Raw genomic sequence first — 56,017 nt, forward strand, 5'->3', positions numbered from 1 at the left:
AGGATCAAACTCTCCGTTGAAATCTATATGTCAACCACAACCCGAAGATCGCGGAAAACAGACTACATTGAGTGATCCTTTGAATCAGAAACAAAACCATTACTGGCTTGTCATCCGTATAAATTTCAAAGGAATCCGAACACAGACAACAAACAACCACCCACCAAAAACCTTCCAAGAAGGCCCCTGGCAGACAATCATCCGAAGCCCATGCACGGGGTTAATGCATCTTTCGGCATTGACTTTCGGCACGCTGTTGAGTTCTCAAGAATCGGGCGCACACCGCAGCTTGACCTTTCGGCCAGGCTTCCGGGGCAACCTGCGCTACCTTACCGGACCAGATCCACCGAGTCAAGACCCGATTTTTCTGACCTTCCACCCGCATCCAAGCTACCGCCCCGGATCAGACAACCCGGTTCGGCTCAGCTAGCCTTGGGGGGTTCGGAGCGACCGGCCGCTTTCGCGTCCCGCGCCTCGCTCCAACAAGAAGAACATTACGTGGCCTGCAGGTGGCCGGTCAAATCGGTTCCCGGTGTGCTGAATCACAGGCCTGTAATTTGCCTTCGACAACCCGGATGTGGGAGTGGAGGCCACCCCACACTCGAGCTCTCAGCCTTGGGCCGGCGACGCCAGAACCCCTGCAAATGAACGCTTCCCGCGCCGCAGCACCAGCACGCCGCCCGGCAGCAGGTCGTCCGTGCCAGGCACGTACTCCGCGTCCTTCACCTTCTCGTTGTTGAGGTACCCGCCGCCCTCGGCCACGGTCCGCCGTGCAGCCGACTTGCTGGCGACCAGGCCGGACTTCACCAGGAGGTCGCCGTACGTTGGCATCGGCTCGCCGGCGCCCAGCTCTACATGGGGTGCTTCTCGTAGTGCCGCGACCAGCGTCGAGCCGTCGAGCGACGCCAACTCCCCCTGGCCGAACAGCGCCTTCGAGGCCTCCTGCACGCGTCGCGTCTCCTCGGCGCCGTGCACCAGCGTGGTCACGTCCTCCGCGAGGACACGTTGGGCTTCACGGGCCTGCGGACGTTCTGCAGTCGCCTGCTCCAGTGCGGCGATCTCTTCCGGAGTACGGAAGGTGTAGAACCGCACCAGCTGCATGACGTCCCGGTCGTCGGTGTTGAACCAGAACTGGTAGAAGGCGTACGGCGATGTCAGCTCGCGGTCGAGCCACACTGTGCCCGACTCCGTCTTGCCGAACTTGGTCCCATCGGCCTTGGTCACCAGTGGGGTGGCCAGCGCATGCGCCTTCCCGCCCTCGCTGCGGCGGATGAGCTCCACCCCGGCAGTCAGGTTGCCCCACTGGTCACTGCCGCCGGTCTGGAGTGTGCAGTTGTACCGGCGGTAGAGCTCGAGGTAGTCCAGCGACTGCAGCAGCACGTAGCTGAACTCCGTGTAGCTGATCCCCTGCTCCAGCCGCGCCTTCACCACCTCGCGGCCGAGCATCCGGTTCACCGGGAAGTGCTTCCCGATGTCCCGCAGGAAGTCGAGCGTGTTGAGGTCCTTGGTCCAGTCGTAGTTGTTGACGATCCGGGCCGGGTTCGGCAGCGACTCGTCGAAGTCGACGAACTTCTCCACCTGGGCGCGGACCTTCTCGACCCACTCCTGGACGACGTCCTTCGGGTTCAGCACCCGCTCCGACGTCTCCTTCGGATCACCGATCAACCCGGTGGCGCCGCCGACGAGCCCGATCGGGTTGTGGCCGGCCAGCTGGAGTCTCCGCAGCGTCAGCAGCTGTAGCAGGTTCCCCATGTGCAGACTGGGCGCGGTGGGGTCGAAGCCGACATAGGAGGTGATCGGTCCCGCTGCCATCGAGGCCCGAAGGGCGTCCGGGTCAGTGGAGTGGGCAATCAGGCCACGGCTCTCCAGGTCATCCAGTACCTGGGTGCGGCGTTCGGTCACTTGGTCTCTCCTCGCGTACGTCGGTCACCTACTAGTGTCCTGTACTCGGGCGGACCGACGCTCAGGTGGGTTCCGGACGTGCCAGCACGTCACGCAGCTGCGGACGGAGCGCATGTCCGTCGGGCCCCTGCACCGTGACCGCGGTCGGGCGCTGCGGGTCGTGGGCGCCCGGGTCCTGGTTCGGCACGGGCAGACCGTGTGACAGCACCTGCTCCGCCGGAGTCAGCTGGCGGATGCCGATGGCCAGGACATGATCCGGGTGCGACTGCGCGAAGTCGCCGTACAGCTGTGGGTCGTGCTGGCCGTCGTCACCGATCAGCACCCAGCGCACCTTGGGGAACTCACGAGCCAGCCGGCGCAGTGCGGTCCGCTTGTGCTCCTGGCCGCTGCGGAACCAGCCGGTGTTCGTCGGCCCCCAGTCCGTCATCAGCAACGGCCCCGGCGGATACCCGTGCCGCGCGAGGAAGCGGGTCAGCGTCGGCGCGGTGTTCCACGCTCCCGTGGACAGGTAGAACATCGGCGCACCGGGGTGGTCCGCCAGCAGCTCGTCGTACAGCCCTGCCATCCCTGGTACGACGCGGCGCGCCTGCTCGTCGCGGACGAAGGTGTTCCACGCGGCGATCATCGGCCGCGGCAGCATCGTCAGGATGACCGTGTCGTCGATGTCGCTGACCAGTCCGAACGTCGCGTCGGGATCCGGTACGAAGATCCGCGCCCGGGCCTGGCGTTCGCCGTGGACGCCGAGCATGATCTCGTGCCAGCCCGCCGGCAGCACCTCCGGAACGGTCAGGTCGATGAACCCGCCGCGGTCGGTGACAGCGTCGTACGTCCGGCCGTTGATCGTGACCGAGACCAGCACCTTGGTCGCCGGCGCGGTGACGAAGACCCGCCAGCCGCGCACCACCTGGTCCTCGTCGTACCGCGGCTGGTTGCGTGGGTCCCGGCCGAGCACGACCCGCGCGAGCACGCGGACGAACTCCGTGTTGCCGTAGCCGACCTGCGGGATGATCCGCTCCTGCCAGCCACGACGCCGCAACACGGCCTGCACCCCGACGTTGAACCAGTCCTCGAGACGGGACGCATAGTGCGGACGGGCCATACCAGAAACCTACCCGGCGCATGGTCCCCTCGTCGTCCTCACTCGCGCGCGGCGGGGAGCTTTGACCCGCACTTCACGAACTGTCGGTGCGCTCTCCTACTGTCACTCCATGACCGGTCTCGGAATGTGCTTCCCGCGTACCTACCCAGCTGCTCTGGTCACCGACGTGGCTCGGCGTCTCGACCGCGGCGGGGCCGACGAGCTATGGATCATCGAAGACTGCTTCTTCACCGCCGGTCCGTCGCTGGTGTCGGCCGCGCTGACGTCGACCGAGCGGCTGACCGTCGGTCTCGGCATCGCGCCCGCGGTCGCCCGTACGGCGGCGGTGACGGCGATGGAGTTCGCCACGCTCGAGGCGCTCGGGCCGGGGAGGTTCCTGCCGGGCATCGGCCATGGCGTGCAGTCGTGGATGGAGCAGATGGGCGTCCGGCCGAAGTCGCCGCTGACAACTCTCGAGGAAGTCACCACGACAGTCACCCGGCTGCTCGCCGGCGAAGAGGTCAGCTTCGAGGGCAAGGCGGTCTACCTGAAGGACGTGAAGCTCGATGCGCCGCCGGTCACCCCGCCGCCGATCCTGCTCGGGGTAATGGGCCCGAAGTCGATGGCGCTGGCGGGGCGGGTCGCGGGCGGCGTCGTGCTCGCGGAGCCTGCGACTCCGGCGTACGTGCGTCAGTCGGTGGAGTACGCCGGATCGCCTGACGGGTTCGTGGTCGCGGTGTTCGCGGCGATGTGTGTGCGGGAGGATCGCAAGTCGGCGTACGAGTGGACCGCGCCGTGGCTGGGCTGGCGGATCGCCGATAGCCACCCGGGCGTGACTGCGTTGCCGTTCTTCGACGACATGAAGAAGTTGTACGACGACGCCGGTGTCGACGGGCTGGTGGGCATGCCGACGGACTGGTGGACGCAGATCGGTGCGATCGGGACCCTCGACGATGCCGCTGCGCATGTTGACGCGCTGGAGGCGGCTGGGGTGCATCACATCGGGCTGTTCCCGGACCCCGAGGTGGAGCATGGGCTTCCGCAGCTGGACTACGTGCTGGAGCTGGCGAGGCGTTAGGCCCGGCGCTTCGGGACGTGTGGGCGGTACGGCGACACCGTCGGGTCGCCCGGGATCCAGAAGCGCCAGGCGCGGTCAGCTGCCTCGCGGAGGCCCACGCGCGGGCCGGTGGACGGTTCGCCGTCGAAGCCGGGGCCTGGCAACAGTTGGATCGGTGAGTCCTTGGCGAGCAGGTCGGTGCCGTTGCCTTCGCCTCTGATGCCGAGGGCAACACACAGGCGGGCCGGGCCGCGGGCGAGGTCCCGGTCCGGGTCTGCCTTCGGGCGCTTGGCGACCGGGCCTTGCCTGACGGCTGCTTGGTTGAACGCGACCTTCTCGACGGCTGGTTGGCCGCGGCGGGCGCGGGCGAGTTCGACGCCTTCGACGATCTCGCCGGCGCGAAGGAGGACGGCCGAGGGTTTGCCGGGTGGGCCGACGACGACGTTCATGCAGAAGTGCATGCCGTAGGTGAAGTAGACGTACAGGAAGCCAGGTGGGCCGAACATGATCGCGTTGCGCGGGGTTTCGCCGCGGTAGGCGTGTGACCCCGGGTCGTTGGGCCCGTCGTACGCCTCGACCTCGGTGAGGCGGGCTACGACGGTGCCCTCGTCGGTGGTGCTGCTCACCAGCATGCCGAGCAACTTCGGCGCCACTTCCAGCACAGGACCATCAAGAACGGAACGGCGCACAGGCATGCCCAGCACCCTAAATGACTCAAGACCATCCGAGGGGTTGACCCCTGAGCTGGTCGGTTAGGCACCGAGATTCTCAGGGGTCAACCGACCAGGTCAGGGGTTGACCCCTCAGACGTACGCCAGCGGATGGGTGGTGCGCCGTGGGATGGGGCGGGGCGCGGGTGGGGTCGGGCGGGGGGTGGGATCGGTCGGGCGGGGGGTGGGGTTAGGTCAGGCGGGTGGTGTGTTGGGCGGCGCGGGTGCGGAGTTCGGTTAGTTGGGCTTCTACCTGGGGTTGGGCTGTGCCGCCTCGGGTGTTGCGGGAGTTGAGGGAGCCTTGGACGGTTAGGACGGAGCGGACCTCGGGGGTGAGGTGCGGGGAGATGGCGGCCAGGTCGTCGTCGGACAGGTCCCAGAGTTCGATGCCGCGTTTTTCGCAGGCCTGGACGCAGGCGCCGGCGAGCTCGTGGGCGACGCGGAACGGGACCTTCTGGCGGACCAGCCACTCGGCGATGTCGGTTGCCAGGGAGAAGCCCTGCGGTGCGAGCTCTTCGAGGCGGGCGGTGTTGAAGCGCAGCGTCCGGATCATCCCGGTGAACGCAGGCAGCAGGACCTCGAGCGTGTCGATCGAGTCGAAGACCGGCTCCTTGTCCTCCTGCAGGTCCCGGTTGTACGCGAGCGGCTGCGCCTTCAGCGTCGCCAGCAGACCACTGAGGTTCCCGATCAGACGGCCCGCCTTGCCGCGCGCCAGCTCGGCGATGTCCGGGTTCTTCTTCTGCGGCATGATGCTCGACCCGGTCGAGAACGCGTCGTCCAGCTCGACGAAGCCGAACTCCTTCGTCGCCCAGATGATCACCTCCTCGGCCTGCCGGGACAGGTCGACGCCGATCTGCGCGGTGATGAACGCGAACTCCGCGACGAAGTCCCGCGACGAGGTCCCGTCGATCGAGTTCGCCGACGAGTTCGTGAAGCCCAGCTCGTGAGCGACGAAGACCGGATCCAGCCCCAGCGAGCTTCCGGCCAGAGCTCCCGAGCCGTACGGCGAATCCGCAGCGACCCGCGCGTCCCAGTCGGCCAGCCGATCCAGGTCCCGGATCAGCGGCCAGGCATGCGCGAGCAGATGGTGGGACAGCAACACCGGCTGCGCGTGCTGCAGATGCGTCCGTCCGGGCATGGCAACGCCCAGGTGTTGAGCAGCCTGATCAGCGAGCGCGTTCACCTGCTCCAGCACGAGCCGGCCGATGATCCGTCCGTGCTCACGCAGGTAGCTCTTGAACAGCGTCGCGACCTGATCGTTCCGCGAGCGCCCGGCCCGCAGCCGACCACCGAGCTCAGCACCGAGCCGATCCAGCAGACCGTGCTCCAGCGCGGTGTGCACGTCTTCGTCAGCTTCCGCCGGCAGGAACTTCCCGGACAGAACATCCTCAAGCAGCCCGTCCAGACCGGCCAGCATCGCGGCCAGATCCTCGTCGGTCAGCAGGCCCGCGCGGTGCAGCACCTTGGCGTGCGCCTTCGACCCGGCGATGTCGTACGGCGCCAGCCGCCAGTCGAACTGCGTCGACTTGCTCAACGCCGCCAGCGCGTCTGCCGGTCCGCCGGCGAACCGGCCACCCCATAGTCCAGCTGTACTCAAGGCAATTCCTTACTTCGGTTCGCGGGCGGCAAGAGACAGGAAGCGGGCGGCGAGCGCCTCGCCGCCGACCGGGTTGCGGGACACGACCATGACGGTGTCGTCGCCGGCGATGGTGCCGAGTACGTCGTCCAGTCCCACGTGGTCGATCGCCGACGCGAAGTACTGGGCCGCACCCGGCGGGGTTCGCAGGATCACCAGGTTCGCACTGCCCTCCGCCGACACCAGCAGCTCGGACGCCACCCTGGCCAGACGCGCCTCGAAAGCGGCCGCCTCGCCGGCTCGCGGCGTACGGTCACCGCCTTCACCCGGTACGGCGTACACGAGCTGGCCGGTCGAGTCGCGAACCTTCACCGCACCGATCTCGACCAGGTCGCGCGACAGCGTCGCCTGCCCGACGACCAGTCCGGACGCAGCGAGCAGATCGGCCAGCTCGGTCTGCGACCGCACCGGCTGCCGACCGAGCAGATCGACGATCCGTTGCTGACGCGCGGTCTTGGTTGTCGGTACGGCGATGCTCATGCCCCGAAACTCCTCGCAAGCAGCCACGACAGCAGCGCCTTCTGCGCGTGCAGCCGGTTCTCGGCCTCGTCCCAGACGACCGACTGCGGGCCGTCGATGACAGCCGCGTCGATCTCCTTGCCACGGTACGCGGGCAGGCAGTGCAGCACGATCGCATCCGGCTTCGCCTTGGACAGCAGCTGCTCCGTCACGGCGTACGGCACGAACGGCGCCTCGCGCGAAGCCGCCTCGGCCTCCTGCCCCATCGACACCCAGGTGTCGGTGGCAAGCACATCCGCGCCGTCGGCCGCCGCGACCGCGTCCGCCGTCCACGCCACCGATCCCCCGGTCGACGCGGCGATCTCGCCGGCGCGCACCAGGATCGCGGGGTCCGGCTGGTACTCCGCCGGCGATCCCACGACGACGTGCATGCCCGCTGTCGCGCCGCCCAGCAGGTAGGAGTGGGCCATGTTGTTGGCGCCGTCCCCGAGGTAGACCAGCTTCAACCCAGCGGTCGAGCCTTTGTGCTGCCGCACGGTCTGCAGGTCGGCCAGGATCTGGCACGGGTGGAACTCGTCGGTCAGCGCGTTGATCACCGGCACCCGCGATGCCGCGGCCATCTCCTCGACGCGGCTCTGGCCGAACGTCCGCCAGACGATCGCCGCGACCTGCCGGTCGAGCACGCGTGCGGTGTCCGCGATCGGTTCGCCGCGGCCCATCTGCGATGTCTGCGCGTCGATGATCAGCGGTACGCCGCCAAGCTCGGAGATCCCGACCGCGAACGAGATCCGGGTCCGCGTCGACGTCTTGTCGAAGATCACCGCGACCGTCTTCGGGCCGCTCAACGGCTTGTGCCCGTGCCGGTCCCCCGCGAGCTGCGCGGCCAGCGTGAGTACTTCGTCCTGCTCGACCGGCGACAGATCGTCGTCCCGCAGGAAGTGCCGAACGGTGGACTCGGTCCGCTCGCCCCTCGCAGCCATCAGACCTCCACCTTGTCGAGCAGCCCGGGAAGGGCCGCGACGAAACTGTCCGCATCAGCCTTGCTCAGGATGTACGGCGGCGCCAGCCGCAACGCGTTCGGGATCGGATTGTTGATCACGAAACCGGCCTCCAGCGCCAGCGCCGCCACCTGGTCCGACACCGGCTCGGTCAACTCGATCGCCAGCAGCATCCCGCGCCCGCGGACGCCCGCGATCATCGGGTGGTCGAGGGCGATGATCGACGACGCGAGGTGGTTGCCAACGGCATTCACCTGCGCAAGCAGGCCGTCCCGCTCGATCACGGTCAGCACCGCGAGGCCCGCGATCGACGCGACCGGGTTGCCGCCGAACGTCGTCCCGTGGTTGCCGGGCTGCAGCAGGTCCGCGGCCGCGCCGAGACCGATGCAGGCGCCGATCGGAATTCCGGCGCCGAGGCCCTTCGCCACCGTCACGATGTCCGGCGTGATGCCCTCGGGCTCGAAAGCGAACCACGTCCCGGTCCGCCCGATCCCGGTCTGAATCTCGTCAAGCCACAACAGTGCGCCGTGCTCGGACGTGATGCTCCGCGCCGCCCGTAGGTATCCGGCTGGCGGTACGACGACGCCGTTCTCGCCCTGGATCGGCTCGAGGACAACAGCAGCCGTTTCGTCGTCGACCGCTGCGGCCAACGCCTCCGCATCGCCGTACGGGACGAACTCCACGTCGCCGGGCAGGGGCGCGAACGCTTCGCGGTACGCCGGTTTCCACGTGACCGCGAGCGCGCCCATGGACCGCCCGTGGAACGCGCCGACGGTCGAGACGATCTTGGTCCGGCCGGTCCGCCGGGTCATCTTGAACGCGGCCTCGTTCGCCTCGGTGCCCGAGTTGGTGAAGAACACCTTGCCCGGGGCATCGAAGAGACCGAGTAGTTTCTCGGCCAGCGCGATCTGCGGCGCGGAGGCGAAGAAGTTCGAGACGTGGCCGAGGGTGGCGAGCTGCGACGTCACCGCGGACACCACGAACGGATGCGCGTGACCGAGACAGTTCACCGCGAGGCCGCCGAGCAGGTCGAGGTACTTGTTGCCGTCGGCATCCCACAGGTACGCGCCCTCGCCGCGCACCAGCACGCGCTTCGGCGCCCCGAAGGTGTTCATCAGGGCACTCGAGTACCGATCAGTGAGCGCGGCCTGCGAGCCGTCGATCGTGACGAGTTCGGTCATGACGGGATCACCTGGGTTCCACTTCCGGCGTCGGTGAAGATCTCGAGGAGCAGCGAGTGCGGGACGCGACCGTCGATCACGGTCGCACGGGAGACGCCCGACTGGACCGCGCGCAGGCAGGCTTCCATCTTCGGCACCATGCCCGACGCCAGCGACGGCAGCAACTCGGCCAGTTCGGCCGCGTCGATCTGCGTGATGATCTCGTCGCTGTCCGGCCAGTTGCGGTAGAGCCCGGCGACATCGGTCAGTACGACGAGCTTCTCGGCGCCGAGCGCGACCGCGAGCGCGGCGGCCGCGGTGTCGGCGTTGACGTTGTGCGCCTGGCCGTCCTCGTCCGGCGCGATCGTCGACACCACCGGGATCCGGCCGGCGTCGATCAGGTCGACCACCGCCTCCGGACGTACTTCGACCACGTCGCCGACCAGCCCGATGTCGACGTGTTCGCCGTCCACCAACGCCGTACGACGCTCCGCGGTGAACAGGCCCGCGTCCTCGCCGGACATGCCGACCGCGAACGGGCCGTGCGCGTTCAGCAGACCGACCAGCTCGCGGCCGACCTTGCCGACGAGGACCATGCCGACGACGTCCATCGCCTCCGGTGTGGTGACCCGCAGCCCGCCGCGGAACTCGCTGTCGATACCGAGCCGGCCGAGCATGTCGCTGATCTGCGGTCCGCCGCCGTGGACGACGACGACCCGCACCCCGGCGTACCGGAGGAAGACGATGTCGGATGCGAACGCCTGCTTGAGCTTGTCGTCGACCATGGCGTTCCCGCCGTACTTCACAACGACGGTCTTGCCGTGGAACTCCTTGAGCCACGGCAGGGCTTCGGTCAGTACGGCGGCCTTCTCGACCGCATCTGCATGACTGTTCACGAGGAGTAGGCCGAGTTCTCTTCGACGTAGGCGTGGGACAGGTCGGTGGTCAGCACGGTCGCCGACGCGGGGCCGGCGTGCAGATCGATCAGTACGTCGATCTCCAGGCCGCTGAGGTCCGCCTCGGAGCGATCGACACCCTTGCCACCGGCAACACAAATGGCGGCGCCGTTCAGCGTGATGTCGAGCAACGACGGATCGAAGGCCGTGGGTGTGTTGCCGACCGCCATCGCGATCCGGCCCCAGTTCGGGTCGGACGCGAAGAACGCGGTCTTGCAGAGGTTGTCCTCAGCAACGATCTTGGCGGCGGCGAGCGCCTCGGCCTCGGTCGCGGCGCCCTGGACGGTGATGCTGACGTGCTTGGTGACGCCCTCGGCATCGGCCTGCAACTGCTTCACCAGGTCAGCAGCCAGCACGGTCAACGCCGCCTCGAAGGCCTCGCGCGTGACGTTCACACCGGATGCGCCCGAGCTGAGCAGGAGCACCGTGTCGTTGGTCGACGTTCCCCCGTCGACGTCGAGCCGGTTGAACGTCTTGGCGACCGCGTTGCGCAGCGCGTGATCGAGATGCGGGTGGTCGAGCACGGCGTCGGTGGTGATCACGCTCAGCATCGTCGCCATGTTCGGCGCGCACATCCCGGCGCCCTTCGCGAACCCACCGATGCTCCAGCCGTCCGGGTGCTTCAGCGCGGCCTGCTTCGGCACGTTGTCGGTCGTCATCACCGCGGTCGCCGCGGCGAGCCCGGCGGCGCCGTCATCGGCCAGCGCGGCAACTGCCTGGTCAATGCCGGGGAGGAGCGCATCCATCGGGAGGCGTTCGCCGATCAGGCCGGTCGAACAGACGCCTATCTCGGCGGCCCCGACACCCAGAACGGAAGCCAGCTTCTCGGCAGTCTTGTGCGTGTCCTGGAAACCTTCCGGGCCGGTGCACGCGTTCGCGCCGCCGGAGTTCAGTACGACGGCCTTGAGCTTCCCGGCGGTCAGGACCTGCTGGGACCAGAGCACCGGCGCGGCCTTCACCTTGTTCGTGGTGAAGACTCCGGCGGCGACGTCGTACGGGCCGTCGTTGACGACGACGGTGAGGTCCGGCGTACCGGCTGGTTTGATCCCGGCGATCACCCCGGCCGCGCGGAAGCCGGCCGGCGCGGTGACACCGGCGCTCCGATCGACTCCAAGATCAGGCGCAGCGTCCGGGGTGATATCGACGGTCACGGTGCGACTCCTACGAGGGGCAGGGCCAACGGCTCGTCGAGGCCGAGGGCCAGGTTCATGCACTGCACGGCTCCGCCGGCGGTGCCCTTGGTGAGGTTGTCCATCGCGGCCACGATGACGGCGCGGCCGGTGCGCTGGTCGAGGGTTACTTGCAACTGCACGGTGTTCGCGCCGAGGGTGGCCTGCGTCTGCGGCCACTGTCCCTCGGGCAGCAGGTGGATGAACGGCTCGTTGCGGTAGGCATCTTCATAGGCCTGCCGGAGCGCGGCCAGATCGGTGCCGTCGGCAATCGGTGCGCTGCAGGTGGCGAGGATGCCGCGGGCCATCGGTACGAGCACCGGCGTGAACGAGACGCTCACCGGCTGCTCGGCGTACGGCGAGAGGTTCTGCTCGATCTCCGGCGTATGACGGTGCACGCCGCCGACGCCGTACGCCGACGCGGAGCCCATCACCTCGGCGCCGAGCAGATGCGTCTTCGGTGCCTTGCCCGCGCCCGACGTACCGCTGACGGCGACGACCACCAGCTGGGTGGGGTCGACGAGGCCGTGCTGTACGGCGGGGAGCAGGGCGAGGGTGGAGACGGTGGGGTAACAACCCGGTACGGCGACCCGGTTCGACCCGCGGAGCTTGTCCCGCTGTCCGGGGAGCTCCGGGAGCCCGTACGGCCACGAGCCGGCATGCTCGCCGCCGTAGAACTCGACCCACACCTCGGCCTCGGTCAGCCGGAAGTCCGCGCCGCAGTCGATCACGGTGACGTCCTCGCCGAGCTGCTCGGCGATTCCGGCGGACTGTCCGTGCGGCAGGGCCAGGAACACCACGTCGTGACCGGCGAGATTCTCCGCCGTGGTCTCGACCAGGATGCGCCCGGCCAGCGGCACGAGGTGCGGGTGGTGCACTCCGAGCGCCGTACCGGCGTTCCCGCCGGCGGTCAGGGCGCCGATCTCCACCTCCGGGTGACTGCTCAGCAATCGGAGCAGCTCACCCCCGGCGTACCCACTGGCCCCGGCCACCGCCACCTTCACACTCATATGAATGAGTATGCCACGAACCGGATGAATATCCAACCGCTCCCACGCCCTCGTGAATGAAAGAAACCCGCCCCTCGCTCCGCTCGGGGCGGGGGAAGACATGGAGCCCGCCTCCGGGCGCGGGTCGGGTGGGCAGGTCGGCCGCGACCTCCGCGGGTCCGCAGCAGGACGCCGAGGTGCCCGGGGCGCCGGCCAACCGTGGGTTGTGACGTGTGTCATGTCACGGGGGGTGGAGTGGGGGGTGTCCAGGGGTGGGACGGCGGACTTTGGAGGGTGAGATGGCTCGGATCGGGTTGGAGCATCGGCGGGGATGGGTTGTGCGGCTGGCCGAGTGGGGTAGTCGGCGGAAGTACGGGACGGTGCTGGAGCCGGGGCAGGCGGCGTTGCACAATCGGCGGGTGCTGGTGTCGATGCTGCTGCTGGAGGGCTCTGCGGCTCGGTGGAACAAGTTGGACCCGGGGCTGAAGGCGCTCGCGGTGATGGTGACGTCGGCGCGGATCGGGTGCAGTTGGTGCATGGACTTCGGCTACTGGGAATTCCATCACCAGGGTGTCGACCAGGCGAAGCTGCGCGATGTGCCAGGGTGGCGGGACAGCGACGTCTACTCGGATCTGGAGCGCGCGGTGATGGACTACGCCGAGGCGATGACGGCGACCCCGCCGGAGGTCACCGATGAGCAGGTCGAGCGGTTGCGTGCGGACCTCACCGACGAGCAACTGGTCGAGCTCACCTCGATCATCTCGCTGGAGAACTACCGCTCCCGCACGAACGCCGCCCTCGGGCTGACCAGCCAGGGCTTCAAGGAGACCTGCGAACTGAGGCCGGTCAAATGACCGAGGAGCAACTGGCGAGCGAGTTCGCCGAGCATCGGTCCGTGCTGGTCGGCGCGGCGTACCGGGTCGTCGGCAGCGTGAGCGACGCCGAGGACGTCGTCCAGGAGGCGTGGCTGCGTTGGACCGGCGTCGACCACGACGAGGTGCGCGACACCCGCGCCTACCTGATCCGCATCACCACCCGTTTGGCCCTGAACCGGCTGCGCGAACAGAAGGCCCGGCGCGAGCAGTACGTCGGCCCCTGGCTGCCGGAACCCCTCGCGACGGACGACGACCCCGAGGCCGCGGTAGAACTGGCGGACTCGGTCAGCATGGCGATGCTCGTCGTACTCGAGACCCTGTCCCCGCTCGAGCGGGCCACGTTCGTACTGCGTGAGGTCTTCGATCTGCCGTACGACGAGATCGCGGACACGCTCGGTCGATCGGAGCCCGCCGTACGGCAGCTCGCCCACCGCGCCCGCGAGCACGTCCAGGCGCGGCAGCCGCGGCACCACGTCGACAAGGCACGCCATGACGAGGTGACGATGCGGTTCATGCAGGCGGCCGGCTCGGGCGACTTCGACCAGGTGGTTGCGTTGCTCGCGCCGGACGCCGTCCTGATCAGCGACGGCGGCGGCAAGAAGAAGGCGGCACTCCGGCCGATCCACGGTGCGGACAAGATCGCACGCTGGCTGTTCGCGGTGATCGCGGAGAACCCGGGCTTCGAGATCCGGATGGGCACGCTGAACGGCGAGATCGCCTACATCGCGTACGACGGCGAGGAGCCAGACACGGTGGCGTTCCTGAAGACCGAGGAAGGGCTGATCAACGAGCTGTACCTGATCCGGAACCCGGACAAGCTGGAGCACATCCACTGAGCCGTAGACTATCTGCAACTCAGTCGCAGATGGAGGTGCGGTGAAGTACCTGGTGATCGACTCGGACGAGGTGCTCGATCCGGGCTTGCGGGCAGACCTGCTGGACACCTGGGTCGCGGCGACGAACGCCGGCGGCGCGGTCGGCTACACGCCGCCCGCGCCGGTCGAGCGGATCGCCGAGAACCTGGACGGCGCACTCGGCCGGGTCGCGGCCGGGCTGGACCTGCTCGGTGTGCTGCACACGGGTGAGCGGTACGCCGGGATGGGCCTTCTCGTCAGCTCGGGCAGCACGCTGAACGCACACTGGCGCACCGTGTTGCGGGTGATGGTCCACCCGGACCACCAAGGCAACGGCGCCGGCCGCGTGCTGATGGAGGGTTTGCGCGGGTCGGCGGTCGACCTCGGCCTCGAGCAGCTCCAACTGACGATCCGCGACGGGCTCGGCCTGGAGAAGTTCTACGGTCCCCTCGGCTACCACGTCGTCGGCACGCACCCACGCGCGATCCGCATCGCGCCCGACGACTACCGCGACGAGATCATGCTGGTGCAGGACCTCTAACGGCGAGCGCGGGCAAGGGCGAGGAGGGTCCCGCCCAGGGCTGCGAGGAGCGCGCCGAGGGTGAGGACGATTGCCGGTGGGCCGCCGGTCGGTGGGAGTTCGTCGCGGCTGGTTGTGCGGACGTCTTCAGTGGGCTGGGCGCCGACGGTGACCTTGACCGGAGCGGCGGCATCGCCGATCTGGTAGGTCGCCTTCGCGGTGCCGGTGAAGGCTGCGGCCGGTTTGAGGGTAACCGTTCCGTCGCCGGCGACCGACCACGTGCCGGCGCCGTCGGTGACGTGCTTCGCGCAGGTGCCAGTGCTCGTGCGGAGGCAGACTGAGCTCGGTTCGATCGCGCCGCTGTCGTTGAGGAGCGGATTGACGGCGACCGGGTTTCCCGGCGTACCGGTCGCGGTGTCGGGCACAGCCTTGGCGAGCAACGGTCCGGCGACTGTCACGTCGAGCAACGCGGTGTCGGACGTGCCGTTCGCATCGGTGACGCGGTAGGCCAGCGATCGGGTCGTGCCGATGAAGTCCTTGACCGGGGTGAACGTGACGGCACCGTCTGCACCAACCTCATACAAGCCTTCGTGCGGCACCGTGACGGACTTCTTCTCTTTGCCGTCGGCCGGGTCGCGCAGTACGACGGACGCCGGTCGGAGCGGTGCGGACGGGTCGCCGGGCTTGTCGTTGTCGAGGACCGGCACCACAACCGCCGTACCGAAGGCTGTGTGGGCGTTGTCGTCAACGACGACCGGACGCACCGGCGCGACCGAGACGGTGATGGTTGCGCGGGCCGAGTTCTGGTTCGTGTCCTTCACGTCGTACGCCGTCGGTCGCGCGGTGCCTGTGAACGTCGCCACCGGACGGAACGTGACCTTGCCGCTGGCAACGACGTACGTACCCTGTCCGTCGACGGTCACCTGATCGACCAAGGCGCCATCAGCTCCGACCAGGAGCAGCGAGTCGGGGTCGAGGGTCGCGCCCGGGCCCGGTTTGTCGTTCGCGAGCGGGTCGATCGTCACGGCGACGTGCTGTTTGGTCCGCGCCCTATCCGGCATTGCGACCGGCCGATCCTGCACCGTAACCGTCAACGTGCCGGTACCCACCGTCCCGTTGCGGTCGGCAACCTGATACCCGACAGGAACCGCCACGCCGGCGAACCCGTCCACCGGCGCGAACTGGATCGCCCCGCTCGGCTGCACGGTGAACGTCCCCTCCCCCGGCACAACCAACGCGGCCACCGGATCCCCGGTCGCCGGATCGACAAGGTGTACGGCGCCCAACGGCGCACTCGCATCACCCGGCTTGTCGTTGGCAAGCACGTCGACCGTCACCGGTGTCCCGTACGGCGTCGTCGCCGCGTCGTCCGCGATCACCGGCGTAACCCCCGCGACCGTCACCGTGACCAACGCGCTCGCCGTGTTCCCGGTGGTGTCGCTGACCCGATACGCGACCGAGACGACACCGCGGTACGCCGGCTCAGGGTCGAACACGAGCTTCCCGGAGACGACCGTGAACACACCCTGCCCCGGGATCACAGCCTTGCCGCTCCACAAACCGCCGTACACCTGCAAGCTGGTCCGATCGAGCTGCGCACCCGTCCCCGGCTCGTCGTTCGCGAGCGGATCGACGGTGACTGTCACGTTCTGCTTGGTCTCTGAAGCGTCCGCCACCGCCGACGGCCCCTTGCCGACGGTCAACACCAGCAGACCTTCCGCGGTCGTCCCGTTGCCATCGGCAATCCGGTACGTCGTCGGCGTCGTCACGCCCTGGAAACCCTTCGCCGGCGTGAACGTGACCGACCCGTCGTCGCCGGCGCGGTAGCTCCCCTCGCCGGCCCGCGTCAGGTTCTTGCCGTAGTGCCCGGCTGCATCCTTCAGCATGAGACTCGACGGGACCAGCGGCGCCGACTGGTCGCCCGGCTTGTCGTTCGCCAGTACGTTGACCGCGACCACATGCCCGTACGGCGTGATCGCCGAGTCCCCGACCGCGACAGGCCGGATCGGCGTCACGGTCAGGCTCAACGTGGTGGCGGCGTAGTTGCCGTCCGAGTCCGCGACCCGGTAGCGGATCGCGGCGGCCTTGCCCTGGAACGCCGGCAGCGGATCGAACTCGATCGTGCCGCTCGGCTGCACGGCGTACGTCCCCTGCTTGTCAACCGTCAGCTTCTTGGCGTACCCGGTCGCGCCGAGCAGACCGACCGAACCGCGGTCGAGCGTCGCGTCCGTGCCCGGGACGTCGTTGGAGAGCACGTTCACCGTCACGGTCACGTTCTGCAGAGTCGACGCGGTGTCGGCGACGGCGAGGGGCGGCTTGCCGACCGTGACCGTCAACCGAGCCGTCGCCTTGGTGCCGTTGCTGTCGGCAACCTGGTACGTCAGCGGCGTACCAGGACCGCGGAAGGTCGCCGCCGGATCGAACCGGACCACTCCCCCGGCCGCCGTGTACTCACCCTCGTTCGGAATCCTCACCGATGCCTTGGGCAACCCGTCAGCAGGGTTGACCAGGAGCAGACTGCCAGGCACCAGCGGCGCCGACGGGTCGCCCGGCTTGTCGTTCGCCAACACCTTGACCGTGACGGTCTTCCCGTACGGCGTTCGCGCGGTGTCGTCGGCCGCGACCGGCGTGATCGGGGTGATCGTGACCGTGATCGTCGACCGCGCGGTCTGACCGAACCAGTCCGAGATCCGGTACGTCACCTTGGTCGCCGTACCGGTGAAGCCTGGCGTGGGGTCGACGGCGACCGTGCCGTCGGGATTGACCTGGTAGTCGGCCTGTCCCGGGACCTTGACCAGCTTCTTCAGCGAGCCATCTACTGGATCCACGAGCGTGAGGCTGAGCGGATCGAGCCCGGACCCAGGCCCCGCAGTGTCGTTACCCAACGGCTTCACCTGCAGCGGGAGGTTCTGCTTGCCGGTCGCGGTATCGGGCGCGGCGACCGGCGCGGGCGGCTTGGCGACCGTAACGGTCAACGCCGCCGAGGTCGTCGTACCGTTCACGTCCGAGACGCGGTAGGTGACCGGCGTTGCGGCGCCGGTGAACTTCGGCATTGGATCGACTACGACCTTGCCCTCCGGCGTGGTCGTGTACGTCGCCTGGCCGGCGATCACCACCGTTGCCTTCGGCTCCTTCGACGTCGGATCGATGAGCCGGACGCTGCCCGGCACCAGCGGCACGGACGGGTCGCCGGGGTCGTCGTTCGACAGCACCGGCACCGTCACGTCCGTGTCGTACGCCGTATTCGCGGTGTCGTCGGACGCATCGGGCTGCACCTTCGTGACCCGCACGGTCAGCGTCGACTTCCCCAGCGCGTCGTTGCTATCGGCAACCTGGTAGGGAATCGCGGTCGCCGTGCCGTTGAAGGTCGGCAACGGCTCGAACAGCACCTGACCGTCCGGCTTGACCGTGTACTTGCCCTGGCCGGTGATCACCAGACTCGTCAACGGATCCCCGTCGGACAGCGCCAGCAGCCGCACGCTCTCCGGCTTCAGCGCAGCACCGGTCGGACCGGGCTTGTCGTTGTCGAGGACCGCGATCACGACCGAGCGACCCTGCAACGTGGTGATCGTGTCCGGGTTCGCCACCGGCGGCCCAGGCGCGTCGACGGAAACGGTGAGTACGGCGCGCGCCGGCGTCCCGTTCATGTCGAGCACCTGGTAGGTCAACGGCGTACCGACGCCTTTGAACCCGTGCGTCGGCTGGAACGTCACCTCGCCGGCTGCGACCAGATAGGTGCCCTGCTGCGCGATCGTCACCTTGTCGACGAGCTGCCTGCTGACCGGGTCGACGAGTCGCAGCGTGCTCGGGACGAGAGGCGCGTCGGGCGAACCAGGCAGGTCGTTGTCGAGCACGGGTACGACGACATCGGTGTCGAACGCGGTCGAGATCGAGTCCCCGTTGGCCGTCGGCGTGACCGGCGTGACCGTCACCGTGAGCGTCGACTCGGCCGTCTGCTGGGTGCTGTCGGTGACGCGGTAGCCAATCGACGTACCGACGCCGATGAACTGCGGTTGCGGGACGAAGTCCACGCCGCCGTCGGGCTTCACCACGTACTCGCCCTCGCCGGCGATCACCACCTTCTTCTTGAAGGTCGCGTCCGCCGGATCACGCAGTACGACGGAGTCAGGCTCGAGCTGGACACCCGCCGCGGCGTGATCGTTGGCCAATGGTTTGACCGACACACTCACGTTCTGCGGGGTGGTCGCGGAGTCGGGCATCGCTATCGGTCGATCCGGGAGCGACACCGTCACGGTGAGCTCAGCGGTGGCGCTGATGCCGTTGCTGTCGGCAACGCGGTACGCGACCGGCTTGGCCGGACCCACGAATCCAGGGACGGGCTCGACGCGGATCGTCCCGTCCGACTTGGCGACGTACTTCGCCTGGCCGACCACGTTCACCATCTCGACACACTTGCCGCCGTCAACCAGACAGAGGGTCGCAGGTGCGAGCGGCGCCGACGGATCGCCCGGCTTGTCGTTGGCGAGCACCGGAACGATGACCGCCGTGTTGAACGCGGTCGTCGCGCTGTCGTCGGTCAGCACCGGCGGAGGCGGCGGTGTGATCGCGAACGGATAGTCCTCAACCTCACCGGCGTCCGCTGCGCCGGTCGGCTTCTCGATCCGTACGTCGTTGTAGCCGACCCGCACACGCGCGTACGATGCGCCCGCTTTGGGCGCGATCTCCGACCACCTCAGCGTGACGGTCGTCTGCTTCGCGGCGAATTGGGCACAGGCTCGCTCACCCGGCTCGAAGGTCCCGTTGACGTTCAGGTCGATCCACGCGCAGGCGCGACCGGCCTTCGACGTACCGGCGAGCTGCACGTCGGCGGAGTACGTCGTCTGGTTGGTACGAAGCGGCTTGAAGACGACGCCGTCATCGGCCTGATCAGGTGTTGCCGGTCCGGTCGTGCCGTTCGCAACGTCGGCGTTGTCCTCAGTGACGTCCTTGCCGAGCTGTACGTCGCTGAGCACCGACCAGGCGGCGCCGTACGACGCCGGTGCGTCTCCGAAGTCCTCGGGCGTCGACGCAACGATCGAGAACGCGTCACCGGAGGACGCATTGTTCATAGGCGGGAGCTTCGGGTGCTTCGTGAACTGCGCGGTGACGGCGAAGGTGAGCTTGTCGACGATGCCGTTCACCCGGACCGATCCGCACGCGGCGGTCGCGGAGGTATCGAGACCCGATGGCGACTTGGTGTTGACGCAGTTCGGACCGGCGTCGTGGTTGGCGGCGCTGATCGTGTCGCTGGTGACGGCGAGGTTGTTGCCTTGTCCAAGTTTCGTCAGGCTCAGGCCGGCGGTCGTCAGCTTCAGGACCGCGTGCAGCTCGGACTGGGCGATCGGCTTGCCGCTGTCGGTCCGCGTGGCGGAGCCTCCGATGCCGCCGAAGTGCAGGACCGGGTTGCGGACGGGCTGGGAGAACGCGATCGTCACCGTGCCGCGATCGCCGCAGCCGCCGGTGGACGCGCAGTCGCCGGTGTTCACGACGACGTCCTGCGCCGGGACGTTCTTGCCGATCGCGGGCTGATAGGTGGTCGGGCCGATGCCGCGGAAGCCCGCGGTAGTCGGATCGCCGAGCTCGGTCTTCCCGCTCGCCGTGATCGTCTGGCGCAACCCCGAACCGGGCATCACCGCGGTGGCAGCCGACGTGAACGGCGTGGCCGGCACCTCGTACGCAGTTGCGGTGACAGTGCCAGTGACAGTGCCCAGGCTCAACAGGCCGGTGGCAAGAAGAATGGCCCCCGGTCGGGTAGCCCGCATGTGTCCCGCCCTCCCGAGCAATCAGGGTGCCGAAGTGCATCGGCCGCGGGCGGGCGGACCTGCGTAGACGTAACGGTCTGCGCCGACACAATGTTACGGGAAGTTCACTCTCCGAGTTCGTACATCAGAACCTTGCCGATGCTGTGTCGGCGGACGGCGAGCCGGTCGAGAGCGGGCGACACCGGGCCGTTGCGCGTGTCGGCGTACAGCCAGCGGACGCCGAACTCGTTTCGCAGCTGTCGGAGTACTTCGCGAGTCGGTGCGGTGAGGGCTTGGTTGGTGAGGGCGACGCGGTCCGGCCAGGGCGACGGCTGCTCGGTGTAGCGGCGGCCGCCGTTGCCCTGCTTGGCCATCGCCTGGTTCGTATACGCCCAGCCTTCGATCAGGGTGCGCCGGCCGGCGATCCCGCTGACCAGGTACCCGCGCGCGTCGCAGCCCGGTGCCGTCGTACCGGCCGGACGGCACCAGGTGTTGGTCGCGACGACGTCGGCCGGCGCCGAGTTCTCGCCGAGCCACAGAGCTGCCTCGGCCTCATCCGGATAGACCCACCAGCGCGCGGCGCGGTAGGTCGGCGCCTTCTCGGTGTCTCCGCGTACGGCGCTCTGCAGGAAGGAACTGATCGGTGCCGTCGACAACAGCACGAGTACGACGAACATGCCGCCGCCGGCCTGCCGGAAGAACAATCGCCAGGCCGCGAGCAGTACGAGCGTGATGCCGAGGACCACCAGCAACATCCGCGTGCTCGACCACAGCTGCCGACCGGTCGACGCGGCCGGCACACCACGCGCCCAGACGAGCATGCCGGCGTACACGATCGAGAGTGCGAAGGCGGCGATCGCTATCGGCACCGGCCGACGAGCCGCGCGTGCACTGGACGCGGCGAACCATCCGGCGCCGGCCAGGCTGAACGGTGCGGCGGTGTAGACGAAGTACGACTCGCTGACCGACGGATGGTCGATCAGCAGGTAGCCGGCCCAGCCCGCGATCATCGCGCCGAGCAGGAACCACGCGACCGGGTCCTTGCGACCGACGACGCCGAACCCGGCCCAGGACATCGCCTGCAGAGTCAGCAGGAGACCGAGCAGCAGGCTGAGCGTGCCGATCACATGTCCGTGCGCGAGCGCTGGGAGGATCAGACCGCCGTCGCCTGGTTGTGTGGTGTCGCCGGTGGCCGCTGTGTAGACGGGCAGCGACTTCAGCACGGCGAGGAACTGCAGCCGCGATCCACTGGTACTTCCGGCAACGGTCAGGAAGGTCAGTGCACCTACCAGCAGCAGTGCGACCGTCGTGCCGACCAGGCGCCACGGCAGACGTCGCGTGGTGATCAGGAGGTACAAGGCGGCCAGGCCAAGTGCGGCGACGAGAAGAGGGAGCACGGTGGGCTTCGAACCACCGCCGACGATTGCGACCGGCACTATGAGCAGCCATAACCATCTAGTGCCGCCCTTGAACAGCAGCTCGATCAGGAAGACCGCTACCGCGACAGCGGCGACCATGCCGAACGTCTGCGACGGACTGAGCAGGCTGACTGGTGGTGCGAGGTTCACGCTCGTGTCGACGAGCAGGAACAGTTGCGGAGCCGCCAGTGCGAGAGCCGCGAGTACGCCGGTCCACCACGTGCGACTGACGATGCGGGCCAGCGTCGCGCAGACGAGCAGTGAGACGACCAGCCAGGGCAGGACCCAGAGCCGGAACAGCACGACCATCGGAGTCAGTCGGGTGGTGTCGACCGCGGCGGCCATGTCGGCGTTGGCGAACCAGTGGTACTCCAGTCGCTCCCCCACCACCTGCGGGATCTCGGGCGGCACCGTCCGGGTCAGCTCGTTCACCATCGACAGGTGGTAGAGAAAGTCCGGGTAGTACGCCTCGCCGTTCGGCGGCATCGGGTGATAAGCCATCACGCCGAACGTGGCCGCACCCATCATCACCGCGGCCGAGACAGCGAGACCCCAGGTCCAGGCGGCCGGTAGCGGTTTGGGATCGGCGATCCGCCAATGCCTGCGGCCGAAGATCGCGAAGCCGACCAGGACGATGGCCGGCCAGACGATCAACCAGCGTTGCCAGCCGACCGCGGTGAAGATCGCCCAGCCGATCAGCTGCCAGGTTGCACCGACGACCGAGCCGAGTCCGAGATCCTCGGCCCAGTTACCGGTACTGCGCCAGGCCGCGCGGAGCAGGAGCGTGCCGGGAAGCGCGATCGCCAACGCGAAGTACGCGGCGTACTTGATCAGCGGACCCGGTCCGACATCCCCCAGCGAAACGAACCCGACGGCTGCCACCACGATCGGCAGCAGCCACGGAAGCGACCTCTTCATCTGTCAGACGGGGCCTTGTGGTGCAGGGGCTCCTGATGGCCGTGGTCGCCGAGGCTGTCGTACCCGACGAGGAACTGCGGTCTGCGCTGACTCGACTGGAACAGGCGCGCGACGTACTCGCCGAGCAGCCCCAGACACAGCAACTGGATCGCGCCGATCACGCTGACCGCGAGCACGGTCGACGTCCAGCCCGGAATGCTCCGGCCGGTCAGCTTGATCACCAGCGCGCCGACGACGAACAACCCGGACATCGCGCCACCGAGCAGCCCCAGCCACGTCGCCAGCCGCAGCGGCGCCGCCGAGAACGCGGTCACGCTGTCGAACGCGAGCCGCAGCATCTTCGAGAAGTTGTACTTCGTCGTGCCGGCGGCCCGCTCGGCCCGGACATACCGCACCTCGGCGCTCGGGAAGCCGAGCCACGGGATCACCAGGCGGAAGACCCGCCCGTCGTCCGGCAGCGCGTTCACCGCATCGACCACCCGCCGCGTCACCAACCGGAAGTCGGCGGCGTCGAATGGGATGTCCTTGCCGACCAACCGGCACATCAGCCGGTAGTACAGCCGGGCGCTGGTCCGCTTCGCCCACGAGTCGCTCGAGCGGTCGGAGCGGACGCCGTACACAACGTCGACGTCCTGCTCGTTCACCGCTTGGAGGAACTCCGCGATGACCTCCGGCGGGTCCTGGAGGTCCGCGTCGATCGTGACGACGTACTGACCGCGGGCTCGACGGAAGCCGGCCGACTGCGCGGCTTGGTGACCGCTGTTGCGGAGCAGCCGGACCACCCGGAGCTGCGGCCAGTCCTCGGCGGCCGCGAGCAGCAGCGTCGCGGTCTTGTCCCGGCTGCCGTCGTCGACGACGAGCAGCTCGTAGGTGATCCCCAGACCGTCGAGCAGCGGGTGCATCCGCTCGAAGAAGATCGGCAGCACCTCCTCCTCGTCGTACATCGGTACGACGACGGAGAGCTCGGGATGGTCCCGCATCGGGTCACCTTTCGGGTCTGAGGTGGCTGACCTTAACAGCGTGCGGTCAGGGGGAAATCGCCACCGCGCCGGTTCGGCGGGGGTCGCCGACGGCGAGCAGGCCCTCGGTCGGGTCCCAGAATGCGGCCGCGACGCCACCGAAGTACATCGAATGGGGCGGCATCGGGCGGGTCGGGAGCGACGTCGAGCCGGAGACCGGGAGGTCGTCCTCGTAGTCGACGACGATGTCCTCGCGGACGCGGACGTGCAGGCGCGGGTGCTCCACAGCTTCACGCAGCGACAGGCCGCCGTGGGTATAGAGCGCGTAGACCTGGGCGAGCGCGGTCGGGATCCGGTCCGAGCCCGGTGAGCTGATCGCGAGGACGGCGCCGTCGCTCTCGCGGCGGGCCACGCTCGGCGCCATGTTCGAGGTGAGGCGGGTGCCCGGCGCGAGGCTGTGCGGGCCGCCGTGCAGGAGCTCCTGCTCACCGAGCGCGTTGTTGAGCCAGATGCCGGTGCCTGGGGTGAGTACGCCGGAGCCGTAGCCGGACGAGACCGTGATCGCGCAGGCATCACCCTCGTCGTCGACGACCGAAACCGTCGCCGTGCTGGGTGAGGTCAACGCGCGCAGGTCGCCTGCCGCGGCCAGGTCGAGGAGCTTCTGGCCTTCGAGCCGCCGAACATCTTCTTCGTCGAGCTCCGCGAGCCGGCGGCCGAGCACAGCGTGCTGCACCTCGACCAGTCGCTCCAGCTCGGACTGGTTCCAGCTGCCGTCGGCCGGTACGCCGTCGAGCAACGCGAGCATCGCGGCGGCCGCGACTCCCCCGACGGCCGGCGGCGGGTTGGTCGCGAGGCGCCATCCGTTCTGCTTGACGACGAGCGCCGGACGTACGACGGCCTCGTACGCCGCGAGGTCCTCGGCGGTGAGGATGCCGTCGTTCGCGGCCATGTCGTGGATGAGGAGTTGCGCGAGCCGGCCGGTGTACATCGTCTCGGCGCCCTCGCGGGCGATCAGCTCGAGGGCTTCGGCGAGCTCGGGGATCACGACCGTGCTGCCGGCCTTGATCACCTCGCCGTCCTCGTCGTGGACAACGCCATGGCTGGGTTGGTGCCAGCCGAAGATGATCTCGTGGGTGAAGCCCAGGTAGTACCCCGATGTGCGGCTGAGTGGGAAGCCGTTGCGGGCGACGTCGATCGCCGGCTGGACGACCTCGCGCCACGCCGCCTTCCCGGCCCGGCGGTGGGCCAGGTCGAGGGCCTTCATCCCGCCGGGGGTGGCGACGGAGCCGTGGCCGACGGTGGTCGTCGTGCCGCCGCCGTAGTCGGTGGTGATGTCCCAGACGCCTTGACCGAAGCGCTCGCTCGGCAGGCCGCGGCCGGGCATCTCGACCCAGCCGTCGATGGTGATCGCCTCACCACCCGCGACCTGCAACGTGACGAACCCGCCCGAGGCCGGCGACACCACGCCGATCTCGTTCACCATCGTGACCAGGGTGGCCGCGATGGCAGCATCCACCGCGTTGCCACCCTCGGCAGCCACCCGCACCCCAGCCTCGGCCGCCGCGGCGTTCGGCGCCGCAACCGCCACCCTGGGGTGATGGCCACTCATGACGTCAGCCGACCCGTTGGACGGCGTTGAAGCGGTCGACGGCCACTTGGACGGCGGCCTGGCGCGCGGCGGCGACCTCGCTCTCCTTGAGAGTCCGGTCAGGCGCCCGGAAGCGCAGCGCGAACGCGAGCGACTTCTTGCCTTCACCGATCTGCTCGCCGGTGTACACGTCGAACAGCCGGACCGACTCCAGCAGCTCGCCCGCCCCCTCGGCCAGCGCAGCCTGCACGTCCGCGGCGGGCACATCGGCCGCGACGATCAGCGCCACGTCCTCCTTGGCCACCGGGTACGACGAGAAGGGGTGCGCGGTGACCGACTCGGGTCCGGCCGCGATCAGCGCTTCGAGATCGAGCTCGACCGCACTCGACCGGGCCGGCAGGCCGAACGCCTGGCAGACCTTCGGGTGCAGCTCACCCGCGTGGCCGACGACCTTGCCATCCGGGCCGCCGATGGCGAACTGCGCGCATCGGCCGGGGTGCCACGGCGCGAGCTCGACGTTGGTCACGACCGGCTCGACGCCGACCGCCGACGCGATCAGCCGCGCGATCTGCACCGCGTCGGCCCAGCCGGCCGGACGGCCCTTGCCCCACCAACCGGTCGGGGTCCGCAACCCGGTCAGCACTACGCCGACATGCAGCGGCTGGTCCGGAAGCGCGTCGTACAGCGATTGGATCTCGGCGTCGCTCGGGCGGTGCGCGACCGACGGAAGCGGCGCCGGCTTCGTCTCCGCCTTCGGGAGGAAGACGAGGCCGGTCTGGAAGATCGCGAGGTCCGTTGCCCCGCGGCCGACGTTGCGCTCCGCGGTGCGGAGGAGCGTCGAGAGCAGCATGGTCTGCATCGACGGCTCTTCGTCTGAGATCGGGTTGACCAGCTTCACCGTCGTACGCCGTGGGTCGTCGGCGGGCAGACCCATCGCGTCGAAGTCCGCCTCGCCGGTGAACGGGTACGACACGACTTCCGTCAGGCCCGCACCCACCAGCGCGGTCGCCACCTTCCGCCGGCGCTTCTGCGAAACCGTCAGCCCCTGCCCACCGGGCGCGGCCGGCAGGATCGACGGCACATTGTCGAACCCGAACAACCGAATAGCCTCTTCGGCAAAGTCATTAGGATCCCGCAAATCCGGCCGCCACGACGGCGGGGTAACAGTCAGCAGATCATCACCCTCGACGTGCGTGGAGCCGATCGTGGTGGCGCCGACCCCGGGCAACGTCGGCGCGTGAACCCCGGCAGCCAAGGGGGCAGCAACTGCATCCGCCGGAGCGGCTTCCACCGTGCAGCCCACAGACTCCAGATGACGAACGGTCTCCTCGATGGTGATTGGGGCACCTGCCACCCGTGCTGCGTGGTCGGCTCGGATGGTTACCGGCTCGGGCAGTGCGTGGGTGTCTACGACGGTTTCTTCGGGGAGGATCGTGCCGCCCGCGTACTCGGCAAGGAGGTCGGCCACGCGTTGGGCGGCGTACCTCGGGAGCCGTGGGTCTACCTCGCGCTCGAACCGGCGGGATGCCTCCGACGACAGCTTGTGCCGGCGGGACGCGCGCGCGATGACGATCGGATCGAAATGCGCGGCCTCGATCACCACGTCGGTGGTCGCGTCGGAGATCTCCGTGGACGCACCGCCCATCACGCCGGCGACACCGATCGCGCCGGAATCGTCGGTGATCAGCAGGTCCTCGACGTCCAGCTCGCGGGTCTGGTCGTCGAGCGTCATCAGCTTCTCGCCGGCGTTCGCCCGGCGTACGACGATCTCGCCGGACAGCCGCGCCTTGTCGTAGGTGTGGATCGGCTGACCGAGCTCGAGCATCACGTAGTTCGCGACGTCGACCCCGATCGAGATCGGCCGCATCCCGGACGCGAGCAGCCGCTTCTGCATCCAGCGCGGCGACAACGCCTTGGCGTCGATCCGGGTCACCGTCCGCGTGACGAAGACGCTGCACGCCTCGGGGTCGTCGACCCGCACCGGGTAACCACCCGAGCCGGACCCGTCCAGCGTCAGCTCGGCAGGATCCTTGAGCGCAACGCCGTACGCCGTGGCTGCCTCGCGGGCGACGCCGCGGATCGACAGGCAGTACCCGCGATCAGGCGTCACCGCGATATCGAGCACGTCGTCCTTCAGCGCGAGCAGCTCGATCGCGTCATCACCCGGCGTGGCCTCGCCCGGCTCCAGCACGACGATGCCGTGCGTACCGTCGTCGCCCAGGCCGAGCTCCTGGCTCGAGCAGATCATCCCGTTGGAGACATGCCCGTACGTCTTCCGCGCGGAGATCGCGAACCCGCCGGGCAGCACCGCACCCGGCAGCACGACGACCACGAGATCGCCGACCGCGAAGTTGTTCGCACCGCAGACGACCCACTGCGGTTCGTCCTTGCCGATGTCGAGCGAGCACCAGCGGATCGTCTTGCCGTTCTTCTGCGGCTCGTCCTCGAAGGTCAGCACCTTGCCGACCACGAGCGGACCGGTCAGGTCGGACTCCTCGACGGTCTCGACCTCGAGGCCGGCCCGGATCAGCTTCTCCCCGACGTCGCGGCCGGTCACCCCGGCCGGGAGGTCGACGTACTCACGAAGCCATGACAGTGGGACCCGCATCAGATCTCCATCCCGAACTGGCGGCTGAACCGCACGTCACCCTCGACCATGTCCCGCATGTCCTCGACCCCGTTGCGGAACATCAGCGTCCGCTCCAGGCCCATGCCGAAGGCGAATCCGGAGTACCGATCCGTGTCGATGCCGTTGGCCTGCAGGACCCGCGGGTTCACCACGCCGCAGCCGCCCCACTCGATCCAGCCCTCGCTGCCACAGGTGCGGCACGGGCGGTCCGGGTTGCCGACGGACGCGCCGCGGCAGACGAAGCACTTCAGGTCGACCTCGGCCGACGGCTCGGTGAACGGGAAGAAGTTCGGCCGGAGCCGGGCTTCGAGGCCCTCGCCGAACATCGAGACGACGAAATGGTCGAGCGTGCCCTTGAGGTGCGCGAGCGTGATGCCTTCGTCCACGACCAGGCCCTCGACCTGGTTGAAGACCGGCGTGTGGGTCGCGTCGAGCTCGTCGGTGCGGAAGACGCGGCCCGGGCAGATCACGTAGATCGGGGGCTTGCGGCTCAGCATCGAGCGCGCCTGCACCGGCGAGGTGTGGGTGCGCAGGACCTTGCCGGAGCCGGCCGGCTCGACGAAGAACGTGTCCTGCATCTGCCGCGCCGGGTGGTCGGGCTGGAAGTTCAGCGCGTCGAAGTTGAGCCACTCGGCCTCGACCTCGGGACCCTCGGCGACGTCCCAGCCGAGCGCGGTGAAGACATCCGCGACCTGCTCGGAGATCAGCGAGAGCGGGTGCCGCGCGCCGAGCTCGGGGGTGTGCCACGGCAGCGTCACGTCGACACGCTCGGTGGCGAGCATCTGCTCCTCGTGCTCGGCCTCGAGGACGGCCAGCCGGGACGCGAAGCCCTCGTTGATCGCCTTCCGGGCCGCGCCGATCCGCTGACCGGCCTCCTTGCGGGCCTGCGGCGGCAGCGCGCCGATCTCCCGGTTGGCCAGCACGATCGGCGACTTGTCGCCGAGGTGCGTGGACTTGGCCTCCTGCAGGGCGGCCAGATCGGCCGCCTCGGTAAACGCCTTCAGCGCCTCGTCGCGGGTCCGCTCCACCTCTTCGGCATGCAGCGGCGTCACTTCGACCGGGTCGTAATCAGTGTTGGGACCGGACATGGCTCGCTCTCAATTCGGAACTTCTGCGAATTGCAGTCTAGAAACCCGAACCCCAAGAGCGTGAATCGGCTGTCCACAACCCTGTGGATCAGCCCAGCTTGTATCTCCCCCGGACGATCGCCCCGAGGACTGCCAGCGCGGCCAGCAGCGCGCCGACGCCGACCGGCAACAGGAAGATCGGGTACGCCGAAGGTCCCGCGGCACGGTCCTCCAGGATGAGGCAGACCGCCGCGGCGACGACGTACCCGAGAGCGAGCAACGTCGACACGACGCCGGCGGCCTGCGCCCATTTCAGGACGAACCGGTGCGATCTGCGCCATCCGACCGCGAACGTCACGAGGGCCACCGGGATCAGCACGAGCGTGCAGGAGAGCATCAGATTCACGACACCCTGCGCGTCACTCCCCTGCAGCATCCGCACATCGTGTCAGCGCGGAGTGTCAGCGCCCAGTGTCAGTGCACGGGGTTGTCCACCGGCGCGGGAGTGGAGTCCTGGACCTTGGACTCGCCGCGCGGCAGGAGGACCAGCGCGACCACAGCGCCCGCGATCGCGCCTCCTGCGCCGACGGTCATCGAGATCGACATCGCGTCGATGAAGGCGTGCTTCGCGGAGCCGAAGAAGTCCGGGCCGAGCGCGAGGGTGTCCGCGATCGACTTCCGGGCCGCTTCGGGCACAGAGTCCGGTAGCGCCGAGGAGTACGCCGCCGCGAGCACACTGCCCAGTACGGCGACCGACAGCGCCGCACCGGTCTGCTGCACGGTGTCGTTCATCGCCGAGCCGACTCCGCGGTGCTCGGCCGGAACGGCCTGCATCAACAGCGTGTACGCCGCCGGTCCGGCCAGGCCACCGCCGACGCCCATCACCAGCAGGCCGATGATCAACAGTCCGTACCCGCTCGAGTCGGACACCTGCGTCAGGATCCCGAAGCTGCCCGCGATGATCAGCAGCCCGAGGCAGATCAGCGTCCGGTCCGCGACCTTCTTGCCCAGCGCAGCGCCGAGGCCGTTGAACGCAGCCGCGGCAACGGCGTACGGAATCAGCGCCAGCCCGGCCTTCAACGGGCTGTACCCGAGCACGAACTGCAGGTACTGCGTCAGCGCCAGCAGCAACCCGCCCGCGGTGAACGACAACAGCACGATCGAGAAACTCGTCCCGCTGAACCGGCGATCCCGGAACAGCGCGAGCGGCACCATCGGGTGTTCGCTGCGCTTCTCCCAGAGCGCGAAGGCGGTCAACGCGACCACTCCGACCGCGAGACCACCGAGGACCCGGCCGGAGCCCCAGCCGTGCGCCGGGATCGACACGATCGCCCAGACGATCGACGCCATCCCGACGATCGTCAGCACCGCGCCGACCGGGTCGACGTCACGCGCCGGGCCCTTCGACTCCGGGATCAGCGCCAGCGTCCCGATGATCGCGAGCGCTGCGATCGGGACGTTCAGCAAGAAGATCGAGCCCCACCAGAAGTGGTTCAGCAACACTCCACCGACGGTCGGGCCGGCGACCACGCCGAGCATCGCGACCATCGACCAGCCGGCCATCGCCTTGCGCTGCTCCTCCGGCGGGAACACGGTGAACAGCAGCGACAGCGTGCTAGGCATCAGCAGCGATCCGCCGACGCCCATCAGGAAGCGGCAGGCGATCAGCTGCCACGGATTGTCGGCCAGGGTCGCCAGCAGCGAGGCCGCGCCGAAGACCACCAGACCCAGAAGCAGCATCTTCCGCCGGCCGAACCGGTCGGACAGGCTTCCGGCGGTCAGCAGCAGTCCGGCGAACGCCAGGATGTAGGCGTCGATCACCCACTGGATGTCCGCGGGCGTCGCGCCCAGATCGCGCATCAACGACGGGATCGCGAGGTTGAGGACGGTGTTGTCGACGACCAGGACCATCAGGCTCAGGCACAGGATCAGCAGGATCCACCAGCGACGCGGGTGACCGCTCGCGGCATTCTCGACCGACTCGGATGCGGACGACTCGAACGGTGTACTAGTCACTCGCACACTGTACGACAAACCCGTACGGTGTGCGAGTGCTTTGTAGGATGGGCGCATGAGGGAAACGATCTGGACCCGGCAACGGTCGGCTGCACCGGCGCGCGAGACGCTCAGCCGGGAGCAGATCGTGAAGACCGCGATGGAAGTGCTCGACAGTGAGGGTGTCGGCGGGCTGAGCATGCGCAAGCTGGCCGCCCGGCTCGGCGCCGGCGCGACGAGCCTCTACTGGCACGTGCCGACCAAGGACGATCTGGTCGACCTGCTCATCGACCAGGTCTGGGCCGAGATCGACGTGCCCGAGCCGGAGCTGGCCGGATGGCGGAGCGGGGCCCTGTTGTTCGGGCACAGCCTGCGGTCCGCCGTACTGCGGCATCCGTGGCTGCCCGAGGTGATGTACACGCGGCCGAGCATCGGGCCGAACGCGATGGCGCTCGGCGAGCGTGGTCTGGTGCTGTTCGGAGCGGCCGGGTTCGTCACACCGCACGAGGTCGATCTGGCCATGGGCAGCGTGATGTCGTACGTGCTCGGCACAGTCAGCGCCGAGGTCGCGACCCGCGAGATGGTGCGGAAATCCGGCCGCTCCGAGGAGAGCTGGGTGAGCGAGATGCTCGAGCAGGCGCAGTCCGTCGCGACCGACTACCCGCAGATGCAGGAGTCGGTACGCCGCCGTACGTCGGTCGACCTGGACGGCGAGCTCACCGAGAACTTCGTCTTCGGGCTCGACGCGCTGCTCGACGGCCTGCAGGCACGGGTCAAGAAGTAAGGCCGAACCACGGCTCCTTGGCGAGCTCCTCGTCCAGCACCTTCCGATCGCCCTCGTTCGCGACGAGCTTGGTCAGTTCTCTTGCTTTCTCCAACTCTGCGCGTGCGGCAGCTGTCTGACCGGTCGCCGCGAGAGCCCGAGCGAGGGCTTCACGGGCGAACGGCTCGTCCCAGTCGCCCATCTGCTCGCGGTGCGTCTCGATGAGTTCGAGACAGCGCCTCGCGTGCTGCAGTCCGACCTCGATGCGCCCGATCCGGAGCGCGACCCTTGCGATCAAGTGCTCGCCGCGGGCGTGATTGGCCTCGTTGCCCGCCTCCAACCAGTGCAGGCAGGCGGCGTAAGCGCCGTACAGCAACCGCTCCTGGTCTTCCAAGGGGCTCGTCTCGTCGATCTCTTCGAGCAGGTCCCAGGTCTCGTTGTTCAGCTCGACGCCGAAGTACCGGTGCAGCTCGCGGCCTTCCACCAACTCGGTCGCGACCTTCTCCATCAACTCCGGCCAGCTGGCCAGGCCGTGCTCCCGTGCGATCGTCAACTGCGCGTCCCGCAGCGTGAAGGTCGCCTCGTCGTACGCCGGGTGATGCGCGCGAGCCCGCTCGATCGCGTCGGGCCTGCCTTTGGCGACGGCCTTCCGGAGTTCCTTCGCCCGGGCGCGCAGCTGGCTGAGACTCGCCTTGGCGGGCAGCGGTGTAGTCGACATCAACGGTCCTTCCAGAACAGCCCGCTCCGCTGAATCAGGCCGTCCCGAAGGGTTCACCGGCCGACACAAGTACTACTCCACCATCCAGGTGCACTCGGTGCTTGCCGCGAAGAGGAGGCGCCCTGGCGCGCGCTGGCCCAACGCTGACACGCCCCACCCCGAACCGTCAATCAGGACGGCAAGTTGCCGCGCCAGAACCGTCCCGGCAGATCGAACGTCATCGGCGTTGGGCGCGGGCGGAGGCGTACAAGCAGACGGCGGCGGCGGTCGCGAGGTTGAGTGACTCCGCGCGGCCGTAGATCGGGACCTTGACCGAATGATCGACGATCGCGTTGATGCCGTCGGGCAGACCGTGCGCCTCGTTGCCGAACAGCCACACGGTCGGCTTCGCCAGCGTCCCGTCATCGATGCACGCGTCGAGGTCGGTGGCGCCGTACCCGTCGGCGGCGAGCACCTGCAGACCGTGGTCGCGCCAGGACTCGACGGCCTCGACGATGTCGACGTCGGTGCTGATCGGCACGTGGAAGATGCTGCCGACGCTGGCCCGGACCGCCTTCGGGTTGTGCGGGTCGACGGACTCGGCCGACAGTACGACGGCATCGGCGCCGGCCGCGTCCGCAGTACGGATCAGGGTGCCGACGTTGCCTGGATCGCGAACCTGTACGCCGGCCGCGATCAGCGTGCCGGTGGGCGCGAACGGGACGGTCACCAGCGAGCAGACGGCGACGACGCCCTGCGAGGTGACGGTTTCGCTCAACGCCTCGACGGCGGCACGGTTGACCTCGAACCACGGGACGCCGGCGGCCGCCGCCAGGTCGTGGAGGTCACGATGACGGGTGGCGATCTCAGGCTCGGCGTACACCTCGACGACGAGCTCGCGGTGCTCGAGTGCTTCCCGGACGGCCTGCGGGCCCTCGACCAGGAAACGGCCGGCCTTCCGCCGGAACGCACGAGTGGCGAGCCGCCGAGCCTGCTTGATGCGCGCTGATTGCGCGGTCAGCAGACCGGGACTCGCCACTGTGGTGTAAGGGTGTTGCTCAGGCCGCGGCGTCGGTCTTCGGCGCGTTCACGTCCGCCGGCAGGGCGGCCTTGGCCACCTGCACGAGCGCGGAGAACGCGGCCGGGTCGTTGACAGCCAGGTCGGCCAGGATCTTGCGGTCGACCTCGACCTCGGCGAGCCGCAGGCCCTGGATGAAGCGGTTGTAGGTCAGGTCCTCGGCCCGGACCGCGGCGTTGATCCGCTGGATCCACAGCTTGCGGAAGTCGCCCTTGCGCGCCTTGCGGTCACGGTAGGCGTAGACGAGCGAGTGGGTGACCTGCTCCTTGGCCTTGCGGTACAGCCGCGAGCGCTGGCCGCGGTAGCCGCTGGCCTGCTCAAGTACGGTACGACGCTTCTTGTGGGCGTTGACTGCCCGCTTCACGCGTGCCATGAGGTGTTACTCCTTGTATTTCTGCGCCGGAGAGAGGGTGGCCCACTCGGCGGGGATGTTCGGGGGGTTGAGGGTGATGCTCAGATGCCGAGAAGCTTCTTGGCCTTCTTCGCGAACGCGGGTGCAACCTCGACGGTGCCGCTCAGGCGCCGCTTGCGCTTGGACGTCTTCGCCTCGGCGAGGTGGCGGACACCGGTCTGCTCGCGGCGAACCTTGCCCGTTCCGGTGATCCGGACGCGCTTCTTCATCCCCGAGTGGGTCTTCATCTTCGGCATGGCTGTTGTGCTCCTGATTATTTTCGTTGACTCGAACTTCGGTGTGACCGGCTCCGGCCGCTGGGACTGACCTGGCCGCCGGAGCGTTTCGTCACTCCGGGTCGAGGTTGTCGGCCGGACCCTTCGGCTTCTTCGTGGCACCGGCGGCGCGTTCTGCCTCGTGGGCCTGGGCCTGCTCGGCGCGCTCCGCACGCTCCGCCTGCTCCTCGGCCTCCCGCTCGGCCTTGCGCTGCGCCTTCTCGGCTTCCACGTCCACGCGCGCCTCGGACTTCTTCTTGTGCGGTCCGAGCACCATGATCATGTTCCGGCCGTCCTGCCGCGGCGAGGACTCGACGAAGCCGAGCTCGTTCACGTCTTCGGCCAGCCGCTGCAGCAACCGGAACCCGAGCTCGGGCCGGGACTGCTCACGTCCGCGGAACATGATGGTGATCTTGACCTTGTCCCCGGCCTTCAGGAACCGGACCACGTGACCCTTCTTGGTCTCGTAGTCGTGCGGGTCGATCTTCGGCCGCAGCTTCATCTCTTTGATGATGGTGTTGGTCTGGTTCCGGCGGGACTCGCGCGCCTTCTGCGCGGTCTCGTACTTGTACTTGCCGAAATCCATCAACTTGCAGACCGGAGGCCGGGCGGTTGCCGCGACCTCGACCAGGTCGAGATCGGCCTCCTGGGCCAGCCGCAGTGCGTCTTCGATCCGGACGATGCCAACCTGCTCACCGTTCGGTCCGACCAGTCGCACCTCGGGAACGCGGATGCGCTCGTTGACGCGCAAATCAGTGGTGATGGGTCCTCCTGGGTTGAACTAGTACTTGTGCCACCTCGTTATCGCCGCGAGCCTCCCGGAAAACACGAAAGGCCCTCGTGCGATCACACGAAGGCCCAATTCCCAGATCGACGACGCCCCAACCCCTCCGGGTGGTACGCCGTACGATCGCTGTGATGCTCCGGATGTCCTCCAGAATTTCTCAGCGTTGACCGGGACCCGCCGACTGTTCATCGACTGGGTGGGAGGTGGCCCTCCGCTTAGACCAGAACCGCCGGCGGCCCTTGAATATTCCACTCAGGGGTCACCATCGGACCTGGTCGGTCGCCGTGCAAGAGTAACAGCATGACCGACGCAGATGCCACTCCACGTTCCGGCGCCGACCGTCCTGACACGGAACAGCCCGCCGCCGGACAGCCCGACCCGCTGTCGACCGCTTCCCGCGACATCGCCGAGGTCCCTGCCGTCGAGATCATCTCGACCGCCGCACTCCACCTGATGAGCGCCGCCGCCGTCAACCTCGGCCTGGCCGCCGATCTCCCCGACCACAAGGACCTCGACGAGGCCCGCTCGCTGATCGATTCCCTCGCCGGCCTGCTCGACGCGGCCGCGCCCAGCCTCGGCCACCACCACGCCGCGCCGCTGAAGGACGGTCTGCGCTCGCTCCAACTCGCCTTCCGCGAAGCCAGCAGCGTTCAGGACGAGGCCGGACAGGGCCCCGGCGAGAAGTACACGGGCGCCGTCTTCCCTGCCGCTACTCAGCGCTGAAGCTGGTGAAGAACGCGACGAGGCCGTCGGGAGCGCCCGGGGCGAAGCAGACGTCCATGTTCTGAGCCGATTCCCTCGCGGCCTCCTCGGCGCGGGGGAAGAGAGCTGATTCGTACGTGCCGAGGGCCGCCTCGGTGTCGTCGCCGTTTGCGATGAGGGCGGCTGCGAGCTCAGCGCCGTCCTGCATGGCCAGATTCGCGCCCTCGCCGGCGAACGGGGACATCAGGTGGGCGGCGTCACCGAGGAGCGTGACGCCAGGGACCCGCTTCCACTGATGACCAATCGGCAACGCGTGGATCGCGCGCGGGAACGGCTCGCCGTCGGAGTCCCGGATCAAACGGAGGAAGCGGTCGTCCCAGCCGTCGAACTCGGCCACGAGGTCGTCCCTGGTGATCCCGGACCACGGAGTATCGGTCCGCACAGCGACGTACACATGCAGGCGGTCGGGTTCCCGGTGGCCGAGGAACCCCCGGCCGTCGCCCAGCGCGAAGAGCGAGCCGCCACCCATGAGTTCGGCGCTCTCCAGGTGCCGTACGTCGGGATCGAGCAGATCGAGCTCCGCGAAGGACAGACCGGAGTACGCCGGAGTCGCGTCCGACACGAGCGACCTGACCTTCGACCAGGCGCCGTCCGCGCCGACCAGCAGGTCGGCGGTGAAGCTGGCGCCGTCGGCGAGCCGCACCTCGCGACCGTCGGACACCTCGACGACCTTCGAGCCCCAGCGGATCATGCCCTCCGGCAGGCTGCCGAGCAGCAGGTCGCGCAGGTCCCGACGATGCACCTCCGGGCGGCCGCTGCCCTCAGGTTCGTGGGCGAGTCGCAGTACCGCGTGCCGGTCATAGACCTTCATGGCCTCGCCGCCCGGCATCACCAGGCGCAGGAAGTCGTCGTACAGACCGGCTGCCTTGAGCGCTGCCTGGCCGGACTCCTCGTGGATGTCGAGCATGCCGCCCTGGGTGCGCGCGGTCGGTGAGGCTTCAGCTTCGTAGACGACGGCGTCGATGCCGTTGACGTGCAGGATGCGGGCCAGGGTCAAACCGCCCAGGCCGGCGCCGATGATCGCGATCATGCTGTCTCTCCTTCAGGTCGTGGAGTGGCCAGCACCCCGTTGATCAGCGCACGGATGCCCCACGAGCTCCGGTCCGGCCCCGCACCGCTGAGCAGGTCCTCCCCCAGTGCCGCGATCCGCGGATACGTCTCCGGCTTGACCGCCCGCAGTACGGCGGCCAGTGCGTCCCACGCTTCCGGGTCGTCGCCGCCCGCGTGCTCGGCGGCGGTCGAGGTGGCCAGCTGCAGCAGGAGGTCGATCCCCCACGACGCCTGCCCCGGCGGCACGCCACCCTCGTCGAGCAGGGCGAGAATCGACTCCACCAGACGGAGGTAGTTCGGCCCTGTCGGCCGCGCAGTCACGGCAGATCGCGCGAGGCTCGGATACTCGAACAGCACCAGCGTGTACGACGCCAGCACCGCCTCGAGCCGCTCTCGCCAATCGCCGCCCGCGTCGACCGGTGCCAGGTCCACCGCGCCGAGGAGCTCGTCGAGCACCGCGGCGTGCAGCTGGGCCGTGTTGCGGAAGTAGACATACAGCGAGGCCGGCCCGGTGTCGAGCTCCTTCGCCAGCCGCCGCATCGTCACGCGATCGAGTCCCTCGGCCCGCATCACGTCGACCGCGGACGCCACGATGCCGCGCCGCGTCAGCGCCTCCTTGGCCGGCCGCTCCCGCCTGCTCCTCGGTTCCTCCATGCGGCCAGCCTAACGAACATGTTCGTTACGAACAAGTTCGCTGAATCCGATGGTGCCGCACCGAGCAGCCGAGTACGGTCGGCAACCGTGTCTGCCGACGAGATGCCCGCCCCGGTCGCCAAGCTCGACGCCCAGCAGTTGCTGCTGGAGGTGAACGAGCGGTCCGGAGCCGGCTTGACCTTCCTCGGGCGGGCAGCCGCCGGCGAGGTCGGTGCCGGATTCGTGCGGTGGCCCGACGGGCGTGAAGGCGTCCTCACCCGCGGTTTCGGTTCGCTGGACGACCTCCGGCGTACGGCGAGAGTGCTCGACGCGGCGCGCTCGGACGGGTTACCGGTGCCGCAGTACCAGCTGCTGACCAAGGTGACCGACGGGGTCGCTATCGTCCAGGAGCGCCTGCCGGGTCGACCGCCCGAGGTGATCGACCGCGCTCTGCTCGAAACGATGATCGCGCTGACCGATCGCTTCGCCGGACAGGCCGCCGACCTTCCGGTCCCGTCGATGTACCTGCTCGAGAGCGGCCCCGGATTCTGCCTGCACGAATCTCTCCAGCGGTACGACGATCGCACGCGGCGGCTGCTCGATTGGGTCCGCGAGGTCGGCCGGGACGAGCCGAGCGGGATGACCGGCGACGACCTCGTCCACCTCGACTTCCACACCGGCAACGTTCTGGTCGACGAGCGCGGTGACCTGACCGGCGTCGTCGACTGGGACGGCGTCGGACGCGGCGACCGCCGGTTCGGCCTCGTCACGTTGCGGTTCGACGCGGAGTCGCGACTGCCGCTCGATTGGTACGACGAACTGCTCGACGACGTGCTCGATCCCGCCGTACTGCGGGTGTACTGGGCGCACATGAGCCTGCGCCTGGTCGATTGGTCGATCCGCCATCACACACCCGCCGACACCACCCGCTGGCTGGACTTCGCCGAGACGCGGATGAACTGATCGCAACCCGTTTCGGAGCAGACCGAAACCGTTCCGGAACGGCCCACTGCGGGCTGGATCCCTCCTACCTTCGATGGTGAGGCCGCCGACCGGCGGCCACCACTCGGAGGGGATGACACCATGCGCAAGATCGCGATGACTGCCGCCGGAATCGCCGCTGCTGTGATCGGTACGGGCGCGGCGCTCGCGCCGACCGCGAACGCGGCGACCACCGGCACGGCAACGGCCTGCCCGTCAGGCGCCGTCTGCCTGCGGGAGCCGAACGGCAGCATCCTGAGCAAGAACATCTGGTACAGCTACGGCGCGCACAACCTGTCGAACGTGATCGGCTACAAGGTGGCGATCAACAGCCAGACCGGCGGTGCGGGCTTCCAGATCTGCACGGGCTACAACGGCACCGGCTGCGGCCCGGTCTACCGCGACACCGGCGAGTACCTCCCGCACGACTTCACCCCGATCAACTCGATCGTGCTCGTGCGCTAGTCGCTCGACGGACGCGACGGACCCGAGCGGCCCGGCGAGGAGTCGGGCCGCTCGGTGCTGGTCAGGCGAACGCTTTGAGTTCGTAGATGCGGGCTGCCGGATCGGTGCCCTGGGTGGGCGAGGTGATGTTGAGCCGGAGGTAGCGGGCCGTCACCCCGGACAGGGTGTGGGTAGTGACGCCGGCGGTGTTGGCGGTGACCGTCGCCCGAGTCGTCCAGGTGGAGCCGTTGGTAGAGGTCTGCAGGGTGTACGCACGCGTGTTGTACGACGCAGACTCGCCGCCGGCCGACGCGTGCGAGATCTCCACGGAACCGACCGAGACGGCCGACCCCAGATCCACCTGGAGGAACTTCGAGGAAGCGAGCGAGCAGAACTTGTCGGAGTTCCCGCCCGACACGCTGCCGTTGACGGCCTTGGCCGGCGTCTCACTGCTGTTGCAGGATGCGGATCCGGTGGCGGCCTTGTTCAGGGCGAGGTCGACCGGCCCCGTGCTGCCGGCCATCGCCGAGGTCATCTCACGAGCCCACTGCCACGGCCCCGCCGTACCGCCCGGGTCGGAGTTGAAGTACTCCCAGCCGTCCACGCCACCGAAGGCCTGGTACTTCGCGACCAGCGAGCCGAGCGTGCTCTTCAACGTTGCCAGCGGCACGTATCCGGAGCAGTTGGCCGAGTTCGTGACCACACCGGCGACCACCTTGGACGCCGCGAACACGCCGCGGTTGATGATGGCGTCGTACCCGCTGGTGTTGGCCATCGAGCCCCAACCGCAGTAGAACTGCGCGTTGTAGAAGTCGATCTTCGAGCCCTCGTCCCGCTCGAGGGTCTCGTAGTTGAACCCGGACAGGTTGCCGCCGCCGCTCAGCGCGGGCGCGACCGGGGCCAGCGTGATGATGAATCCGGTGCCGAAGTCCGCGGTCAGCTGGTCGATCAGCCGGTTGATCCCGGCCTGCGACATGTTCTCCTCGACGTCCAGGTCGAGACCGTCGAGCCCGTACGTCGTGACGAGGTTCTTCAGCCGCGGGTAGTACGTGTCGAACTGGGTGTCGAGCCGCTGGAACGAACCTTGCGCCGCACCGCCGACGAACGCCGACACCTTCACCCCGGCGGCCTGCATCGCGTGCAGGTCGGCCCACATCTGGGTGAACTTCGCCGACTCCGGCGGATCGTCGTTCAGGTGGACGGCGGTTTCGTCGAGGTGGATCGCGCCGACCAGCACATTCGTCACGCCGGTGTTGTTGTCGGTGAGCGCCTTCGGCGACACGTAGACGCCGTTCACGTACTGCGTCTGGTAGTACACGACGACGCGTTTGCTGTCGGCCGTCGTACTCGCGTGGGCCGGGACGGCCCCGAGCGCGGCGGCCAGGACCGCCGCGACGGCGATTGCCTTACGCAACATTGCAACACACTCCTTCGAACCAAGTACTGCATGGGCGGTTACAGCTGGATCGAAGCAACGGCTATCCCTTGACGGCGCCTTCCTCGACGCCCTTGAAGAAGAACCGCTGCAGGGTCGCGAACACGATCACGATCGGGATGAACGCGATCATCGTGCCGGCGGCGATCAGGCGGGGGTTATTGCTGAAGGTTCCGGACAGGTACTGCAGGCCGACGGTCAGCGTGTACTTGTTCGGGTCGGTGAGCACGATCAACGGCCAGAGGAAGTCGTCCCACGCGCCGATGAACGCGAAGATCGCGATCACGCTGATCGTCCCGCGCACCGACGGCAGACCGACGTACACGAAGCGTTGCCAGGCGTTCGCGCCGTCGACGATCGCGGCCTGGTCGACCTCCAGCGGAAGGGCGCGGAACGCGTTATACATCAGCAGAACGTTGAGCGCGCCGATCATGCCGGGCAGCGCGACGCCGAACAGCGTGTTCGCCAGTCCGAACTCCCGCACCGTCACGTACTGCGAAATGATCGTGACCTCACCCGGCAGCACCAGTGTCGCCAGGAACAGCCCGAGCACGATCTTGCGGCCCCGGAACTGCAACCGCGAGATCGCGAACCCGGCCAGCGACGCTCCGATCACGTTGCCGCCGACAACCAGTACGGCGACCACCAGCGAGTTCCGCGCGTAGTCCCAGACCGGGATGGTGTCGGTGACCTCTTTGTAGTGGTCGAACGTCGGCTGGGCCGGCAGCAGCCGCGGGATCCGGGTGTAGATGTCCTCCCCGGATCCCTTCAGCGAGGTAGACAGCTGCCACAGGAACGGCCCGATCGTGATCAGCAGCACGAACGCCAGCAGCAGGTAGCGCACGACCTTCTCGCGCGGTGACACCGTGTTGAAGCCGAACGAACCGCGCCGCCGAGCAGGCGGCTTACCGGGCGCCTCGACAACGGCCGGCCGGGCTGGATCGGTGACAACGCTCATGCTTCGGCTCCTCGACGGTTCAGGCGAGCCAGGACGAGCATCGGTACGACGGTGACGAAGAACAGCACGATCGACAACGCCGACGCGTACCCGAGGTTGCCCTCGAAACCCTGGCTGTACTGCTGGATCAGCATCACGACCGAGTTGTCCCGGCCGCCCGGACCGCCCTTGCCGCCGCTGAGGATGAACAGCTCGGAGAACACCCGCAGCGCCGACACCGAGATCAGGATCGAGATCAGGATCATCGTCCCGCGGACGCCGGGGATCGTGATGTGGACGAACCGCCGCAGCGGCCCGGCACCGTCGACCGCGGCGGCCTCGTGCAGCTCACGTCCGACGTTCCCGAGGGCGGCCAGGTAGATGATCATGTAGTACCCGAGCCCCTTCCAGATCGTCAGACTGATTGCGCTCAGCAACAACAGCCACTGGTCGGATAGGAACGGCAACGGCCCCGAGATGAACCCGAGCTTCTCGGCCATCCCGTTGACCAGACCGCGGTCGTCGAGGATCCACTGCCAGATCAGCGCCACCACGACCGCAGACGCCACCACCGGTGTGTAGAACGCAGTACGGAAGAAGGTGATCCCGGGCAGCTTCTTCTCGACCAGCACGGCGAGCAGCAGCGGCAGGACCGTGAGGAACGGCAGGCAGACCACCATGTAGATGACGCTGTTGAGCAGCGCCCACCGCAACTGCTCGTCGTGCAGCAGGGTCTCGAAGTTCTTGAGGCCGACGAAGTGGCCGCCGCCGATCGGTCTGGCGTTCGTGAACGACAGGATGACGGTGTTGATCGACGGCCACAGGTTGAAGACGAGCAACCACGCGAGTGCTGGGATCACCAGCACCCACGGGGTGAACCAACGGTGATACCTCATTACTGGGTAAGAAGCTGGTTGGCCTTCGCCACCGCCGCGTCGAGGGCTGCCTGGGAGGTGATCTTGCCGGAGATCGCCAGCGAGATCTGCTGCCCGATGAAGTCGTTGGTCGCGCCACTGATCACCGGCGGCTGCAGGTTTTTGGCCTTGGCCAGCGACTGGAACGCGAGCACCTTCGCGTCGCTCTCCGGCGTACCGTCGGACTTCGAGAAGTACGGGTCCTGGGCGGAGGCCTTGGTGGACGGGAAGATGTTCACGATCTTCGCGAACGCGGCCTGGTTCTCGGCGTTGGTGACGAACCGGGCGAGCGCGATCGCGGCGGCCTGGTTCTTGGTCTTGGCCGACACCGACAGACCCTGCACGTACAGCGGCGGGGTGTCGAGTGCGGGCGACGGGACGACCTTGCCCTTCAGCGACGGGTTGTCCTTCTGGAAGTCCTGGATCGCGTTGCCGCCACCGGTCGTCCAGGCGACCTTGCCCTGGGTGAAGAGCTTCGAGTTGCCCAGGTACTCGTTGGTCAGGATATCGCGCGGCATATAGCCGGCCTTGTAGGCGTCGCGGTACTTGTCCAGCAGGGCAGCGGCCTCAGGAGTGTTGAAGACGAACTTCTTGCCGTCGTCGGACAGGATCTTGACGCCGGCGTTGGTGAAGTCGCCGATGCCCGGCAGGCGGCTCATCAGGTACTCCTTGCCGCCGGTCTTGTCGTGCATCGTCTTCGCGGCCGCGAGCAGCTCGTCGAAGGTCTTCGGCGGGTTCTTCACGTCCAGGCCGGCCGCGGCGAACTTCGTCGCGTTCCAGTAGTCGATGTCGGTGTTCAGGTACCACGGGTAGCCGAAGGTGCCGTTCATCCCCTGGTACTCGTACGCCTGGACGCCGCCCTCGACGTACTCGTCCTTGATCTTCGGGTCGGCGGCCGCGACGTCGAGCAGCATGTTCTGCTTGGCCAGGCTGAGCGCGAAGTCCGGGGGCAGGTTGGTGACGTCGGGCAGCTGGCCGGCCGAGGCCTGGCTCAGCACCTTCTTGTCGTACCCGTCGCCGGGCTGGTCGAGCCACGTCACGTGCGTGCCCGGGTACTTCGCCTCGAAGGCCTTGATCACGCCTTCGACGTACGACGTGAACTTCGGCTTCAGCGCCCACGTCTGGAAGCTGACCTCACCGGTCACCTGGGCGTTCGCGTCGACGGTCGGCTTGGCGCCACCGCTGCCGGAGTCCTCGGATCCGAGGCCGCAACCGGCCAGAGTGAGAGCGGCGGCGGCAAGACTTGCCACGAGCGCCGGACGGCGTCTACGCATGGGATCTCCTGGGTTTGATAAACCGGTATAGCTCCTGCACTATCGGGGATCGTAGAATCCGCTGTCAAGGGTGAGAGGGGATCCACGTGGCCAGACCGACGATCGCGGATATTGCGACCCGGGCGGGGGTGTCCAAGGGTGCGGTGTCGTTCGCGCTGAACGGGCGGCCGGGTGTCAGCGACGCGACCCGCGAGCGGATCCTGAAGATCGCCGAGCAGATGAGCTGGCGGCCGCACAGCGCGGCGCGGGCGCTCGGGGCCTCGCGCGTCGACTCGGTCGGGATGGTGATCGCGCGGCCGGCGCGGACCCTGGGGGTCGAGCCGTTCTTCGCGCACCTGCTCTCCGGCGTACAGTCCGGCCTGTCCGCGGAGTCGATCTCGCTGCAGCTGCTGATCGTCGAGGACACGGCCGCCGAGATCGAGGTGTACCGGCGCTGGACCTCCGAGCACCGCGTCGACGGCGTGATCCTGGTCGACCTGACGGTCAAGGACCCGCGGGTCGACGAGCTCAAGGCGCTCGAGCTGCCCGCCGTCGTCATCGGCGGCCGGGGCGGGAAGGGCGCGCTCGCGTCGGTCTGGGCCGACGACCGCGACGCGATGCTCTCGATCGTGGAATACCTGGCCGCGCTCGGCCATCGCCGGATCGCCCACGTCGCGGGTACGCCGATCTTCCAGCACACCCAGCGCCGCATCCGGGCGCTCCGCGACGCGGCTCCGCGCCTGGGGCTGGTGGACGCCCCGTCGTTGACCACGGACTTCAGCGACGCCGAGGGCGCCGCGATCACGCGCAGGCTGCTGTCCCAGTCGGAGCGGCCGACCGCGATCGTCTACGACAGCGACGTGATGGCGGTCGCCGGACTCGGCGTCGCGATGGAGATGGGCGTCTCGGTCCCCGGCGACCTGTCGATCGTCGCGTTCGACGACTCGATCCTGACCCAGCTCATGCACCCGGCGCTGACGGCCCTGTCCCGGGACACCTTCGAGTTCGGCCGCCAGGCCGCCGAGGTGCTGCTCGAGATCATCGCCGACCCTGCCCAGGTGATCAACCGCCGCACCGCCGACCCGGTCCTCACGGTCCGCGAGTCCACCGCTCCGCCCGGGCTGATGTTGCCCTCGCGCCCTAAACCGATTTAGCATCCTCGGCATGCCTTCGGTCCCCCGGTTCGGTGCCAACTACGTCCCCTCCAGCGGCTGGTTCTACAGCTGGCTGGACTACGACGGCGCCGCGGTACGGCGGGACTTCGCCGACCTGGCCGCGATCGGGCTGGACCACGTGCGGGTGTTCCCGGTCTGGCCGTGGATCCAGCCGAACCGGGCGATCATCCGCGAGCGCGCGATCGCCGACCTGCTCGACACGATCGACGCTGCCGCCGAGCACGGGCTGACCGTCGCGGTCGACCTGATCCAGGGGCACCTGTCGAGCTTCGACTTCCTCCCGTCGTGGGTGCTGACCTGGCACAAGAGCAGCCTGTTCGAGGATCCGACGGTCCGCGACGGTCTCACGGCGTACGTCGGCACCGTGGCGCGCGCCGTCGCGACGAAGCCGAACGTCTTCGCGATCACGCTCGGGAACGAGGTCAACAACCTCTGGCCGGACAGCCCGACCTCGCCCGAGGCCTCGACCGCTTGGGCACAGGACCTGCTGATCACGCTGAAGAAGGCGGCGCCAGATGTGCTCGCTTTGCACTCCGTGTTCGACGACGCCTGGTACAAGGCCGATCACCCCTTCCACCCCGTTGACGCCGTGGAGCTGGGTGACCTGAGTACTGTCCACTCGTGGGTTTTCAACGGGGTCTCACGAGTGGACGGTCCCCTCGGGCCGGCCACGCTCACTCACGCCGATTACCTGGTCGAGCTGGCTCACGCCACGGCGCTGGACCCGACGCGTCCCGTCTGGCTGCAGGAGATCGGCGTACCCGGGCCCGATATCCCCACGGACCTGCAGGCCGAGTTCACCCGTCGTACCGTCGAGATTGTGCTGCCGAACCCGGCTCTGTACGGCGTGACGTGGTGGTCGTCGCACGATATCGACCGGAGCCTCCTCGACTTCCCGGACCGCGAGTACGACCTGGGCCTGTTCACCGTCGACCACGAACGCAAGCCGGCCGCCCAAGCCCTCGCCCAAGTCATCGCCGACGTCAGAACCCATGGCCTTCCCGAGCAGCCGGCCGCGACGACGCTCACCGCACCGGTCAACCTTCGCACCGAGCCCCAGCGCCGGCCGGAAGTTGCCCCCGGCAGCGATTTCCACCTGCGCTGGGTCGAGGCCCGCGCAACCGGCCCAGTGCGGATCGCCCTGCCTAGCTAGTGAGTACCTGACGCAGCTCCTGGTTTCCCGGCGTTAGCGCTTGGCGATCAGTACGTCGATGCCGTCGAGGATCCGCGCGAGCCCGAACTCCAGGTCGTCGTCGAGGCCGTCCTCGTACTCCTGGTTGAGGTACACCGACGTCAGCGTCGGGTAGCCACCCTCCATCAACCGTGGCACCAGGAACCGCCCGACCTGCTCCGCTTGCACCGGTGCGTCCGCGCTCGAGCCGAGCTGCCGGGCAAGGCTGGCGTAGTTCCGCACGTATCCGCTGAGCAGCAGCAGACAGCCGAGGTTGTCGTGCTGGCTGAGCCCCGTCGTGGACAGAGCCGTGAGCATGGCCTCCACCCAGCGCAGCTGGTTCGGCGTCACCGGGGCGCCTCGGATCGGCACATCGAGCAGCCACGGCCGTTCGGCGTACAGCTTGACCTGGGCGTCCACCCAGGCGATCGCCGCCGGCCGCCAGCCTTCCGGTAGCTCGGGTGGGAGCCCGACCGCTTTGTCGTTCACCAGCACGATCAGTTCTTCTTTGGACCGCACGTAGCGGTACATCGCGTTCGTGGTGACGCCGAGGTGCGCCGCGATCCGCTGCAGCGAGATCGCCTCGAACCCGTCCCGGTCGCCGAACTCGATGCCGGTCGCGACGATCTGCTCGATCGACAGCGCCGGCTTCGGCCCGCGCCGCTGGACCGGCAGCACACCCCAGGACAGCGCGAGCCCCGGCGGCAGCTCCCCGTGGTCCTTGGTCATGCCTCCCATCCTGACGTACGACGGCCGTGGAGCGGGCCGATCCCAGAGCAGAGCGGTGGAAGAGGGGTGGAAGAGGGGTGTTAGCACCACCTCGGAACGGGTCCTGAGCACCGGGCGGACGAAACTGTGCAACCCCTACGCTTTTTCACATCGACCTCCTGGAAGGAACGCACCATGTACACGCTGCTCGAACCCCTCCTGACGCCCGACCAGATCCAGCTGACCGACGCCGACCGCCGCGCCGCCGTCGCCAAGCTCGACAGCGCCGTACGGCAGGCCGTGCTCACTCCGTCGCAGGCCGGCGATCGGCAGTTGCAGTTGCTCGCCGCTCAGACCCGCGGCGAGCTCCGCAGGATCATGGCGGGCGTTGCCGACGCGACCCCGCCCCGCGGGCTGACCACGGCGCTGCGTGCGTTCGCCGGCGTGTGGCTGGTGACGTGTGTGGTGCAGTTCGTCATCTGGGTGGCGCTGGCGATGTTCGGTCACTTCGACGGACCGTGGTGGCTCTGGTCGGACCTCGGTCTCGGCGCAGTCGTCGCGATCCTCTGGTGGACGAACGAGTCGTACCACCGCAAGTCCGACGTACTGGTCGCGCCATGAGTGTGCAGCTCACGGACGTTCGCAAGGTGTATGGCACCGGGCCCGGCGCTGTCGAGGCGCTGGGCGGTGTCACCTACGGCTTCGAGGCCGGCACGTTCACCGCGGTGATGGGACCGTCCGGGTCCGGCAAAAGCACCTTGTTGCACTGTGCGGCCGGGCTCGACGTACCGACCTCTGGTGATGTCTCGCTGGTCGGGAGGTCGCTGCGCGGTCTGGATGAGACCGCGCTGACGGAGCTGCGGCGCGAGTCCGTGGCGTTCGTCTTCCAGTCGTTCAATCTGATGCCGGCTCTGACGGTGCGGCAGAACGTCGTACTGCCGCTGACGCTGGCCGGGAAGTCGCCGGACGATGCGTGGGTGACCGAGGTCATCCGGCGGGTCGGGCTCGATGCGCGGATGAAGAACAGGCCGAGTGAGTTGTCCGGTGCTCAGCAGCAGCGGGTCGCGATCGCGCGGGCGTTGGCCGGACGTACTGCGGTCACGTTCGCGGATGAGCCGACCGGCGCGCTCGATACGACCACCGCGCTCGAGGTGCTGACACTGCTTCGAGATCAGTCCCGCGAACTCGGTCAGACGACCGTGATGGTCACCCACGATCCGGTCGCGGCGTCGTACGCCGAACGCGTGGTCTTCCTCGTCGACGGCCGGATCGCTTCCGAAACCACCCATCCCACCGCCGAGTCAGTCGCCGCGGAACTCGCCCACCTGAGCCTCTCACCCAGGGAGAACTGACATGTTCCGTCTCGCCGCCACCACCCTGCGCTACCGCACCGCCGCCTTCCTCGCGATCTTCGTCGCAGTCCTCCTCGGCGGGGCTCTCCTGGCCGCCGCCGGGGGTCTCCTGGAAACCGGCTTGCGCCTCAACGCCCCACCCCAACGCCTCGCAGCCGCGCCAATCATCGTGGCCGGCGACCCGGCATACCACCCACCCAACGGCAGCGGCTCCGCCCCGTTCCCCGAACGCCACCGCGTAGACCCGACGCTCGTCGCCAAGCTCGCCAGCACACCCGGGGTCGCAAGGGCAATCGCCGACAGGTCATTCCCAGCCGCCGTCACAACGGCAGCTGGTCAGCCGGCAGCCGGCCAGGCAACTGCTGGTGAGCCCACCGCTGGTCAGCCGGCCAGCGGTGCGACTGCTGGTGCGCGCGATCCCGACGGCGGCCATACCAAACCGTTTGGTATGGAGCTGGCGGGGCACGGCTGGTCGGCGGCGGCGCTGACGCCCTACGAGTTGACCGGCGGGAGTGCTCCGCGGGCCGGGCAGGTTGTGCTGGATCGGCGGCTGGCTGGGGCTGCTGTGCCTGGGGATCGGGTGACTGTGGTTGTGGGGGGTGAGCCGCGGGGGTTTGTGCTGGCGGGGATTGCTGTGGCTCAGCGGGAGGTTGATGTGCCGGGGGTGTTCTTCGCGGATGCGGACGTGCCGGCTGGGGTGGATGCGATCGGGGTGTTCCCGGCGGACGGTACGTCGGCTCGCCAACTCGCAGAGCGGCTTGAGTTGCCGCCGGGCGTGAAGGCGTACACAGGGGACGACCGCGGTGTTGCGGAGTTTCAAGGGATTGCTACGAGTCTGCCTTTGATCATCATGTCCGGCGTCTTCGGTGGGATGGTGGCCGTGGTGATGGCGCTCGTGGTCTCGGCGACGATCGGGTTGTCGGTGCGGCAGCGGCGTCGTGAGCTGGCGTTGCTGCGGGCAAGCGGTGCGACACCGCGTCAGGTCGGCAAGATGGTGATCGCGGAAACCATGGTGGTCGGCGTACTCGGGCTCGTCCTCGGCCTGCTTTGCGGACGGCTTGCCGGCAACTGGATCTTCGGCATGCTCGCCGACGGCGGGATCGTGCCTCCCCAACTCCGGTACGACCAGGGCCCGCTCCCCTTCGCCGGCGCGGCCATCCTCACGTTCGCAGTACTGCGCATCACCGTCGGGTTCGCCGCGAACCGCGCTGCCCGGATCCGTCCGATCCAGGCCCTCGCGGAGGCCGCCGTACCGAATGTCGCACTCAGCCGCATCCGCGTCACCATCGGCCTGATCTTCGCCGGCGCTACGGTAGCGATCGCCATGTCCACACCGTTCATGGGTCCGACCAACGCAGCCGCGATCGGCGGGCCCGCCGGTCTCACCGGGTCGATCGCAGTCGCAATCCTCGCCCCACTCGTGATCCAGCGAGCGCTCGTCCCCCGCATCACCCGACTCGTCGAGAAGCGCGGTACGAGCGGAGTTCTCGCGGTCATCAACCTCCGCGTCCGGGCGGTGCAGTTCGGCGCGATCCTGATCCCGATCACGATCGCCACGGCAATTGCCATAGGCAACATCTACTCCCAGACGACGCAGCAGAAAGCAGCTGTCGAAGCCTTCACCAGCAACCTGGCCGGCGACGTCGTCATCACCGGCGGCATCCCCGCCTCCCTGACCAAGGCCGCCGGCGAACTCCCGGGCGTCACCGCATCGTCCGAACTCGTCCGCAGCAAAGGCTGGATCGAGGAGCCGTACGACGCCTCCCACACCAGCGACGCCTGGCCCCTGCTCGGCCTGAGCGGCCCTATCTACAAGGACAAAGTCACCAAGGGCTCGCTCGACGACCTGACCGGCAACACCATCGCCTTGCCGCCGGGTACGGCGAAGAAGCTCAAGGTGGACGTCGGTTCGGAGATCGGACTGCGGCTGGGCGACGACTCTCTCGTCAAGGTCAAGGTGGTCGCCCTCGCAGAAGGCCCGTCCAGCTACCAATCGCTCCTGCTCCCCGCGCAACTCTTGGCCGCCCACACCACGACCGGTCTGCCGAGCCAGCTGGTCCTGAAGACCACCGGCAAGCTCCACCTGGACCTCTCGAAATGGCCCGGTACGACGATCGGCGGCCGCGAACTGCTCGCCGACGGACTGGACACCGGCCTCGGCGTCGACGCCTGGATCGGATACCTGCTCGCCGCGATCGCAGTCGCCTACACCGCAATCGCTTCGGTCAACACGATCGCCGTCGCCGTACTCGACCGGCGCCGCGAGTTCGGCCTTCAGCGCCTGACCGGATCGACCCGCCGCGAGGTCTCGCGCATGCTCGGCCTCGAGGGTCTGCTCATCGCAGCACTCGGACTGGTGAGCGGTCTGATCACCGCAGCGTTCACCGTGCTCCCGATCGCGATGGCCACCCGAGGTTGGCCGATTCCGTCCGGGCCGGTCTGGGTCCTCATCGCCTGGATCGCGGTAGTCCTCCTGCTGGTGCTCCCGACCACTGCGATCACCGGTCGCCTCGCAATGCGCGCCAAGCCGATGGACGCGCTCAGCTCACCCGTCGGCTGATTCGATCCACCCGTAGCCGCCGTCTTCCAGACGAACGACCTGGAGGCCGGCGGCCAATCGGCGTACATCGTCGGTCTCGATCACGCCGGCGGCCGGACCGGCGATGTCCAGCACGATCGCCGCGGCACCTTCCTGGATCGCCGCGGTCGCCACCAACTGCGCCTGGGCCGGCATCGGCCGCGCCTCCGGGCTCCACCGGGCCAGGCTCTCGGTGCCGGTGAAGGCGAGCAGCGCGTTCCGCCCGTCTTGGCCCTGGAGCAGCGCGACCGCCATGTCCGAGGTCTTGTCGTGCGCCAGCCCGTTCTCGTCGTACTCGACCTCGCCGAGCATCGCCACGACGGGCACCAGCAACCGCGCCTTGGTCAGCGCGGCCAGCATCGCGCCGTCATCACCCTGCGCAAGCGCGGTCGCAAGCGCGGGATCCGCCGTACCGTCGTCGTTGTCGAAGCCGGTGAACGCCAGCCGCCGCTCTGGTTGCATGCCTGCATTCTTGCCGGACCCGGACCGCCACCACTAACCAACCCCACCCGCACCGGACCCGCCACGCTCACTTGGGCCGGGCTAGGGCTCTGGGCGGGAGCTTGATGAGTGGTGGGGGTCCGGTTCTCCAGGCCATCACAATCGCGCCGACCGGGTTGTCGCCGCGCTCACGCTCGAGCGCGAGCGCCGGTTGTGATGGCCTGGGGATCCGGGGCGCGGTTTCAGGGGTACGTCAGGGCACTTCCCCCCTTGGTTCCGGCGGGGACTGTGCGAGCCTGGGTATGTGCCTGATTTCAACGATTTGACGCTGCTGCCGTTCTGCGTAGGCCTCACGCTGCTCGGTCTGATCGGCTCGTGGTTCGCCTGGCGGCGACGCGGGGTGGCGGCCGGCACGCGCGGCGTGGCTTGGTCCCTGCTACCGGTCTCGCTGTACCTGACCGGTCTGCTGGAGCTGGTCTGGGACGTGGTCCGCTCGACGGTGAGCTGGGTCACGCACCTGATCTTCTCGCCGACGGTCTGGGCCGGGGTCGCGCTGTTCGGCGTCTCGGTGGTGCTCTACGTCGTGTCGGGTGTAGCCCGGGGTCGCGGAGGGAACCAGAAGGCGGAGAAGTCACAGAAGGCACAGAACAAGCCCGCCTCGCCCGCGGGTGAGCTGACCGCGACGGGTCCGCAACCCGCCTCGGCCACCACCGCCAAAGCTGCCAAGCCGTCAAAGGGGAAGGCGAAGCAGCAGGATTCGTCGGAGTTCGACGAGATCGAGGACATCCTGAAGCGCCATGGAATCAACTGACAAAGCCGCTGACCACGGCTCACCCCTGACCATCGACTCGCTGCTCGACAACGTCCAGGCCGGCTCGCCTCTACTGGGCCGGACCCGGCTGATCGGCATCGACGGCCCGGCCGGATCCGGCAAGACGACTGTCGCCGCCCACCTGCAGGCCCGGGCCGAGGCCCGCGACCTGAACACCTACGTCATCCACATGGACGACCTGTACGACGGCTGGACCGGAGCCGAGCGTGGATTCGGTCTGCTCCGCGACCACGTGCTGCAACGGCTCGCCGACGGCCGAGAGGGCCGCTACCGCCGCTATGACTGGTACGTCGGGGCGTACGCCGAGCTGCACGTCGTACCGAACACCGTGGATCTGCTCATCGTCGAGGGTGTCACTGCCTGCGACCGGGATGCGGCGCATTGGCAGTCGCTGCGGCTCTGGGTCGAGACGTCGAACGAGGTCCGCCTCGAGCGCGGCATCGAACGCGACGGCGAGCCGCTCCGTGACCACTGGCTCGAATGGATGCGCTGGGAGCGTGACCACTTCGCCGAGCAGGCCACTCGTTCGCGCGCGCATGTGATCGTCGACGGCGATCCGACCATCCCGTTCGACCCTGCGGTCGAGCTTGTCACGAAGTCGGTGGCGCTGCCTCCGCACGACTCGGCGGCTTCCTAGCGACGACTCGGCGGCTTCCGAGCGCTGATCAACCGCGCCTGCGGATGGTGGACCCACTCCCCCTCCGGCGCCTTCGCCAGGTAGCTCGCTCGCAGCTCCGCGATGTACTCGTCACCACGTGCCAACGCGGTCGCGCGCAACGGCCCGGAACGGTCGGCCGCGTCGAAGTACGCCGCTGCGCTGGGATGCACCATCGGGTACGACACCAGTTCGTCCCGCTCGATCACGGCACCATCGAGCGCCGGGATCAGCGCGTCCTCCCACGAGCGGTCGCGCCGCCCGTCGATCACCTCGTCCAGCAGCGCGAACGGGCCGGTCTCCTCCGCGAACTCAGGCCAGTAGACGACACAGAGCCTGCCGCCCGGGCGAAGCGCGTCGTACCAGGACCGGATCGCGGCGGGCGGATCAGGCAACTGCTGCAGCCCGAAAACAGAGACAACCGCCGCCGCACCCCAGTCCGGATCAAGCGCAGCCGCGTCCCCCTGAACCACCTCGACAACCGAACGCCCGTCAGCGCCAAGCCCATCCGCGCCAAGCCCATCCGCGCTCGGCCCACCCGCGCTCAGCCCACCCGCGCTCAGCCCACCCGCGCTCAGCCCACCCGCGCTCAGCCCACCCGCGCTCAGCCCACCCGCGCTCAGCCCACCCGCGCTCAGCCCACCCGCGCTCGGCCCAGCCGCGGGAACGCCGTCGACGGCAAGCCCGGCGGCGCGGAGGCGGGCCAGGCGGACCATTTCGGCGGATAGGTCGATGCCGACGATTCGCCGGTCGGGGAACCGGGGCGCCAGCAGTTCGAGCTCGGGGAAGGTTCCGCAGCAGGGGACGAGGACCGTACCAAACGGTATGGTATGGACGGCGTCGACCGCAGCCTGCACCCACGGAGCGAAGCGCGGCACGAAGTACTGCTCGTACCCCTCGGCCGCCTCGTCCCAGCTGCGGGCGAGCCTCGAGAGGCGGTCCGTCACGTCTGCAGACCGTCCCACGACCAGCGCGGGATCGTCAGGTCGTCGGCGATGTCGGCGGTGTTGTGGCGGTACATCGTGGTGAACGTCGCCCAGGCGAAATAGTCGTGCAGCACCTGCCGGAGCTTCGGGTCCGTCAGCTCCGCGTCGGTCATCGCCTCGTCGAAGCGCTCGATCGCGAGCCGGTTCATCTCGTCGTGCTCGCCGTTCCCGCTGTGCCGCCGCTCAACGTACGCCTCGTCGCCGTACACCCCGGTGTAGCCCTCCGGCCCGCCGAGCGCCTCGGCCCAGTACGCCGCCAACCGCTCGACGTGATCAGGCTCGACCTCACCGTGGAACGCATGGCTGACGACCTCGTCGGCCATCACCCGCTCGTGCCAGGCCCGCGCCAGCCGGAGCATGCCTTCGGACCCACCCGCCGCTTCGTAAACGGTCTCCATGGCGCTCAAGTCTGCTCCATCGAGGCGATCCGGTCACGTGCGTGCGCCCGCTCCGGTTCGGAACCCGCCAGTCGAAGGGCACGCTCGTAGGCCGCGGTTGCCTCGGGCAAGCGTCCGAGGCGGTGCAACAGATCGGCCCGGGCAAGGGCGAACGGGTGGTAGTCGCGCAGCCGTGGTTCGTCGGACAGCTCTTCGAGGAGCGCCAGGCCGGCCTCGGCGCCGTCGCGCATCGCGATCGCAGCGGCGCGGTTGAGCGCGACGACCGGCGACGGGTCGAGTTCCAGCAGTACGTCGTACAGCGCGACGATCTGCGCCCAATCGGTGTCCGCGAAGTCGGCCGCCTCGTCATGCAACGCGGCGATCGCGGCCTGCACGGCGTACGGTCCGGCGCCGCCGGTGAGGGCCGCGACGACCAGGTCGCGCCCCTCGGCGATCAGCTCCGCATCCCATCGAGCACGATCCTGGTCCTCGAGCAGCACGAGCGTTCCGTCCGGACCACTGCGGGCGTCGCGGCGGGCATGGACGAGCAGCATGAGGGCCAGCAGACCCGTCACCTCGCGCTCGGCGGGGAGCAGCCGGTGCAGGATCCGAGCCAGCCGGATCGCTTCCTCGGCGAGGTCGAGGCGCTGCAGATACGGCCCCGAGCTGGCGGCGTACCCCTCGGTGAAGACCGAATAGACGACCTGCAGTACGCCGGGCAGTCGCTCCGGCAACTCGTCCGGATCGGGTACGCGGAACGGGATCCGCGCATCACGGATCTTCTGCTTCGCCCGCACGATCCGCTTTGCCATCGTCGCGGTCGGCACAAGGAAGGCCCGCGCAACCTCCGGCGTGGTCAGACCGGCCAGGCAGCGCAGCGTCAGCGCACCACGATCCTCGGCCGCGAGCGCGGGGTGGGTGCAGGTGAAGAACAGCTGCAACCGTTCGTCCGGCAGTTCGTCCCCGGTCGCTTGCGGCGCGGCCCGGTCCATATCGACCTGCAATACGGCGAGCTTGGCGGCGTACACCTGATCGCGCCGGAGCCGGTCGACCGCCTTCCGCCGGGCGGTCGTCATCAGCCAACCACCCGGGTTCGGCGGTACGCCGTCGACCGGCCAACGCACCAGCGCCGCCTCGATCGCCTCCGACGTGACCTCCTCGGCCAGGTCGAGGTCCCCGAACCGCCGGGCGAGCGCGGCCAGCAGCCGCCCCCGCTCCTCGCGGAAGACCGCCTCGACCTGGTCCATCGTCAGAAGTCCGCGACCGGCCGAAGCACGACCGATCCGCCGGCTCGCGACCCCGGGCACTTCGCCGCCCAGTCGAGCGCGACGTCCAGATCCGGTACGTCGATCACGTAGAACCCGCCGAGAACCTCCCGGGTCTCCGCGAACGGGCCGTCGGTCACGGTCCGCTTGCCGTCGTTGGCCACCTGAACGCGGGTCGCGGTGACGAGATCTGCCAGCGATTCGGACGCGACCACGACGCCGGAGTCGGTGATCTCCTTGTCGAACCGCATCCAGTCCTCCGGCTCGCACCCGACCGGCGCGTTCTCCGTGTCGAGCTCGCCGGCGTTGATCAGCAGCATGTACTTCACGTCGTACCTCCTGGGAGCGTGTTTACAGCATGACCACGAACGGGTTCGCCCTCGATGGACAGGTCCGTCAGGATTGGACCATGAATGTTTTGCCATCGGGTGAGCAGTGGGTCCTCCGCGGCGGCGGGTACGAGGCGACGGTGGTGAGCGTCGGCGGCGGGCTGCGCGGGCTCACGTACGACGACCGCCCGGTCCTGCTCGGGTACGGCGAGGACGAGGCGGCACATGCGGGTATCGGGCAGCATCTGTTCCCGTGGCCGAACCGCATCACCGACGGGAAGTACACGTTCGAGGGCGCCGAGCAGCAGCTGTACCTGACCGAGCCGGCCCGCCAGAACGCCATCCACGGCCTCACCCGCTGGGCCAACTGGCTCCGGGTGGACGACGGCTCAGACCCCACCGCGCTGGTCGCCGGCCACCGTCTCCACGGCCAACCCGGCTACCCGCACCAGCTGGACCTGCGCCTCGACTACCGCCTGGCCGACGGGCTGACCGTCACCGCCACTGCAACCAACATCGGTAGGAGCGCGGCGCCCTACGGCTACGGAGCACATCCGTATCTCAGCGTTGGACGCTCGATCGACGACTGCGTACTCGAGTTCACGGCCTCCCAACGCCTAGAGGTGTCCGCAGACCGCATGCAGCCCGTCGGACTCACACCGGTCGCCGGCTCGGAGTACGACTTCAGCGGTGGACGGGTGATCGGAGCCACCTCGATCGACAACGCCTTCACCGGCTTGGACGGCACGTGGACGGTCTCGTTGACGGATCCCGACTCCGGCGCGAGGTCGGCACTGACCAGCGACACGCCCTGGATGCAGCTGTTCACGGGCGAAGCGGTCGGACGTACGGCGCTGGCGGTCGAGCCGATGACCTGTCCGCCGGACGCGTTCATCACCGGGCAGGACCTGGTCGTCCTGAAGCCCGGCGAGTCGCACACGACTAGTTTTTCGGTGGCCGTTTAGCGCCGGCGCCGTGGTCGCGAGCCACCGCCGCGAGCTCCTTCGCGGCGCGGCTCGCCCGCGCTCCCTCGGCGGCCTGGACCGCGAGGATGCCGATCCGGTTGCCGT

53 protein-coding genes (1 of these 53 cut by a window edge) are annotated in these 56,017 nt (G+C 68.5%); 17 read left to right on the plus strand and 36 right to left on the minus strand.

Annotated features, from left to right (window positions below):
- Nucleotides 1-430: hypothetical protein (locus tag AB0J62_RS00005; protein ID WP_363862075.1), on the plus strand; the 430-nt coding region annotated here is incomplete at its 5' end.
- Nucleotides 431-609: 179 nt separating this feature from the next.
- Here the strand turns inward: AB0J62_RS00005 and tyrS are convergent.
- Nucleotides 610-1,902: a tyrosine--tRNA ligase gene (tyrS, locus tag AB0J62_RS00010; protein ID WP_363862077.1), complete on the minus strand. Its 1,293-nt coding sequence runs from the start codon at nt 1,900-1,902 to the stop codon at nt 610-612.
- A 61-nt stretch (nt 1,903-1,963) separates the two neighbouring features.
- A complete protein-coding gene (locus AB0J62_RS00015) occupies nt 1,964-3,001 on the minus strand; it encodes a phosphatase domain-containing protein (RefSeq protein ID WP_363862079.1) in 1,038 nt (345 codons plus the stop codon).
- 109 nt (nt 3,002-3,110) lie between these two features.
- Here AB0J62_RS00015 and AB0J62_RS00020 point away from each other — a divergent pair, with 109 nt between their 5' ends.
- The gene (locus tag AB0J62_RS00020; protein WP_363862081.1) at nt 3,111-4,058 is read left to right on the plus strand and encodes an LLM class flavin-dependent oxidoreductase; all 948 of its coding nucleotides are present in this window, start codon (nt 3,111-3,113) and stop codon (nt 4,056-4,058) included.
- Here AB0J62_RS00020 and AB0J62_RS00025 read toward each other — a convergent pair.
- From AB0J62_RS00025 to argC, 8 genes are all read right to left on the minus strand, one after another.
- Nucleotides 4,055-4,732, minus strand: a complete 678-nt coding sequence (locus tag AB0J62_RS00025; RefSeq protein WP_363862083.1) for a DNA-3-methyladenine glycosylase — start codon at nt 4,730-4,732, stop codon at nt 4,055-4,057. The genes AB0J62_RS00020 and AB0J62_RS00025 overlap by 4 nt on opposite strands.
- Before the next feature lie 205 nt (nt 4,733-4,937).
- A complete protein-coding gene (gene argH, locus AB0J62_RS00030) occupies nt 4,938-6,350 on the minus strand; it encodes an argininosuccinate lyase (RefSeq protein WP_363865119.1) in 1,413 nt (470 codons plus the stop codon).
- Nucleotides 6,351-6,353: 3 nt separating this feature from the next.
- Nucleotides 6,354-6,863, minus strand: coding sequence for an arginine repressor (locus AB0J62_RS00035; RefSeq protein WP_134109225.1), 510 nt, complete (start codon nt 6,861-6,863; stop codon nt 6,354-6,356).
- The gene (argF, locus tag AB0J62_RS00040) at nt 6,860-7,822 is read right to left on the minus strand and encodes an ornithine carbamoyltransferase (RefSeq protein ID WP_363862086.1); all 963 of its coding nucleotides are present in this window, start codon (nt 7,820-7,822) and stop codon (nt 6,860-6,862) included. Before argF ends, AB0J62_RS00035 begins: the two co-directional genes overlap by 4 nt.
- The gene (locus tag AB0J62_RS00045) at nt 7,822-9,021 is read right to left on the minus strand and encodes an acetylornithine transaminase (protein ID WP_363862089.1); all 1,200 of its coding nucleotides are present in this window, start codon (nt 9,019-9,021) and stop codon (nt 7,822-7,824) included. Before AB0J62_RS00045 ends, argF begins: the two co-directional genes overlap by 1 nt.
- Complete coding sequence (gene argB / locus AB0J62_RS00050; protein WP_134109219.1) at nt 9,018-9,896, minus strand: acetylglutamate kinase; 879 nt, start codon at nt 9,894-9,896, stop codon at nt 9,018-9,020. Before argB ends, AB0J62_RS00045 begins: the two co-directional genes overlap by 4 nt.
- Complete coding sequence (gene argJ / locus AB0J62_RS00055; protein WP_363862092.1) at nt 9,893-11,107, minus strand: bifunctional glutamate N-acetyltransferase/amino-acid acetyltransferase ArgJ; 1,215 nt, start codon at nt 11,105-11,107, stop codon at nt 9,893-9,895. The genes argB and argJ overlap by 4 nt, the downstream gene beginning before the upstream one ends.
- Nucleotides 11,104-12,135, minus strand: a complete 1,032-nt coding sequence (gene argC / locus AB0J62_RS00060) for an N-acetyl-gamma-glutamyl-phosphate reductase (protein WP_363862095.1) — start codon at nt 12,133-12,135, stop codon at nt 11,104-11,106. Before argC ends, argJ begins: the two co-directional genes overlap by 4 nt.
- 278 nt (nt 12,136-12,413) lie before the next feature.
- On the opposite strand from argC, the gene AB0J62_RS00065 reads away from it, so the two are divergent.
- The 3 genes from AB0J62_RS00065 to AB0J62_RS00075 are packed head-to-tail and all read left to right on the plus strand — an operon-like array spanning nt 12,414 to nt 14,384.
- Nucleotides 12,414-12,968 carry a carboxymuconolactone decarboxylase family protein gene (locus AB0J62_RS00065; RefSeq protein ID WP_363862098.1) on the plus strand — a complete coding sequence of 185 codons (555 nt, stop codon included), beginning with the start codon at nt 12,414-12,416 and terminating at the stop codon, nt 12,966-12,968.
- Nucleotides 12,965-13,825 carry an RNA polymerase sigma-70 factor gene (locus tag AB0J62_RS00070; protein ID WP_363862101.1) on the plus strand — a complete coding sequence of 287 codons (861 nt, stop codon included), beginning with the start codon at nt 12,965-12,967 and terminating at the stop codon, nt 13,823-13,825. The genes AB0J62_RS00065 and AB0J62_RS00070 overlap by 4 nt, the downstream gene beginning before the upstream one ends.
- A 40-nt stretch (nt 13,826-13,865) precedes the next feature.
- Nucleotides 13,866-14,384, plus strand: coding sequence for a GNAT family N-acetyltransferase (locus tag AB0J62_RS00075; RefSeq protein ID WP_363862104.1), 519 nt, complete (start codon nt 13,866-13,868; stop codon nt 14,382-14,384).
- Here AB0J62_RS00075 and AB0J62_RS00080 read toward each other — a convergent pair.
- From AB0J62_RS00080 to AB0J62_RS00115, 8 genes are all read right to left on the minus strand, one after another.
- Nucleotides 14,381-20,125, minus strand: coding sequence for an Ig-like domain-containing protein (locus AB0J62_RS00080; RefSeq protein ID WP_363862107.1), 5,745 nt, complete (start codon nt 20,123-20,125; stop codon nt 14,381-14,383). The two genes, AB0J62_RS00075 and AB0J62_RS00080, sit on opposite strands and share 4 nt — an antisense overlap.
- A 104-nt stretch (nt 20,126-20,229) precedes the next feature.
- Nucleotides 20,230-22,440, minus strand: coding sequence for a hypothetical protein (locus tag AB0J62_RS00085; protein WP_363862110.1), 2,211 nt, complete (start codon nt 22,438-22,440; stop codon nt 20,230-20,232).
- Nucleotides 22,437-23,420 carry a glycosyltransferase family 2 protein gene (locus AB0J62_RS00090; protein ID WP_363862113.1) on the minus strand — a complete coding sequence of 328 codons (984 nt, stop codon included), beginning with the start codon at nt 23,418-23,420 and terminating at the stop codon, nt 22,437-22,439. Before AB0J62_RS00090 ends, AB0J62_RS00085 begins: the two co-directional genes overlap by 4 nt.
- A gap of 46 nt (nt 23,421-23,466) precedes the next feature.
- On the minus strand, nt 23,467-25,008 hold the full coding sequence (locus AB0J62_RS00095; RefSeq protein ID WP_363862116.1) for a gamma-glutamyltransferase: 1,542 nt from the start codon (nt 25,006-25,008) through the stop codon (nt 23,467-23,469).
- A 4-nt stretch (nt 25,009-25,012) separates the two neighbouring features.
- Nucleotides 25,013-27,595: a phenylalanine--tRNA ligase subunit beta gene (locus AB0J62_RS00100; protein ID WP_363862119.1), complete on the minus strand. Its 2,583-nt coding sequence runs from the start codon at nt 27,593-27,595 to the stop codon at nt 25,013-25,015.
- On the minus strand, nt 27,595-28,704 hold the full coding sequence (gene pheS / locus AB0J62_RS00105) for a phenylalanine--tRNA ligase subunit alpha (RefSeq protein ID WP_134109199.1): 1,110 nt from the start codon (nt 28,702-28,704) through the stop codon (nt 27,595-27,597). The genes AB0J62_RS00100 and pheS overlap by 1 nt, the downstream gene beginning before the upstream one ends.
- 88 nt (nt 28,705-28,792) lie before the next feature.
- The gene (locus tag AB0J62_RS00110) at nt 28,793-29,119 is read right to left on the minus strand and encodes a hypothetical protein (protein WP_363862123.1); all 327 of its coding nucleotides are present in this window, start codon (nt 29,117-29,119) and stop codon (nt 28,793-28,795) included.
- 38 nt (nt 29,120-29,157) lie between these two features.
- Nucleotides 29,158-30,699: an MFS transporter gene (locus AB0J62_RS00115; RefSeq protein ID WP_363862126.1), complete on the minus strand. Its 1,542-nt coding sequence runs from the start codon at nt 30,697-30,699 to the stop codon at nt 29,158-29,160.
- A gap of 55 nt (nt 30,700-30,754) precedes the next feature.
- Here AB0J62_RS00115 and AB0J62_RS00120 point away from each other — a divergent pair, with 55 nt between their 5' ends.
- The gene (locus tag AB0J62_RS00120; RefSeq protein WP_363862129.1) at nt 30,755-31,462 is read left to right on the plus strand and encodes a TetR/AcrR family transcriptional regulator; all 708 of its coding nucleotides are present in this window, start codon (nt 30,755-30,757) and stop codon (nt 31,460-31,462) included.
- Here AB0J62_RS00120 and AB0J62_RS00125 read toward each other — a convergent pair.
- The 5 genes from AB0J62_RS00125 to infC all read right to left on the minus strand — a co-directional run bounded on the left by AB0J62_RS00125 (nt 31,452) and on the right by infC (nt 34,633).
- The gene (locus tag AB0J62_RS00125) at nt 31,452-32,159 is read right to left on the minus strand and encodes a hypothetical protein (RefSeq protein WP_363862132.1); all 708 of its coding nucleotides are present in this window, start codon (nt 32,157-32,159) and stop codon (nt 31,452-31,454) included. The genes AB0J62_RS00120 and AB0J62_RS00125 overlap by 11 nt on opposite strands.
- A gap of 217 nt (nt 32,160-32,376) precedes the next feature.
- A complete protein-coding gene (locus tag AB0J62_RS00130) occupies nt 32,377-33,177 on the minus strand; it encodes an RNA methyltransferase (protein WP_363862135.1) in 801 nt (266 codons plus the stop codon).
- 19 nt (nt 33,178-33,196) lie between these two features.
- The gene (rplT, locus tag AB0J62_RS00135; RefSeq protein WP_130439407.1) at nt 33,197-33,589 is read right to left on the minus strand and encodes a 50S ribosomal protein L20; all 393 of its coding nucleotides are present in this window, start codon (nt 33,587-33,589) and stop codon (nt 33,197-33,199) included.
- Between the two features lie 80 nt (nt 33,590-33,669).
- Entirely contained in the window at nt 33,670-33,864 is a 195-nt protein-coding gene (rpmI, locus tag AB0J62_RS00140; protein WP_130439409.1) for a 50S ribosomal protein L35, read from the minus strand.
- A 91-nt stretch (nt 33,865-33,955) separates the two neighbouring features.
- Nucleotides 33,956-34,633 carry a translation initiation factor IF-3 gene (infC, locus tag AB0J62_RS00145; protein WP_202871947.1) on the minus strand — a complete coding sequence of 226 codons (678 nt, stop codon included), beginning with the start codon at nt 34,631-34,633 and terminating at the stop codon, nt 33,956-33,958.
- A gap of 336 nt (nt 34,634-34,969) precedes the next feature.
- On the opposite strand from infC, the gene AB0J62_RS00150 reads away from it, so the two are divergent.
- Nucleotides 34,970-35,392, plus strand: coding sequence for a DUF1844 domain-containing protein (locus AB0J62_RS00150; protein WP_363862141.1), 423 nt, complete (start codon nt 34,970-34,972; stop codon nt 35,390-35,392).
- Here AB0J62_RS00150 and AB0J62_RS00155 read toward each other — a convergent pair.
- Together AB0J62_RS00155 and AB0J62_RS00160 are read right to left on the minus strand one after the other, a co-directional pair.
- Nucleotides 35,379-36,461: an NAD(P)/FAD-dependent oxidoreductase gene (locus AB0J62_RS00155; protein WP_363862144.1), complete on the minus strand. Its 1,083-nt coding sequence runs from the start codon at nt 36,459-36,461 to the stop codon at nt 35,379-35,381. The two genes, AB0J62_RS00150 and AB0J62_RS00155, sit on opposite strands and share 14 nt — an antisense overlap.
- Entirely contained in the window at nt 36,458-37,135 is a 678-nt protein-coding gene (locus AB0J62_RS00160) for a TetR/AcrR family transcriptional regulator (RefSeq protein WP_363862147.1), read from the minus strand. Before AB0J62_RS00160 ends, AB0J62_RS00155 begins: the two co-directional genes overlap by 4 nt.
- 87 nt (nt 37,136-37,222) lie before the next feature.
- Here AB0J62_RS00160 and AB0J62_RS00165 point away from each other — a divergent pair, with 87 nt between their 5' ends.
- Together AB0J62_RS00165 and AB0J62_RS00170 are read left to right on the plus strand one after the other, a co-directional pair.
- Nucleotides 37,223-38,077, plus strand: a complete 855-nt coding sequence (locus AB0J62_RS00165) for a phosphotransferase (protein WP_363862150.1) — start codon at nt 37,223-37,225, stop codon at nt 38,075-38,077.
- Between the two features lie 120 nt (nt 38,078-38,197).
- On the plus strand, nt 38,198-38,560 hold the full coding sequence (locus tag AB0J62_RS00170) for a hypothetical protein (protein WP_363862153.1): 363 nt from the start codon (nt 38,198-38,200) through the stop codon (nt 38,558-38,560).
- 61 nt (nt 38,561-38,621) lie between these two features.
- Here the strand turns inward: AB0J62_RS00170 and AB0J62_RS00175 are convergent, their stop codons facing one another.
- The 4 genes from AB0J62_RS00175 to AB0J62_RS00190 all read right to left on the minus strand — a co-directional run bounded on the left by AB0J62_RS00175 (nt 38,622) and on the right by AB0J62_RS00190 (nt 43,099).
- Nucleotides 38,622-39,956: a discoidin domain-containing protein gene (locus AB0J62_RS00175; protein WP_363862156.1), complete on the minus strand. Its 1,335-nt coding sequence runs from the start codon at nt 39,954-39,956 to the stop codon at nt 38,622-38,624.
- Between the two features lie 61 nt (nt 39,957-40,017).
- Nucleotides 40,018-40,932 carry a carbohydrate ABC transporter permease gene (locus tag AB0J62_RS00180; RefSeq protein WP_363862159.1) on the minus strand — a complete coding sequence of 305 codons (915 nt, stop codon included), beginning with the start codon at nt 40,930-40,932 and terminating at the stop codon, nt 40,018-40,020.
- Complete coding sequence (locus AB0J62_RS00185) at nt 40,929-41,807, minus strand: sugar ABC transporter permease (protein ID WP_363862162.1); 879 nt, start codon at nt 41,805-41,807, stop codon at nt 40,929-40,931. The genes AB0J62_RS00180 and AB0J62_RS00185 overlap by 4 nt, the downstream gene beginning before the upstream one ends.
- On the minus strand, nt 41,807-43,099 hold the full coding sequence (locus AB0J62_RS00190) for a sugar ABC transporter substrate-binding protein (protein WP_363862166.1): 1,293 nt from the start codon (nt 43,097-43,099) through the stop codon (nt 41,807-41,809). Before AB0J62_RS00190 ends, AB0J62_RS00185 begins: the two co-directional genes overlap by 1 nt.
- A gap of 86 nt (nt 43,100-43,185) precedes the next feature.
- On the opposite strand from AB0J62_RS00190, the gene AB0J62_RS00195 reads away from it, so the two are divergent.
- On the plus strand, nt 43,186-44,232 hold the full coding sequence (locus tag AB0J62_RS00195; protein ID WP_363862169.1) for a LacI family DNA-binding transcriptional regulator: 1,047 nt from the start codon (nt 43,186-43,188) through the stop codon (nt 44,230-44,232).
- A 10-nt stretch (nt 44,233-44,242) separates the two neighbouring features.
- A complete protein-coding gene (locus AB0J62_RS00200) occupies nt 44,243-45,406 on the plus strand; it encodes a glycosyl hydrolase (protein ID WP_363862172.1) in 1,164 nt (387 codons plus the stop codon).
- A 33-nt stretch (nt 45,407-45,439) separates the two neighbouring features.
- Here AB0J62_RS00200 and AB0J62_RS00205 read toward each other — a convergent pair whose 3' ends face one another.
- Complete coding sequence (locus AB0J62_RS00205; RefSeq protein WP_363862175.1) at nt 45,440-46,153, minus strand: TetR/AcrR family transcriptional regulator; 714 nt, start codon at nt 46,151-46,153, stop codon at nt 45,440-45,442.
- A 174-nt stretch (nt 46,154-46,327) separates the two neighbouring features.
- Here AB0J62_RS00205 and AB0J62_RS00210 point away from each other — a divergent pair, with 174 nt between their 5' ends.
- Genes AB0J62_RS00210 through AB0J62_RS00220 form a run of 3 tightly spaced genes read left to right on the plus strand, consistent with a single transcriptional unit; the run spans nt 46,328 to nt 50,044 of the window.
- Complete coding sequence (locus AB0J62_RS00210) at nt 46,328-46,753, plus strand: DUF1707 domain-containing protein (RefSeq protein ID WP_363862178.1); 426 nt, start codon at nt 46,328-46,330, stop codon at nt 46,751-46,753.
- Nucleotides 46,750-47,484 carry an ABC transporter ATP-binding protein gene (locus tag AB0J62_RS00215; protein ID WP_363862181.1) on the plus strand — a complete coding sequence of 245 codons (735 nt, stop codon included), beginning with the start codon at nt 46,750-46,752 and terminating at the stop codon, nt 47,482-47,484. The genes AB0J62_RS00210 and AB0J62_RS00215 overlap by 4 nt, the downstream gene beginning before the upstream one ends.
- Nucleotide 47,485: 1 nt before the next feature.
- Entirely contained in the window at nt 47,486-50,044 is a 2,559-nt protein-coding gene (locus tag AB0J62_RS00220; protein WP_363862184.1) for an FtsX-like permease family protein, read from the plus strand.
- On the opposite strand, the gene AB0J62_RS00225 is transcribed toward AB0J62_RS00220, so the two are convergent.
- Nucleotides 50,030-50,524, minus strand: coding sequence for an SseB family protein (locus AB0J62_RS00225; protein WP_363862187.1), 495 nt, complete (start codon nt 50,522-50,524; stop codon nt 50,030-50,032). The genes AB0J62_RS00220 and AB0J62_RS00225 overlap by 15 nt on opposite strands.
- 283 nt (nt 50,525-50,807) lie before the next feature.
- Here AB0J62_RS00225 and AB0J62_RS00230 point away from each other — a divergent pair, with 283 nt between their 5' ends.
- Together AB0J62_RS00230 and AB0J62_RS00235 are read left to right on the plus strand one after the other, a co-directional pair.
- On the plus strand, nt 50,808-51,314 hold the full coding sequence (locus AB0J62_RS00230) for a hypothetical protein (RefSeq protein ID WP_363862190.1): 507 nt from the start codon (nt 50,808-50,810) through the stop codon (nt 51,312-51,314).
- Entirely contained in the window at nt 51,301-51,972 is a 672-nt protein-coding gene (locus AB0J62_RS00235; protein ID WP_363862193.1) for a hypothetical protein, read from the plus strand. Before AB0J62_RS00230 ends, AB0J62_RS00235 begins: the two co-directional genes overlap by 14 nt.
- Here AB0J62_RS00235 and AB0J62_RS00240 read toward each other — a convergent pair.
- From AB0J62_RS00240 to AB0J62_RS00255, 4 genes are read right to left on the minus strand one after another with little or no spacing between them, the layout of a single operon-like run.
- A complete protein-coding gene (locus AB0J62_RS00240; protein WP_363862196.1) occupies nt 51,969-52,937 on the minus strand; it encodes a class I SAM-dependent methyltransferase in 969 nt (322 codons plus the stop codon). The genes AB0J62_RS00235 and AB0J62_RS00240 overlap by 4 nt on opposite strands.
- Complete coding sequence (locus AB0J62_RS00245) at nt 52,934-53,374, minus strand: oxidoreductase (RefSeq protein ID WP_363862199.1); 441 nt, start codon at nt 53,372-53,374, stop codon at nt 52,934-52,936. The genes AB0J62_RS00240 and AB0J62_RS00245 overlap by 4 nt, the downstream gene beginning before the upstream one ends.
- 5 nt (nt 53,375-53,379) lie before the next feature.
- The gene (locus tag AB0J62_RS00250; protein ID WP_363862202.1) at nt 53,380-54,600 is read right to left on the minus strand and encodes an RNA polymerase sigma factor; all 1,221 of its coding nucleotides are present in this window, start codon (nt 54,598-54,600) and stop codon (nt 53,380-53,382) included.
- 2 nt (nt 54,601-54,602) lie between these two features.
- The gene (locus AB0J62_RS00255; protein ID WP_363865121.1) at nt 54,603-54,938 is read right to left on the minus strand and encodes a YciI family protein; all 336 of its coding nucleotides are present in this window, start codon (nt 54,936-54,938) and stop codon (nt 54,603-54,605) included.
- A gap of 89 nt (nt 54,939-55,027) precedes the next feature.
- On the opposite strand from AB0J62_RS00255, the gene AB0J62_RS00260 reads away from it, so the two are divergent.
- Nucleotides 55,028-55,912, plus strand: coding sequence for an aldose 1-epimerase family protein (locus tag AB0J62_RS00260; RefSeq protein WP_363862205.1), 885 nt, complete (start codon nt 55,028-55,030; stop codon nt 55,910-55,912).
- Here AB0J62_RS00260 and AB0J62_RS00265 read toward each other — a convergent pair.
- Nucleotides 55,890-56,017, minus strand: the end of a protein-coding gene (locus AB0J62_RS00265; protein ID WP_134109140.1) for a PH domain-containing protein. Its footprint extends 334 nt past the window's final position; only the last 128 of its 462 coding nucleotides appear in the window; the start codon falls outside the window, past its right edge; its stop codon occupies nt 55,890-55,892. The genes AB0J62_RS00260 and AB0J62_RS00265 overlap by 23 nt on opposite strands.

Origin of the sequence: Kribbella sp. NPDC049584, assembly GCF_040675555.1 — a bacterium.
GTDB lineage: Bacteria > Actinomycetota > Actinomycetes > Propionibacteriales > Kribbellaceae > Kribbella.

Bases quoted from the DNA above. Each gene is read 5' to 3' on its own strand.
- pheS (WP_134109199.1), bottom strand. From the start codon at position 28,704: ATGTCCGGTCCCAACACTGATTACGACCCGGTCGAAGTGACGCCGCTG.
- AB0J62_RS00245 (WP_363862199.1), bottom strand. From the start codon at position 53,374: ATGGAGACCGTTTACGAAGCGGCGGGTGGGTCCGAAGGCATGCTCCGG.
- rpmI (WP_130439409.1), bottom strand. From the start codon at position 33,864: ATGCCGAAGATGAAGACCCACTCGGGGATGAAGAAGCGCGTCCGGATC.
- AB0J62_RS00090 (WP_363862113.1), bottom strand. From the start codon at position 23,420: ATGCGGGACCATCCCGAGCTCTCCGTCGTCGTACCGATGTACGACGAG.
- AB0J62_RS00095 (WP_363862116.1), bottom strand. From the start codon at position 25,008: ATGAGTGGCCATCACCCCAGGGTGGCGGTTGCGGCGCCGAACGCCGCG.
- AB0J62_RS00080 (WP_363862107.1), bottom strand. From the start codon at position 20,125: ATGCGGGCTACCCGACCGGGGGCCATTCTTCTTGCCACCGGCCTGTTG.
- AB0J62_RS00020 (WP_363862081.1), top strand. From the start codon at position 3,111: ATGACCGGTCTCGGAATGTGCTTCCCGCGTACCTACCCAGCTGCTCTG.
- AB0J62_RS00260 (WP_363862205.1), top strand. From the start codon at position 55,028: ATGAATGTTTTGCCATCGGGTGAGCAGTGGGTCCTCCGCGGCGGCGGG.
- AB0J62_RS00110 (WP_363862123.1), bottom strand. From the start codon at position 29,119: ATGCTGCAGGGGAGTGACGCGCAGGGTGTCGTGAATCTGATGCTCTCC.
- AB0J62_RS00185 (WP_363862162.1), bottom strand. From the start codon at position 41,807: ATGAGGTATCACCGTTGGTTCACCCCGTGGGTGCTGGTGATCCCAGCA.
- AB0J62_RS00180 (WP_363862159.1), bottom strand. From the start codon at position 40,932: ATGAGCGTTGTCACCGATCCAGCCCGGCCGGCCGTTGTCGAGGCGCCC.
- AB0J62_RS00205 (WP_363862175.1), bottom strand. From the start codon at position 46,153: ATGACCAAGGACCACGGGGAGCTGCCGCCGGGGCTCGCGCTGTCCTGG.
- AB0J62_RS00100 (WP_363862119.1), bottom strand. From the start codon at position 27,595: ATGCGGGTCCCACTGTCATGGCTTCGTGAGTACGTCGACCTCCCGGCC.
- AB0J62_RS00200 (WP_363862172.1), top strand. From the start codon at position 44,243: ATGCCTTCGGTCCCCCGGTTCGGTGCCAACTACGTCCCCTCCAGCGGC.
- AB0J62_RS00025 (WP_363862083.1), bottom strand. From the start codon at position 4,732: ATGCCTGTGCGCCGTTCCGTTCTTGATGGTCCTGTGCTGGAAGTGGCG.
- AB0J62_RS00070 (WP_363862101.1), top strand. From the start codon at position 12,965: ATGACCGAGGAGCAACTGGCGAGCGAGTTCGCCGAGCATCGGTCCGTG.
- AB0J62_RS00125 (WP_363862132.1), bottom strand. From the start codon at position 32,159: ATGTCGACTACACCGCTGCCCGCCAAGGCGAGTCTCAGCCAGCTGCGC.
- rplT (WP_130439407.1), bottom strand. From the start codon at position 33,589: ATGGCACGCGTGAAGCGGGCAGTCAACGCCCACAAGAAGCGTCGTACC.
- AB0J62_RS00250 (WP_363862202.1), bottom strand. From the start codon at position 54,600: ATGGACCAGGTCGAGGCGGTCTTCCGCGAGGAGCGGGGGCGGCTGCTG.
- argF (WP_363862086.1), bottom strand. From the start codon at position 7,822: ATGGCTGCGAGGGGCGAGCGGACCGAGTCCACCGTTCGGCACTTCCTG.
- AB0J62_RS00120 (WP_363862129.1), top strand. From the start codon at position 30,755: ATGAGGGAAACGATCTGGACCCGGCAACGGTCGGCTGCACCGGCGCGC.
- argC (WP_363862095.1), bottom strand. From the start codon at position 12,135: ATGAGTGTGAAGGTGGCGGTGGCCGGGGCCAGTGGGTACGCCGGGGGT.
- AB0J62_RS00220 (WP_363862184.1), top strand. From the start codon at position 47,486: ATGTTCCGTCTCGCCGCCACCACCCTGCGCTACCGCACCGCCGCCTTC.
- AB0J62_RS00255 (WP_363865121.1), bottom strand. From the start codon at position 54,938: ATGCTGCTGATCAACGCCGGCGAGCTCGACACGGAGAACGCGCCGGTC.
- AB0J62_RS00170 (WP_363862153.1), top strand. From the start codon at position 38,198: ATGCGCAAGATCGCGATGACTGCCGCCGGAATCGCCGCTGCTGTGATC.
- AB0J62_RS00150 (WP_363862141.1), top strand. From the start codon at position 34,970: ATGACCGACGCAGATGCCACTCCACGTTCCGGCGCCGACCGTCCTGAC.
- AB0J62_RS00065 (WP_363862098.1), top strand. From the start codon at position 12,414: ATGGCTCGGATCGGGTTGGAGCATCGGCGGGGATGGGTTGTGCGGCTG.
- AB0J62_RS00155 (WP_363862144.1), bottom strand. From the start codon at position 36,461: ATGATCGCGATCATCGGCGCCGGCCTGGGCGGTTTGACCCTGGCCCGC.
- AB0J62_RS00190 (WP_363862166.1), bottom strand. From the start codon at position 43,099: ATGCGTAGACGCCGTCCGGCGCTCGTGGCAAGTCTTGCCGCCGCCGCT.
- AB0J62_RS00175 (WP_363862156.1), bottom strand. From the start codon at position 39,956: ATGTTGCGTAAGGCAATCGCCGTCGCGGCGGTCCTGGCCGCCGCGCTC.
- AB0J62_RS00045 (WP_363862089.1), bottom strand. From the start codon at position 9,021: ATGACCGAACTCGTCACGATCGACGGCTCGCAGGCCGCGCTCACTGAT.
- AB0J62_RS00015 (WP_363862079.1), bottom strand. From the start codon at position 3,001: ATGGCCCGTCCGCACTATGCGTCCCGTCTCGAGGACTGGTTCAACGTC.
- AB0J62_RS00035 (WP_134109225.1), bottom strand. From the start codon at position 6,863: ATGAGCATCGCCGTACCGACAACCAAGACCGCGCGTCAGCAACGGATC.
- AB0J62_RS00085 (WP_363862110.1), bottom strand. From the start codon at position 22,440: ATGAAGAGGTCGCTTCCGTGGCTGCTGCCGATCGTGGTGGCAGCCGTC.
- AB0J62_RS00215 (WP_363862181.1), top strand. From the start codon at position 46,750: ATGAGTGTGCAGCTCACGGACGTTCGCAAGGTGTATGGCACCGGGCCC.
- AB0J62_RS00210 (WP_363862178.1), top strand. From the start codon at position 46,328: ATGTACACGCTGCTCGAACCCCTCCTGACGCCCGACCAGATCCAGCTG.
- AB0J62_RS00235 (WP_363862193.1), top strand. From the start codon at position 51,301: ATGGAATCAACTGACAAAGCCGCTGACCACGGCTCACCCCTGACCATC.
- AB0J62_RS00160 (WP_363862147.1), bottom strand. From the start codon at position 37,135: ATGGAGGAACCGAGGAGCAGGCGGGAGCGGCCGGCCAAGGAGGCGCTG.
- AB0J62_RS00225 (WP_363862187.1), bottom strand. From the start codon at position 50,524: ATGCAACCAGAGCGGCGGCTGGCGTTCACCGGCTTCGACAACGACGAC.